The organism is Rossellomorea sp. LJF3 (assembly GCF_037046045.1).
GTDB lineage: Bacteria > Bacillota > Bacilli > Bacillales > Bacillaceae_B > Rossellomorea.
Genome location: NZ_JBANLY010000004.1, coordinates 223851 through 267121, shown reverse-complemented (window position 1 = coordinate 267121; position 43271 = coordinate 223851). Strand labels below are relative to the sequence as shown.

The 43271-nt window shown below is 45.7% G+C and carries 41 protein-coding genes and 2 riboswitches (1 of these 43 only partly in view); of the genes, 13 read left to right on the top strand and 28 right to left on the bottom strand.

What is annotated here, in order from left to right; all coding sequences use genetic code 11:
* Positions 1-134: 134 nt before the first annotated feature.
* Positions 135-269 (bottom strand): hypothetical protein, encoded by a 135-nt coding sequence (locus tag V8G47_RS06780; RefSeq protein ID WP_336199436.1) that lies wholly within the window; start codon positions 267-269, stop codon positions 135-137.
* A 249-nt stretch (positions 270-518) separates the two neighbouring features.
* On the opposite strand from V8G47_RS06780, the gene V8G47_RS06775 reads away from it, so the two are divergent.
* Positions 519-1088: a TetR/AcrR family transcriptional regulator gene (locus V8G47_RS06775; RefSeq protein ID WP_336199435.1), complete on the top strand. Its 570-nt coding sequence runs from the start codon at positions 519-521 to the stop codon at positions 1086-1088.
* A gap of 81 nt (positions 1089-1169) precedes the next feature.
* Entirely contained in the window at positions 1170-4337 is a 3168-nt protein-coding gene (locus V8G47_RS06770; RefSeq protein WP_336199434.1) for a bifunctional cytochrome P450/NADPH--P450 reductase, read from the top strand.
* Positions 4338-4464: 127 nt separating this feature from the next.
* On the opposite strand, the gene V8G47_RS06765 is transcribed toward V8G47_RS06770, so the two are convergent.
* From V8G47_RS06765 to V8G47_RS06730, 8 genes are all read right to left on the bottom strand, one after another.
* Complete coding sequence (locus V8G47_RS06765; RefSeq protein WP_336199433.1) at positions 4465-5295, bottom strand: carbohydrate ABC transporter permease; 831 nt, start codon at positions 5293-5295, stop codon at positions 4465-4467.
* A 15-nt stretch (positions 5296-5310) separates the two neighbouring features.
* Positions 5311-6210 (bottom strand): carbohydrate ABC transporter permease, encoded by a 900-nt coding sequence (locus tag V8G47_RS06760; protein WP_229593329.1) that lies wholly within the window; start codon positions 6208-6210, stop codon positions 5311-5313.
* A 154-nt stretch (positions 6211-6364) separates the two neighbouring features.
* Positions 6365-7615 carry an ABC transporter substrate-binding protein gene (locus tag V8G47_RS06755; protein WP_336199432.1) on the bottom strand — a complete coding sequence of 417 codons (1251 nt, stop codon included), beginning with the start codon at positions 7613-7615 and terminating at the stop codon, positions 6365-6367.
* Positions 7616-7671: 56 nt separating this feature from the next.
* The gene (locus V8G47_RS06750; RefSeq protein WP_336199431.1) at positions 7672-9780 is read right to left on the bottom strand and encodes an amylo-alpha-1,6-glucosidase; all 2109 of its coding nucleotides are present in this window, start codon (positions 9778-9780) and stop codon (positions 7672-7674) included.
* A 134-nt stretch (positions 9781-9914) separates the two neighbouring features.
* Positions 9915-10931, bottom strand: coding sequence for a LacI family DNA-binding transcriptional regulator (locus V8G47_RS06745; protein WP_336199430.1), 1017 nt, complete (start codon positions 10929-10931; stop codon positions 9915-9917).
* Between the two features lie 178 nt (positions 10932-11109).
* Entirely contained in the window at positions 11110-11976 is an 867-nt protein-coding gene (locus V8G47_RS06740) for an AraC family transcriptional regulator (RefSeq protein ID WP_336199429.1), read from the bottom strand.
* Between the two features lie 117 nt (positions 11977-12093).
* Positions 12094-13539: a DEAD/DEAH box helicase gene (locus V8G47_RS06735; RefSeq protein WP_336199428.1), complete on the bottom strand. Its 1446-nt coding sequence runs from the start codon at positions 13537-13539 to the stop codon at positions 12094-12096.
* 537 nt (positions 13540-14076) lie between these two features.
* Positions 14077-14277 carry a cold-shock protein gene (locus V8G47_RS06730; RefSeq protein ID WP_060671790.1) on the bottom strand — a complete coding sequence of 67 codons (201 nt, stop codon included), beginning with the start codon at positions 14275-14277 and terminating at the stop codon, positions 14077-14079.
* A gap of 243 nt (positions 14278-14520) precedes the next feature.
* Here V8G47_RS06730 and V8G47_RS06725 point away from each other — a divergent pair, with 243 nt between their 5' ends.
* Positions 14521-14733: a hypothetical protein gene (locus V8G47_RS06725; protein ID WP_336199427.1), complete on the top strand. Its 213-nt coding sequence runs from the start codon at positions 14521-14523 to the stop codon at positions 14731-14733.
* Between the two features lie 80 nt (positions 14734-14813).
* Here the strand turns inward: V8G47_RS06725 and V8G47_RS06720 are convergent, their stop codons facing one another.
* The 3 genes from V8G47_RS06720 to V8G47_RS06710 form a co-directional block, all read right to left on the bottom strand.
* Complete coding sequence (locus tag V8G47_RS06720) at positions 14814-15014, bottom strand: cold-shock protein (RefSeq protein ID WP_034762311.1); 201 nt, start codon at positions 15012-15014, stop codon at positions 14814-14816.
* A 292-nt stretch (positions 15015-15306) separates the two neighbouring features.
* Positions 15307-15453, bottom strand: a complete 147-nt coding sequence (locus V8G47_RS06715; RefSeq protein ID WP_082386265.1) for a DUF3934 family protein — start codon at positions 15451-15453, stop codon at positions 15307-15309.
* Positions 15454-15538: 85 nt separating this feature from the next.
* Positions 15539-16312: a MerR family transcriptional regulator gene (locus V8G47_RS06710; protein ID WP_336199426.1), complete on the bottom strand. Its 774-nt coding sequence runs from the start codon at positions 16310-16312 to the stop codon at positions 15539-15541.
* A 154-nt stretch (positions 16313-16466) separates the two neighbouring features.
* Here V8G47_RS06710 and rluF point away from each other — a divergent pair, with 154 nt between their 5' ends.
* The 3 genes from rluF (at position 16467) to V8G47_RS06695 (ending at position 18974) form a co-directional block, all read left to right on the top strand.
* Positions 16467-17174, top strand: coding sequence for a 23S rRNA pseudouridine(2604) synthase RluF (gene rluF, locus V8G47_RS06705; protein WP_336199425.1), 708 nt, complete (start codon positions 16467-16469; stop codon positions 17172-17174).
* 169 nt (positions 17175-17343) lie between these two features.
* The gene (locus V8G47_RS06700) at positions 17344-17961 is read left to right on the top strand and encodes a DUF47 domain-containing protein (RefSeq protein WP_336199424.1); all 618 of its coding nucleotides are present in this window, start codon (positions 17344-17346) and stop codon (positions 17959-17961) included.
* 14 nt (positions 17962-17975) lie between these two features.
* Positions 17976-18974, top strand: a complete 999-nt coding sequence (locus tag V8G47_RS06695) for an inorganic phosphate transporter (protein ID WP_336199423.1) — start codon at positions 17976-17978, stop codon at positions 18972-18974.
* Between the two features lie 152 nt (positions 18975-19126).
* On the opposite strand, the gene V8G47_RS06690 is transcribed toward V8G47_RS06695, so the two are convergent.
* From V8G47_RS06690 to V8G47_RS06675, 4 genes are all read right to left on the bottom strand, one after another.
* Positions 19127-19600, bottom strand: a complete 474-nt coding sequence (locus tag V8G47_RS06690) for a response regulator (RefSeq protein ID WP_336199422.1) — start codon at positions 19598-19600, stop codon at positions 19127-19129.
* 76 nt (positions 19601-19676) lie between these two features.
* Positions 19677-20708, bottom strand: coding sequence for a fatty acid desaturase (locus V8G47_RS06685; RefSeq protein WP_336199421.1), 1032 nt, complete (start codon positions 20706-20708; stop codon positions 19677-19679).
* A gap of 266 nt (positions 20709-20974) precedes the next feature.
* Complete coding sequence (locus tag V8G47_RS06680; protein ID WP_336199420.1) at positions 20975-21913, bottom strand: TRM11 family SAM-dependent methyltransferase; 939 nt, start codon at positions 21911-21913, stop codon at positions 20975-20977.
* A 103-nt stretch (positions 21914-22016) separates the two neighbouring features.
* Positions 22017-22880, bottom strand: a complete 864-nt coding sequence (locus tag V8G47_RS06675; protein WP_336199419.1) for a 5'-methylthioadenosine/S-adenosylhomocysteine nucleosidase — start codon at positions 22878-22880, stop codon at positions 22017-22019.
* A 135-nt stretch (positions 22881-23015) separates the two neighbouring features.
* Positions 23016-23119, bottom strand: a riboswitch (purine riboswitch).
* Between the two features lie 175 nt (positions 23120-23294).
* Between V8G47_RS06675 and V8G47_RS06670 the strand changes: the two genes are divergently transcribed.
* Together V8G47_RS06670 and nei are read left to right on the top strand one after the other, a co-directional pair.
* Positions 23295-24194 carry a Gfo/Idh/MocA family protein gene (locus V8G47_RS06670; RefSeq protein ID WP_336199418.1) on the top strand — a complete coding sequence of 300 codons (900 nt, stop codon included), beginning with the start codon at positions 23295-23297 and terminating at the stop codon, positions 24192-24194.
* A 121-nt stretch (positions 24195-24315) separates the two neighbouring features.
* Entirely contained in the window at positions 24316-25143 is an 828-nt protein-coding gene (gene nei, locus V8G47_RS06665) for an endonuclease VIII (RefSeq protein WP_336199417.1), read from the top strand.
* Between the two features lie 63 nt (positions 25144-25206).
* On the opposite strand, the gene V8G47_RS06660 is transcribed toward nei, so the two are convergent.
* The 3 genes from V8G47_RS06660 to V8G47_RS06650 form a co-directional block, all read right to left on the bottom strand.
* Positions 25207-25779: a cysteine hydrolase family protein gene (locus V8G47_RS06660; RefSeq protein ID WP_336199416.1), complete on the bottom strand. Its 573-nt coding sequence runs from the start codon at positions 25777-25779 to the stop codon at positions 25207-25209.
* Between the two features lie 183 nt (positions 25780-25962).
* Positions 25963-26997, bottom strand: coding sequence for a zinc-binding dehydrogenase (locus V8G47_RS06655; RefSeq protein WP_336199415.1), 1035 nt, complete (start codon positions 26995-26997; stop codon positions 25963-25965).
* Positions 26998-27064: 67 nt separating this feature from the next.
* Positions 27065-28510 carry a protein adenylyltransferase SelO gene (locus V8G47_RS06650; protein WP_336199414.1) on the bottom strand — a complete coding sequence of 482 codons (1446 nt, stop codon included), beginning with the start codon at positions 28508-28510 and terminating at the stop codon, positions 27065-27067.
* Positions 28511-28816: 306 nt separating this feature from the next.
* Here V8G47_RS06650 and V8G47_RS06645 point away from each other — a divergent pair, with 306 nt between their 5' ends.
* The 3 genes from V8G47_RS06645 to V8G47_RS06635 are packed head-to-tail and all read left to right on the top strand — an operon-like array spanning position 28817 to position 31340.
* Complete coding sequence (locus tag V8G47_RS06645; RefSeq protein WP_336199451.1) at positions 28817-29722, top strand: ABC transporter permease subunit; 906 nt, start codon at positions 28817-28819, stop codon at positions 29720-29722.
* Entirely contained in the window at positions 29719-30750 is a 1032-nt protein-coding gene (locus tag V8G47_RS06640; RefSeq protein WP_336199413.1) for an ABC transporter permease subunit, read from the top strand. The genes V8G47_RS06645 and V8G47_RS06640 overlap by 4 nt, the downstream gene beginning before the upstream one ends.
* Positions 30747-31340, top strand: coding sequence for a hypothetical protein (locus tag V8G47_RS06635; protein ID WP_336199412.1), 594 nt, complete (start codon positions 30747-30749; stop codon positions 31338-31340). The genes V8G47_RS06640 and V8G47_RS06635 overlap by 4 nt, the downstream gene beginning before the upstream one ends.
* Positions 31341-31488: 148 nt before the next feature.
* On the opposite strand, the gene rlmD is transcribed toward V8G47_RS06635, so the two are convergent.
* The 3 genes from rlmD to htpX all read right to left on the bottom strand — a co-directional run bounded on the left by rlmD (position 31489) and on the right by htpX (position 35226).
* A complete protein-coding gene (gene rlmD, locus V8G47_RS06630; RefSeq protein WP_442970803.1) occupies positions 31489-32853 on the bottom strand; it encodes a 23S rRNA (uracil(1939)-C(5))-methyltransferase RlmD in 1365 nt (454 codons plus the stop codon).
* A 160-nt stretch (positions 32854-33013) separates the two neighbouring features.
* Positions 33014-34180 (bottom strand): N-acetylmuramoyl-L-alanine amidase family protein, encoded by a 1167-nt coding sequence (locus tag V8G47_RS06625; protein ID WP_336199410.1) that lies wholly within the window; start codon positions 34178-34180, stop codon positions 33014-33016.
* A gap of 164 nt (positions 34181-34344) precedes the next feature.
* The gene (gene htpX, locus V8G47_RS06620; protein ID WP_336199409.1) at positions 34345-35226 is read right to left on the bottom strand and encodes a protease HtpX; all 882 of its coding nucleotides are present in this window, start codon (positions 35224-35226) and stop codon (positions 34345-34347) included.
* Positions 35227-35381: 155 nt separating this feature from the next.
* Between htpX and V8G47_RS06615 the strand changes: the two genes are divergently transcribed.
* Entirely contained in the window at positions 35382-36089 is a 708-nt protein-coding gene (locus tag V8G47_RS06615; protein WP_336199408.1) for a DUF1836 domain-containing protein, read from the top strand.
* 93 nt (positions 36090-36182) lie between these two features.
* Here the strand turns inward: V8G47_RS06615 and V8G47_RS06610 are convergent, their stop codons facing one another.
* From V8G47_RS06610 to lysA, 3 genes are all read right to left on the bottom strand, one after another.
* Positions 36183-37202 (bottom strand): ABC transporter permease subunit, encoded by a 1020-nt coding sequence (locus V8G47_RS06610; protein WP_336199406.1) that lies wholly within the window; start codon positions 37200-37202, stop codon positions 36183-36185.
* The gene (locus V8G47_RS06605) at positions 37202-38071 is read right to left on the bottom strand and encodes an ABC transporter permease subunit (protein WP_336199405.1); all 870 of its coding nucleotides are present in this window, start codon (positions 38069-38071) and stop codon (positions 37202-37204) included. The genes V8G47_RS06610 and V8G47_RS06605 overlap by 1 nt, the downstream gene beginning before the upstream one ends.
* A 110-nt stretch (positions 38072-38181) precedes the next feature.
* Entirely contained in the window at positions 38182-39468 is a 1287-nt protein-coding gene (lysA, locus tag V8G47_RS06600; protein ID WP_336199404.1) for a diaminopimelate decarboxylase, read from the bottom strand.
* Positions 39469-39583: 115 nt separating this feature from the next.
* Positions 39584-39761, bottom strand: a riboswitch (Lysine riboswitch).
* A gap of 366 nt (positions 39762-40127) precedes the next feature.
* On the opposite strand from lysA, the gene V8G47_RS06595 reads away from it, so the two are divergent.
* A complete protein-coding gene (locus V8G47_RS06595; protein WP_336199450.1) occupies positions 40128-41087 on the top strand; it encodes a DMT family transporter in 960 nt (319 codons plus the stop codon).
* 41 nt (positions 41088-41128) lie between these two features.
* Here the strand turns inward: V8G47_RS06595 and V8G47_RS06590 are convergent, their stop codons facing one another.
* The 3 genes from V8G47_RS06590 to V8G47_RS06580 form a co-directional block, all read right to left on the bottom strand.
* Positions 41129-41776: a 2OG-Fe(II) oxygenase gene (locus V8G47_RS06590; RefSeq protein WP_336199449.1), complete on the bottom strand. Its 648-nt coding sequence runs from the start codon at positions 41774-41776 to the stop codon at positions 41129-41131.
* Positions 41777-42121: 345 nt separating this feature from the next.
* Positions 42122-43261, bottom strand: coding sequence for a mannitol-1-phosphate 5-dehydrogenase (locus V8G47_RS06585; RefSeq protein ID WP_336199403.1), 1140 nt, complete (start codon positions 43259-43261; stop codon positions 42122-42124).
* 5 nt (positions 43262-43266) lie between these two features.
* Positions 43267-43271: the end of a BglG family transcription antiterminator gene (locus V8G47_RS06580; protein WP_336199402.1), read on the bottom strand. It continues 2065 nt past the right edge of the window; the window shows 5 of its 2070 coding nt (coding positions 2066-2070); its start codon lies off the right edge, out of view — the gene reads right to left on this strand; it ends in the stop codon at positions 43267-43269.

Sequence of the window (43271 nt, the reverse complement as noted above, 5' to 3'; positions counted from 1 at the left end):
GAGAGAGCCCCCTTTTTCTTCTAAAAAAATGGCCCGTTTGGAAAAATTCACTCCAAACGGGCCATTTTTTATTTAACTATCTCTGAGAGGCAATAGTTCTTCAGTGGCCTCAAAAAATTAGGGTCTTTTGTACATTAGAATCCTAAAGTACTTCCAACGGCATTTCTCAAAACAGCTACCAGGTTGCTGTTTGGAGCCAGAATCGAAACCAATAACCATGCGACAAGTAATAAAGCGGCGATTAGAAAGGCAATTAGCCCTAACGGCATATAGAATCCCTCCTTTCTATTCATAACTCTAGTAAGTGAGCTCTCTTACATGGTTATTCTATGAAAAAATGCTAGAGTGGGACCGGCAAATATAATAGAAAAGAAAAAAGGGCCATACCCCGTCTTAACAAAACCTTCACAAATAATGGGTATTTCGTGTGATTGAGAACACTTTCACATGGGTATACACTATACTGGAATGAACATTCATTCCGCATTACCGTTATGAAAGGCTGAGGTAGTATGTCAATGGCATTAAATAAGCGGGACAGCATTGTAGCGAGTTCACTGGCTCTATTTGCAGAGCGGGGTTATGACGCCACCACGATTCCCATGATTGCCTCGTCCGCAGGCGTGGGAGCAGGAACCATCTATCGCTATTTTGAAAATAAAGAAGTCCTTGGGAATACGATATTTCAAGAATATGTGAAGATTTTTACGAACACGGTGGAAAATGCTTTCCCTTATGAGCAGTCGATACGGAAGCAATTTCATCATATTTTCCAATCGATGATTCAATTTACAAAAGAACAAAGCCAGGCTCTCTACTTCATCAGGACACACAGCAGCGCCCATTTCCTGAATAAAGAAAGTCACACATGCTTTGAGGAACTGTTGAATTTATTTAAATGCTTCTTCGATTCCGGAAAAGAGAAGAAGATCATCAAGAACCTGCCTTCCACGGCTTTGATTGCCATCCTTTATGGTGCCTTTCTCGAGCTTCAGCGACTTGTCCGGATCGGAGAATTAGAGCCTGATGCCTCCATGCTTGCAGATGTAGAGGAAAGTATGTGGGACGCTGTTCGATTACATATGTGAGAAGCGATTCGTTTCTCATATCCCAAACGGAATGAACGTTCATTCCGCCACTACCAAACTTTAATATGAGGTGAAGAAACCATGACACAACAATCTCAATATCCACAACCGAAAACGTATGGACCACTCGGGAATTTGCCCGTAATCGATAAAGAAAAACCCCTTCAATCATTTATGAAGCTTTCCAGGGAACTGGGACCCATCTATCAGTTCCAGTTTCCTGGCAGAATGAGCACCTTTGTTTCCAGTGCTTCCCTTGCAAAAGAAATATGCGATGAAACCCGTTTTGATAAAAAAGTCGGACCGGCCCTGCAAAAAGTGAGAGCCTTTGGTGGAGACGGACTTTTCACCAGTGAAACGACAGAGATGAACTGGAAGAAGGCGCATAATATCCTGCTGCCAAGTTTCAGCCAGCAGGCCATGAAAGGCTACCACTCAAAGATGGTGGACCTCGCCACCCAGCTCATCCAAAAATGGGCACGCCTAAACCCAGCAGATGAGATTGACGTCCCTGAGGATATGACCCGTCTGACCCTGGATACCATCGGACTCTGTGGTTTCAATTTCCGTTTTAACAGCTTCTACCGGGAAACCTCCCACCCCTTTGTCGACAGTATGGTGCGGGCTCTGGATGAAGCGATGAACCAATCACAACGCCTCGGTCTTCAAGATAAACTGATGATCAAATCGAAGAAACAATTCAGGGAAGACATCGAGTACATGTTCTCCCTTGTCGATGACTTGATTGCCGACCGCAAGTCAACCGGGGATCAAGGGGAAGAAGATCTCCTCTCCTATATGTTGAAAGGAACGGATCCCGAAACAGGCGAGGCGCTCAGTGACGAAAACATCCGCTTTCAAATCATTACCTTCTTGATTGCAGGTCATGAAACCACGAGTGGACTCCTCTCCTTCGCCCTTTACTACCTGATGAACAACCGGGAAAAATTAAAAAAAGCTCAAGAGGAAGTCGATCGCGTGGTGGGAGATTCCATTCCTGACTATAAGCAAGTGAAACAGTTGAAGTATGTTCGCATGGTCTTGAATGAAACGCTGAGACTTTGGCCGACCGCCCCTGCATTTTCTGTATATGCCAAAGACGACACAACACTTGGCGGCCAATATGATGTCAAAAAAGATGATGTGTTCACACTCGTCATCCCTGAATTACATCGGGATCCATCCGTATGGGGAGATGACGTGGAATCATTCATTCCTGAACGATTCGAAGACCCGTCTTCCATTCCCTATCACGCGTACAAACCGTTCGGTAATGGGCAGCGCGCCTGCATCGGGCAGCAGTTCGCCCTTCATGAAGCGACACTGGTGCTCGGAATGGTCCTGCAGCATTTTGACCTGATCGATCATCAAGACTATCAACTGGACGTCAAAGAAACGCTGACTCTCAAGCCTGATGGATTGACGATGCGGGTTTCCCCCCGTAAGCCTGCCATGGCATTCTCAATCGCTTCCTCCGAAGAAGCAAAACCGGAAAAAACTGCTGCATCTGTCCCGGTAGAATCATCCCACGGCACACCTTTGCTCGTCCTATATGGTTCAAACATGGGAACAGCGGAAGGAATTGCCCGGGATCTGGGGGAAACAGGCCGTCAACAAGGATTCCGGACAGAGATCGCTACATTGGATGAATACAGTGATGGACTCCCAACAGCAGGAGCGGTCATCATGGTCTCTGCTTCCTATAACGGAAACCCGCCTGACAACGCAGGTCAATTCATTTCCATGCTGAAAGAAAGTGGGCCTAATGACTTTGAAGGGGTTCATTACGCAGTGTTCGGATGTGGTGACCATAACTGGGCGACTACGTATCAGAGGATCCCTAACTTCATAGATGAACAGCTGTTTGAAAAAGGCGGACACCGCATCGCTGAAATCGGGCACGGTGATGCAAGCGACGACTTTGAAGGGGATTATGAAAAATGGGCAGAGTCCCTTTGGCCAAACCTGGCTGATGACTTGAACATCGAACTCCATCAGAATGATGGAGCAAATAGCTCGATTACCATGAATTACGTCAGTGATGTGAGCGACACACCGCTGGCACGCACTCACCATGCCTTTACCGCGGTGGTAAATGAGAATACAGAGTTACACCACGCAGAAAGCGACAGGAGCACGAGACATATCACCCTCACGCTGCCAGAAGGTGTTACCTATCAGGAAGGCGACCATATCGGGGTTCTTCCGCAAAATCCGTCGTCTCTTGTCGAGCGAGTGCTCAGTCGATTCAACCTGAACGCACAGGACTTCGTTACATTGACGGGTGATTCCGGTAAAGCGGCGCACCTCCCTACAGAAAAGCCTGTAAAACTTTATGAATTACTGGCCAATTATGTAGAGTTCCAAGAACCCGCTACCCGTTCTCAAATCAGGACCCTGGCCGCTCATACTGTCTGCCCTCCTCACGTCGTGGAACTCGAGGAACTACTAAAAGATGAGACGTATAAAGAGTCGGTATTAAGTAAACGAGTAACGATGCTTGATCTTGTGGAGAAGTACATGGCATGTGAAATACCGTTTGAAAGATTCCTTGCACTTCTTCCATCATTAAAGGCACGGTATTATTCGATTTCAAGCTCACCTTTATACAAAAACGGAGAGGCAACCATCACCGTCAGCGTCGTCCGGGGAGATGCCTGGAGCGGACATGGTGAATACAAAGGAATCGCATCCAACTACCTGGCAGAGCGATCCCAAGGAGACAAAATCGCCTGCTTTATCTCTACACCACAATCGAACTTTCAGCTTCCTGAGGATAGTGAAACCCCGATTGTCATGATCGGACCGGGAACGGGAATCGCTCCATTCAGAGGATTCATCCAGGCACGTGGTGTTCTTAAGGAGCAAGGAAAAGCACTCGGTGCGGCCCATCTCTACTTCGGTTGCCGCAATCCGGAGCACGATTACCTGTATCAGAGCGAATTGGAACAAGCGGAAAAAGACGGGATCGTCACACTCCATACGGCATTCTCAAGATGCCCGGGTCAAGAAAAAGCATACGTCCAGCACCGACTCGCAGAAAATGCAGAAGAAATCCTGCCATTATTGAAAGAAGGCGGACGACTATACATCTGTGGTGACGGAAGCAAAATGGCTCCGGATGTAGAAAAGACGTTAGTAGAAAGCTATATGCGTTTCTATCAAACATCGAAAGAAGAAGCCGATAAATGGCTCAGATCATTGGAAGAGGATGGTCGATACGCGAAGGATGTTTGGGCAGGGGCATGATGTGAAAAAGCGAATCCTTATAGGGTTCGCTTTTTTAGTGATCGTAATGGATTCGGACATGTCCAACTTACATGTACCACAATTAACCTAAAAAAAAGAGCTTCCGCTTCGGAAGCTCCCCCAACTGCTATTTCCCACCTGTAAACGAAATCCCCTTAATAAAGTACCGATTAAAGAATGCATACAACAACAGAACGGGAAGTGTAAATACCATCGATGCTGCCATGATGTAATTCCAATAGCTGACATACTGTCCTTTGAAGGTGTTCAGCCCTAACGGCAAGGTATACATTTCCGTATCCGTCATGACGATCAATGGAGTCATGAAGTTGTTCCAAAAGCCCATAAAGACAAAGATCGCCTGGGCAGCCAGGGCCGGTTTGGCCAGTGGCAACACGACTTTGAAGAAGATACCGAAACGGTTGAGACCATCGATCTGGGCAGCCTCTTCCAGTTCCTTCGGGAAGTTGATGAAGAATTGTCTCATCATAAATATGAAAGTCGCATTGATCATCGCCGGTACGATCATCCCCTGATAAGAGTTAAGCCATCCGATTTCCTTTAAAATTAAGTAGTTCGGAATCATGGTGACCTGTGCCGGGATCATCAGGACAGCCAGGATCATGATGAACAATGCCTTTTTTCCTGGAAAGCTCAACCTTGCCAAGGCATATCCGGACATGGAATTAAAAATGATATTTAAAGCGGTACCGACTACAGCGATGAACAAACTATTGAACAACCATCTCGGAAACAGCTCCTGTTTGATGAAGATTTGTTTATAATTATCTAAAGTGAAATTCTTTGGTATGAAGTTCATTGCCCCGCTTATGATTTCTTCCAGCGTTTTAAATGAAGAAGACAGTGCCCATAGAAATGGGATCAGGGTCGTGATGGCATAGCCGATCAAAACGATGTACAGGAGACGTTTACTGAACGTCTTTTTCTTTGAATTCATGCTTTAGTCCCCCCATTAATAGAGTGATTCTTCTTTAGAGAATTTACGTTGTATCAAGGTGGCCACCAGGATGATGAGAGCCAGTGCAAAGGCGAGGGCCGCTGCATATCCCATGGATCCCAATGATTTAAACGCATATTGATAGATTAAGAGCACGACCGTTAACGTCGAGTTATTGGGTCCCCCGGATCCCCCTGAGAAGATATACGATTGATCAAACAACTGGAACGTGCCGATGACTCCCATGATCACCACGAAGGATGTAACCGGTCTGAGGAACGGAACAGTCACATAGAAGAACTTCTGAATGGCACTCGCTCCGTCCAGTTCAGCAGCTTCGTATAAAGAGTCGGGAATATCCTGTAGGGCAGCAAGATAAATGACCATGAAAAACGGAGCCGTCGCCCAAATATTCATCAGCATGATGGCATTCAAGGCGATATCGGGATCTCCCAGAAAATTGTAGGTGGGCAAACCGACTTTATCTAATATGTTATTGATCAACCCTTCTTTGTTGTACATCCACATAAAAATCAGGGTCAATACGGCTGAAGACGTTAACGTCGGTAAGAAGTAGACGATCCGGAACAGCTTCTCACCCTTTAATCCTGCATTTAACGTAGCAGCTAATACCAAGGCGAGGAAGGTTTGTGTCGGTACCACGATCAGCACATATTTCGCTGTGTTTTTCAACGCAATGATGGCCCGGTTGTCTTCCATGATCCTGGTAAAATTGTCGAAAGCCACAAAATCGAAACTCATATCACCAAGGAGTTGAACTTTATGAAAGGATAAAAAAATGGCATATAGAATCGGTCCAATGATAAACACGGCTAATACCAGCAGTGTCGGTGACATAAATAAGTATCCTTGTCCTGCATCTTTTAATCTTTTTTTGGAAGATGGTTTGTTCATTCTTATCCCTACTTTCTATCTGTCTCGTTAACCTGCACCTATTACCTGTATTCTTTCCGCCAAGGTCTAAAAGCCAAGACCTAAAAAGAAAGAATACAGTCAATGGTAAAGTTGTACCTGACACGTTCATGAGTGCCAGGTACCTTTAGAAAGATTATTGAATTTCGCTATTTGCCTGTTCCTGTGCTTCTTTCAGAGCTTCATCCAATGGGCGGTCTCCCAGGAAGGCTGCGATGAACTGGTTGTTAAAGTTATTCATGATGATCGGCAGATTCTTTCCTTCTGCCCAAACTGTTGCATATGGTGCTCCTGCTACCAGTGCACCCCTTAATTCATCTTTGTCATATCCTAATTTTTCAGCAACTGACTTACGTGTCGGAAGGGCAAATCCTTTGGATGTCCAAGTTTCCATTCCTTCTTTACCTGTCAGATACGAAATCAGCTCCCATGAAGCTTCCTTCTTTTCAGATGCGGCATTCATCACATATCCCACCGTGTAAGCCATTGTTCCTTTTTTTCCATCAATGGTCGGTAATTCAGCCGTTCCGTATTCTACATCAGGAAATGTATCCTCTAAAAATGGAATCGTCCAGTTCCCTTCAATGACCATGGCCGCTTTTTCTTGTCCGAACATTTCTCCACCCCAGTTCGCTCCGACTTCTGAAGCCTGTGCAGAGGTTTTGTCTTTGTTATGCTGGTCGATGATCGGCTGAAGGGCATTCACCACTTTATCAGAAGCAAAGTTCGCTTTGTCATCCTTCACGACTTCCCCACCCGTTGCCTGTGCGATGTGGTAAAGACGGGCGAGCTCAGGAGCCACACCAAATCCATAGACGCCATCTTTCGTCAGGGCTTTTGAAACTTCACGGAGTTCTTCCCATGTTTTCGGAACTTCGACACCCGCCTCTTCAAACATCTTCTTATTATAGAAGAGTGCTAAAGTCGAGTAATCTTTCGGAAATCCGTACGTTTTTCCATCGACTTGAAATGCTTCAAGCATCGGCTTCTCGAAATCTTTCACATCAAAGTCTTCCGTCACATAATCATCCAGTGGTTCAACGACCCCGGTGTCAATCAGGGCAGGTGCTTCCAGGGCATCAAGATAGAAGACATCCGGTCCTTCCCCACCGATAAGACGCGTTTTCAAGACATCCATGTACTGCTCAGAAATGACTTCGTGCTTTACATCGATATTTGGATGCTTCGCTTCAAAGTCTTCAAGGGTTTGCTTCAGGAGCTTTTGCTCTGAAGGATTCCCACCCCAGCCTGCAAGGGTGATTTCCACTTTTTCACCATCCCCGCCGTTTGAACTTGCTTTCTCATCCGAACCACTGCATCCCGCAAGCACTGATCCCACTAACATCGTCGTCATTCCTAAACTCGCCATCCACTTCATTTTCACCATTTCTTCCAACCCCTTTATTGATTTATGAAAAATAGGAAGCTTATTCCCAGGTGTACCTAAACTGTTTGTTTTTCTTTTACAATGTCATAGCCGGTTGAGTTTTCCATAATCGTGGTATCTACTTTGTCACCATTTCGTACAACGGAGAGAGAAAGCACTCCATCACCAATCGCAATATTTTGAACCGTTAAGGTATTCATCCCATTGAGTAAAATCGGATGTAAATGAATCTCTTTTTGAAGGCTATTCGGGAAAAGCCCCAATAAAGATTGAACAAACACAAGAGGTGTCCCCGCTGCCCATGCTTGCGGAGAACATGCGACAGGATACTTTACTGCCTTTCCGATCGTTGACTCGTACCCGCAGAATAATTCGGGAAGGCGGTCGTATTCGAAATGACGGGACGCATCAATCAGCCCACTCATGACCTTCTTCGCTTCAGCCGTTAATCCCAGCTTGCTTAATCCGAGCAAAGTCATACTGTTATCATGAGGCCAGACACTTCCATCATGGTAGCTCATCGGGTTATAGCCTGCTTCCCCTTTCCCCATCGTACGGATTCCGTAACCGGAGAACATGCTGTCACCTGTTAATGTTTGACTGACTTTATCAGCACGGTTCCCTGTCATGATTTCCGAATACAACACATGCCCAGGATTCGATGTAATCGTACCTACCTTCTCTTTCTTTCGATCAAGAGCGATGGCGTAGAATTCAAGGTCATCCATCCAAAACTCCTGTTCAAATCGTTCTTGTAGGTTTTTCGCTTCTGCATTTAATCTGGAAGCTGTATCATGATCCTCAAGTGCTTCATAAATGGCAGCCAGTCCCCGTTTTGCCTGGTACACATAGCCTTGGACCTCTACCAACGCGATCGGCGTATCCGCATAGTCCCCGTTTCGGTGAACGATGGAATCCCCGGAATCCTTCCAGCCCTGATTGGCAATTCCTTTGGAAGATTCCTGGTGATACTCAAGGAAAAGATCTCCATCTCGATCTCCATATTGGTCAATCCAGTTCAAAGCGTTCTTTACGTTGTTTGAAAGCTTTCGGAATGTGCCGAAATCCCCTGTCCATTTCACATACTCCGTTAGCAGGACAAGGAATAACGGTGTGGCGTCAATCGTCCCGTAATAAGGCGTGAACGGAATCTGATTCGTATTCGCAAGCTCTCCATAGCGAATTTCATGCATGATCTTCCCTGGTTGTTCGTCTCTCCAGGGATCCACCTTCGTTCCTTGCTCGCTCGCCATCGTGAACAGGGTGCCTTTTGCAACCTGTGGCTGGAAGGCAATCATTTGCAGTGCCGCAATAAGACTATCGCGACCAAATGGTACCCCGAACCAAGGCAGACCAGCTACAGGAAACTTTCCATATCCAGTGTCATTCAATAACACTCTAAGATCGGATAACCCTCTGTTCACCAGACGCTGAAGTGGTTCGTAATCGGTTTCTACCTTTGTTAACCCAGCGGACCATTTTTTATAAGAAACTCTTAATCTTTGCAGGGCCTCTTCGACAGGTAACACGTCATCTCTCGTTTCTGCATTTTCCATGGGCACGATCATAAATGTAATGGATCGCTCTTCCTCATGCTGAAGCTCCACCTGGAATGTGACCTCTCCAGTTTCATTCACATTTTTCGCCTTTGCATCCCAGTGAATGTTGGTCGCGCGATTGATACCGTCTGCTCCTTCGTATTGGAAGATGAGGGATTGGTCTTCCACTTTCTGTCCCGTTCTTTTTCCTACCTTTCCCGTTTGGAAGCCGCGTACGATAAACATATCGTTAAAGTCCACATCGACTTCTATACTCAACTCAAACGAGACCGGCTTTGGGTAATAGTTTTTTGTTTTTATCGTTTCATATAACACATCATCATAAATAAAGCGCTTACGTTCGATCTCGACGGATTCTCGCCACAGAATAAGATTGCCCTCCTCTTCCTGGTGGGGATTTGTCGATAGAATCGTAGACATATAGTTTTCAGATCCATCCGAATGTAATAGAATCGGTTTTTGATGATTGATTTTCACATTTAACTTGCTTAAATACCTCGTATCATTCTTGTATAAACCCAGCCCGTAGCTGTGCTCTGAAGTGATATCTCCCTGTTCATCTGTAAGAAGAAATAAGTTGTTTTCTTTAATCACTCTGTAATTCATATAGGTTCCTCCTACTTTTACACATTGTTTCCGAAACGTTTTGGTAAAAGAGTAAAAAAATATATCCATTGGATCCAAAACGTTTCGGATTTACTCCTGAATAATGGCTGGTCCGTGAAATGACACGCCAACTCTTATTCGATTATGCGGTTCGTACTCTCCCTCTCGATCAATTTCGTTTCCAACACCATTCGATGGGTTTCAGACTGATTCGTTAACAAATCCCATAATAATTTAGCCGCTTCATAACCCAATTGAAATTTATTTTGTCGGATGGTCGTAAGCTTAGGGCTCACATACGAAGCAAGGAGGATATCATCATATCCAACAATCGAAAGATCTTCCGGAATTTTAATATCCAACTCTTTCGCAGCACTCATTGCCCCTATCGCCATTAAATCACTGGAGCAAAAGATGGCGGTGATTTCCGGGTTTGAGGAAAGCAATCCATGGGCTGCTGCCCTTCCGCTTTCTTCAGTAAAAGCGCCGTTTACGATGTAGTCGGGTTTACTTTCTATTTGTGCTTGACGCAAGGCGGCATGATAACCTTCCAGTCGCTGCTGACTGACAAACGCAAACTCGTGCCCATTGATCATCCCGATATTCCTGTGGCCCTGATCGATTAAATGCCGGACCGCTTTTTCAGCCCCCGACACATTATCTGTGGTCACATGACTTACATTCGTAGACTCAAGGGGAATATCGATCAATACACAGGGAATATCACTTTCCACCACTTCGTGTAAATATGGATCATCGGTTCTGATCCCCTGGATGATCACTCCATCCACTCTTCGTTCCCTGCAAAGCTGAGTATAGGTCTTTTCTCGCTGCTTCGATGAATTCGTATTAAATAACACAAGATCGTAATCAGAACCTGACACAAAATCATTAATGCCCGCAAGAACTTCCACGATAAAATTATCCTTCACACTTTCCTTCGTGAATCCGGAAACGAGTAATCCAATCGTCTTCGATTTCTTCATCACCAGACTCCGAGCAATGGAATTCGGACTGTAATTCAACTCTTTTGCCACTTGGGCAATCTTCTTTCTCGTATCTTCATTGACATCCGAGTACCCATTCAACGCCCTTGAAACCGTCGTAACGGACACCCCAGCTACTCTTGCAATATCTTTAATCGTAGTCACTTGCACATCTCCCAAAACGTTTCGGATTTCCTTTATCTGAATAATACAACAGGTTGAAAACGATTACAATATTATTTTTCTATAACGTTGGTTTGGAACACATGAAATCCGCAGCAAGTCTTTCGGAATCCCGACCATTAAAAAAGCAGCGAATCCAAACGAATTCGCTGCCTCTTCCTCACCTTTTCCTAACGGGTATCCATATTTCACTTCTAAATGCATCAGACGTAACATCTTTACTTTCATTCCACAATATCTCCGGTCCCTTTGCTTGTTCGTAGCTTGAAGTTGGAAACCATTCAGAATAGATTCGCCCCCATACCTGCTGCAGAGTATCCGGAAATGGGCCGACCGCTTCAAATACTGCCCAGGTCAGGCGAGGGACATCAAGTTTCGATAAGCCGTGGGGACACTCATCTGTTGTAGCTGCGCCAATATAATGATCAAGCTCCCCCTTCTCTTCCATCCTGCCATCGGAAAAGTTGACGGATGCACTAATCAATCCTTGTGGTTCAACATTTGATAGGCTCTTTAACCCATTGATCATTTTCTCATCCAGGCTCTGCCACATGTCTGCAATGTCAGGGTTCACCCCATTAAACACGATGGGCACCCGCTTCATGATTCCTACAATGGAAAACGGTTCTTTCTCTACGATTCGATAATTCATTTCATTGCCTCCTCTTATGGATAACTGGAAGGTCATCGGTGGAAATGATTTGATTGAATGACCCTTTGCTTGTGACGGAGTGATCCCATGCATTTTTTGAAAGACTCTCGTAAAGGAATCGGGTGATGAGTAGCCATATTTCAAGGCTATATCAATCACCTTTACATCCCCGTTTTGCAGTTCAAGTGCTGCCATGGTCAAACGACGGCGCCGGATATATTCTGACAGTGAAATCCCGGCAAGGAATGAAAACATCCGTTTAAAGTGATATTCCGAGCAATAGGCTCGCCTGGCCACTTTTTCATAATCGATTTCTTCCGTCAGGTTTTCTTCAATATACCGTAAAGCGTCATTCATCGTCTTCAATGTATCCATTTCCATGACCTCCTTCTTCTTAAGAATAGCAAGTATGAAAGCAACCAACCCGACATATCGTGCCCCATGTTGCAGGGTGTAAAAAAAAGACCTCCTCACAGGAGAAGGCCACTACATTTATTTCCTTGCTTCATGTACCTTAAGCATCTTCCCTTTTACCGTCGTTTTCTTCATGGCTTGCAAAACCAACGGCCCTTTTCCATTGAGGATCTCCACATACGAAAGATTTTCCTGGATGGTGATGATGCCGATATCTTCAGCCGTCACGCCATCGATTTTCGCAATCGTCCCGACAAAATCGACTGCCCTGATTTTCTTTTTCTTCCCGCCATTGAAATAGAGCTTCATGATGTCTCTATTCAGCTGCTGACTTTTGTCCATTTTAAAATCGGGTTCCTCATCCAGCTTCCGTTCAAAATCCTGCTTGGCCAAATCCACAGCTTCCCGCGCAGGCGCCGTATGCTTAGGGATCTTAAATCCGATATACCCCTCAATTTCATCAAGGAATTTCTCTTCATATGGCGTGCAGAACGTAATCGCTTTACCTGTCTGACCTGCCCTCCCCGTTCTCCCGGTACGGTGTACATAGCTTTCTTTCTCCATAGGCATATCATAATTAATCACGTGGGTGATGTTCTCGATATCGATTCCCCGCGCAGCCACATCCGTTGCCACCAGGTACCAGAAATCTCCCCGTTTAAAATCGTCCATCACTTCAAACCTGGCTTCCTGAATCATGCCGCCATGGATTTTATCCACAGGATAACCTGACCGGTCCAACTCTTCACATAATGTGTCCACATTTTCCTTCGTCCTGCAAAAAATGATGCAGCTATCCGGATTTTCTACGGTAGTCACGTTTTTCAGAAGGGACATTTTCTCCTCTTCTCTCACTTCTAGAACTGAATGCTCGATTTTATCCGTTGTGATTCCCGTTGCATTGATTTCAATATGAACAGGTTGCTTCATATATTTATGACAGAGTGCTTCGACATCCTCTGGTAAGGTCGCAGAGAATGTCAGCGTCACACGATCAGCCGGCAGTTCCTGAATGATTGCTTCTACTTGATCAATAAAGCACATGTTAAGCATTTCATCGGCTTCATCAATGACAAGATACGCCAGTCTATCCAGTGGGAAGGTCCCTTTCTCAATATGATCGAGGACGCGGCCGGGTGTACCGACAACGATATGATTTTTCTGCTTCAGCTCAAGCTTCTGGCGATGAAAAGGGGATTTTCCGTATACGGCTGCCGCTTTGATCCGCTTATATCTCCCAATATTCGTGATGTCTTCTTTGACTTGAACCGCAAGCTCCCGTGTCGGGGTCAAAATCAGGGCCTGGGGTTTATTTTCTTCCCACTCCACCATCTCGCATAGGGGAATCCCGAAAGAAGCCGTCTTTCCGCTCCCCGTTTGAGAACGGACAACAAGATCTTTTTTCTCTAAAGCAAGTGGGAGTACCTTGGATTGTACTTCTGTAGGAGCTTCATATCCTAAACCGGACAGCGCCCTGACAATCTCTCCACTGAGCTTATAATCCTTAAACTGTTTGATTGACATATCATAACCTCATTTAGTTTTTCTTATTTTCATAGGAAAGTACACATTCTATTCACAAAATCACACCCTTATAAATTCTTTTCAAATTTATTTAGGTAATCCCCCAATAGTGTGTTATGCTTTACCTAACCATTTTTAACTTGTAACATGTTGTCTCCGGGACCGACGAACGCTGTCGGTCCCTTTTTATACCCTAAAGCGCAGGCGGCTTGCTCAGAGGCGACAAGCATAAGGCGAACAGGCTGGAAAGGCGCTCTTTGCCTTTTTGGCCTGTTTGACTTATGACCTCGAGCCTCTAGCCGCCGGAGCAAGCAGTCACCTAAAGCGCAGGCGGCTTGCCCAGAGGCGACAAGCATAAGATGAATGGGCCGGGAAGGCGCTCTTTGCCTTCCTGGCCTATTTAGCTTATGACCTCGAGCCTCTAGCCGCCGGAGCTGGAAGAACCCTAAAGCGCAGTCGGCTCGTTCAGCCCCGACAAATCTCCTCATTACCAATAAAAAAAGGACCCTCCTGAGAGAGTCCCTTCATCAAAAGCTATTACGCTTTGTTTACGTTAGTCGCTTGAAGTCCACGTTGACCTTGCTCAGTGTCAAATGTAACTTTTTGACCTTCGTCTAAAGATTTGAATCCTTCGCCTTGGATAGCTGAGAAATGTACGAATACATCTTCTCCACCTTCGATTTCGATGAAACCGAAACCTTTTTCTGCGTTAAACCATTTTACTGTACCTTCTTGCATGTGTGTATCCTCCTGTGTGGATGTTGCATCCACGATTTATTACTATCGTTGCTCAAGTTAGATATCAAAGGCGAAAAGTTCAAAACTTATTCTTTCCTTACAGACCGAACAAAAATAATTCTTACTAAGAGTAACAGATAATCTGATAAAAAGCAAATCCATCCCGAAATTTACTTCCACTCTCTCTACATAAAGGAATATATCGCTCCTCTGTCGAAAGTAAGATATAAAGGGGATGGCCGAATGAATAAGAGCATATTACTCAAAAAGCTGAGTCAAGCAAGTCGCGGAAACTTTTTTACGATCAAACTTCCTGTGAAATCCAGAGAAGAAGCAGAAACCATCGAAAATGTGGCAGCTGAATTAGAAAGAGAAGGAAAGATCAAGATCAGGGAATGTGAGTTGAAGGAAACGTCCATCTACATTCAAGGAATTATGAAATACGCTTTGACGTAACTAAGATGGTGCCTGATTGCAGGCACTTTTTTTTTCGCAAAAAAAAGGACCCTCAAAGAGAGTCCTTCTTTTTAAAGCAATTAGATTTTGTTAACGTTAGTCGCTTGAAGTCCGCGTTGACCTTGCTCAGTTTCGAATGAAACTTTTTGACCTTCGTCTAAAGATTTAAATCCTTCGCCTTGGATAGCTGAGAAATGTACGAATACATCTTCTCCACCTTCGATTTCGATGAAACCGAAACCTTTTTCTGCGTTAAACCATTTTACTGTACCTTCTTGCATGTGTGTATCCTCCTGTGTGGACATTGTATCCACGATTTATTACTATTATTGCTCAATTAGATATCAAAGGCGAAAAGTTTAAATACTTTCATTCCTTACAGACCGAACAAAAATAATTCTTTCTTAGAATAACAGGAAATCGTAAAAAAAGCAAATTCTTTTTTCATTTTAATAAACGCTTGTGAGAAAGTCGTGCTTTACCAGTCTCTCTTTATATAGAAAGAAGATGATATTGCCCTTCTCCTATCTGCAGAAAAAAAGCCCACTCCCAAAAGGAAATGGACGTGCATTCTTAATCTTCCTGCTTGTTGCCGTGTTTTACACCTTTACTTGTGTAAGGCTTGTTGCTCTTTTTCTTATTGGCGCCTGCCTGCCACCGGTTCCAGCCTTTCTTGCCTGTGCCCTGGCCTGTTCCGCTCTTTTTCTTAGGTTTACTCATTTTTTCACTCCGTTATGATCAGGTTCGTTCTTTCAAGTTCGTCTCCATATCATAACACGGATTAGTGGGTCGGGGTACTTCTTGTTTATTCCACTTCTTTTTTCTGCCCGGTATAAATGTGGATCGCATCCCGCAGGAATTCGGCCACTCCCTCTTGTTCTCCATCATAATAGGCCTTGAATCGTTCATCGTCCACGTACATCTGGGAGAGTCCTGCATGTGCTTCCTTGCTGTAATGACCCCAATAGTGGGAAATCCACTGCCTGTGGAGATCAGCGGCTTTCTGAGCCATCTCACTTCCAGGATCACCGTCTTGGAATGCTTCTCCCAGCATTTTTTTGATTTCCTTCTCGAGACCCGTGACCTTTTCATACTCTTCCTGTGACATGTTCATGACTTTCGCGTTTGATTCGTCCACTCTCTTGTCACCATATTTCTCCCGCACTTCTTTCCCATACTTTTTCTCATTCTCTTCCACCATTTTTTCTTTGAATCCTTCAAATTTTTCTTTATCCGACATGATGTTTCTCCCTTCCTTTACACGTAATGTTTTATCAACATTCGCAATCAGTTGATCAAGCTGAGCACGTCTGTTCAGTAATATTTCCCGGTGTTCCCGTAATGCAAGTGTTGCGTCGAAGGCGGGATCATCCAGAATATCCTTTATTTCATCCAGTCCAACACCTAATTCTTTGTAAAAGAGGATCTGCTGCAGGCGGTCGACTTCCTCCTGCCCGTAAATCCGGTATCCTGATGAATTGATCCTGGCCGGCTTCAGAAGCTCAATTTCATCATAATAGCGGATAGTCCTCGTGCTCACCCCAGCGATCTCCCCTAATTTTTTAACGGTATATTCCATGATGTCACCTCCTGACAATTCTTACTTTACAGGTTGACGCAGCGTGAATGTAAAGGGATTTCTTCCAAAAACCGCGAATGTGGATTTCCTTGAAAATAAAGTGCCAGTCCGATATTCTTAGTATAATCACTTTGAGTATAAGGTTGTGTTGAATATGCGAATTAATAAATATATCAGTGAAGCTGGAAAGGCGTCGAGACGCGGGGCCGATAAGTTGATCACAGAAGGCAGGGTCACGATCAACGGACGGGTCGCGAAGATCGGTGACCAAGTGAATCCAGGTGACGATGTATTGGTGAGCGGAGCACCTGTAAGGGTCGCCCGGAACAATGTATACATCGCTCTGAATAAGCCTGTCGGTATAACGAGTACGACAGAAAAAGGGGTCAAGGGGAATATCGTGGATCTCGTTAACCATCCCCTGCGAATATTCAATATTGGACGCCTGGACAAGGATTCCGATGGACTGATTCTTCTGACGAACGACGGGGATATCGTCAATGAAATCCTCCGCGCGGAAAATCAGCATGAGAAAGAATACATCGTCACGGTTGACCGTCCGATTTCAGAAGACTTCCTCAAGCAGATGTCAGAGGGCGTCAAGATTCTTGGAACGAAAACACTTCCATGTAAAGTGGAGCAGATTTCGAAATATGTTTTTCAAATTACCCTCACCCAGGGGTTGAACCGACAAATCCGCCGCATGTGTGAAGCACTCGGATATGAGGTATACAGATTGCAGCGTACACGGATCATGAATATTCATTTAGGGAATCTCCCTGTCGGACAGTGGCGCGATCTTTCCAAAAAAGAAAAGGCGAGATTGTTTCAGGATTTGGATTACGAACCAAAAGAATGGTAATAACAGACAGGACCGGTGCCTAGACTGCATAACAGTCGGGAACCGGTCCTTTTTTATCTTTGCAGGCTCCAAGAAATGAATGGATTTTCCCCTTCTTATTTTCGACAATATACGCTATTATTAAATGGTTTAGAAATTCTAACTAGATTTCGTGGAGGTTTGAGAACATATGGTTTTCAAGAAAAAGGATAAATTCGCTATACTTCTTAGTCAAATAGCTGGCAATCTGAAAGTGAGTGCACATTATTTTGCTGATTATAAGCTGAATAATGTGAGTGATTTAAAAGAATTTTCCGGTCAGATGAAGGAATATGAAACAAAAGGGGATTCTTTTGTGCATGAAGTCATTTTGGACTTGAACAAAGTGTTCATCACACCGATTGAACGGGAAGATATCCTGGCGCTGGCTATGAGTATGGATGATGTACTGGATGGGCTCGAGCATACATCCGCTATGTTTGAAATGTATTCCATCACCCAGGCAGACGAATATATGCTGAAGTTTGTCGAAGCGATCCGTCAATGTTCCGATGAAATTGAATCGGCTGTCGAACTGTTATCCACAAAAAAATGGATCCAGATCAGAGAGCATGCCATCAAGATCAAAGATTTAGAATCAAAATGTGATGGGATTCTCCGTCAATCCATCAAGCATCTCTTCCATACGGAAAAGGATCCCATTCGTATCATTCAATATAAGGAGATCTATGAAGAGCTTGAGGAAATCGCAGACTATTGTCAAAATGTGGCCAATACGTTTGAAACCATTATTATGAAGAATGCTTAAGGAGTCTTGCAGGAATGGATACAATCTTAATTTTAACCATACTTATTGTTGTGGGGGCCCTTGCATTTGATTTTATCAACGGGTTCCATGATACGGCCAATGCCATCGCGACAGCTGTGTCGACAAAGGCACTGAAACCAAGGCATGCCATCATCCTGGCAGCCGTCATGAATTTTGTGGGAGCTCTAGCATTCACAGGAGTCGCCAAAACGATCACCAAGGACATCGTCGACCCCTTTTCCCTGGAGAACGGGTCGATCGTCATCCTGGCAGCGCTTCTTGCCGCCATCACTTGGAATTTAGTGACGTGGTATTACGGGATACCGAGCAGTTCCTCCCATGCATTGATCGGGTCGATCGCAGGGGCGGCCATTGCTGCAGCCGGTGTCTCAGCACTGAATTATAAAGGGTTCATTAAAATCATCCAGGCATTGATTTTTTCACCCCTTTTGGCTTTTGTAATTGGTTTCATCATCTATAGCATATTCAAGGTCGTTTTCAAGAATCGAAATTTGGCGAAAACGAACCGTAATTTCCGTTCGATCCAGATTGCGACAGCGGCACTTCAATCGTTCACCCATGGAACGAACGATGCGCAAAAAGCGATGGGGATCATCACCATGGCCCTGATCGTAAACAATTATCAAACCTCCGATGATATCCAGACATGGGTTCAGGTTTCCTGTGCAACAGCCATGGGACTAGGGACCTCAATCGGCGGATGGAAGATCATCAAAACCGTTGGCGGAAAGATCATGAAGATCCGACCAGTGAATGGTGTGGCAGCAGACTTGACGGGAGCAGCCGTCATTTTTGGGGCGACAGCGATTCACTTACCGGTCAGTACGACACACGTCATCTCTTCTTCAATCCTTGGTGTTGGTTCCGCTCACAGACTGAAAGGTGTAAAGTGGGGAACGGCTCAAAGAATGTTGATCACATGGGTCATCACATTGCCCATTTCGGCAAGTCTTGCCGCCATCTTCTTTTATATCTTGAATATATTTTTCTAATAAAAAGGAAGTCAGAAGGGATAATCTTCCCTTTTGACTTCCTTTTATCGTTGATCTTTTAGATAACCACGCCCGAAACCCAGGTAACGCGTGCCCTGGAAGGTCAATTCCCCCTCGTCCCCTGGTGATGTTGTGAGGTGCTGACGAATCATTCACCCTGTCGGATGCTTCATCTTATCCATGATCATCGTGAAATAATTCTTCTTCACCGGTCCCGGTGCATGGGGGATTTCGTATAATGCAGGTTCTTTTTTCTCCATGAGTTTTGAAGAATACACCTTCGTTCCTTCCATCATGCTGCGAATCGATGAGGTCAATTCTTCACTCGGACTATCCTTCAATAAGTAACCGTCTGCACCGGTGTCCTGTATCCTTTCCAGATATCCCTCTTTAGGGAATGTTGCGAGTACCAGCAGTCTACATTCCAGCACTTCCAGAGGTCCGTCCCTCAAGAGATGTTCGATGTCGAGGATAAGGAGGTCTGGTTGCATGCAGTGGATGAGTTCCAGGGTATGCTCCCTGTCCCTCGCCTTTCCCACTATTTCCATATCTTCTTCAAGGTTGAGCAGCGAGCCGATTGTTCCTAACACCCATTCTTCATCCTCTGCTATCACTATGCGAATCATATGCGTCCTCTCCTTTTTGCACCGTATCAAGTAAAGACTCCCCTTATATGAATATCATAAGGAGAGTCGGCTGCGTTTATAATTCAGGTTTGGCTTGTGTGGAAATACGCGCGCTTGATTTTGCTGAGGATTTGATGCCCCTGAAGCTTACAAACGTCTTATTTTCTTCATCCCATAGCTTGAAGCGAAGGGATTTCAAGCTCGTTAAGAGTGAAATCGTCGGTACATTTTGTAGTGGCTCCGTATTTTCATGAGCTTGCTCCAGCTTGTAATTCGGTACCCTTGGACTCAGGTGGTGGACATGGTGATAGCCGATATTACCAGTCAGGAACTGCATAACTTTCGGAAGCTTATAGAATGAGCTTCCCTCCACGGCTGCCAGCACATACTGCCACTCTTTGTCTTCTTCAAAATAGGAATCTTCAAACGTATGCTGTACATAGAACAACCAGATTCCGATCGAACCTGAAACCATAAAGATCGACCCCTGCACAAGAAGGAATTCCTGCCATCCAAGCGTGACAGAAAGCAGTGCAATAAGTGCCACGATGATGACATTCACTAAATACGTATTATTGCGCTCTTTCTTACGAGCGTTCTTACGATTAAATCGATTTTTCAAAAGGAATACATAAATCGGTCCCAGAACGAACATCACGAGCGGATTGCGGTAAAAACGATACGCTAAACGTGTTTTCAAAGGTGCCGCTAAATATTCGTCGATGGTAAGGGTCCAGATGTCACCGGTTCCCCGTTTATCCAGATTTCCGCTTGTCGCATGATGGACGGCATGATCATGTCCCCACTGATCGAACGGGAACAGTGTCAGTACACCCATGGCCGTTCCGACTGCCCGGTTGGCTTTACGGCTTTTAAAGAAAGAAAAGTGGGTGCAATCATGAAAGATAATGAAGATCCTCGTCAAGAATCCTGCGGCGATCACGATTGGAACGAGTGCGAGCCAGTATGATACCGACAGACTTTGATACGCAAGGAACCATAATAGAAAGAATGGCCCCAGCGTATTGATCATCTGCCATACACTTTCTTTCGTTGTAGACTTTTCATAAGGAGCAACTTCTTTTTTCAATGTTTTTATATTTGTCATGTCATAATTCCCTTCGTTTAAGGCGTTGGATTCATTATAGGATAAGGGGGATCATCGTGTTAGTAGTAGGTGTCATATGCTGGGCATGACAAATGTCATAAGGGAAAAAATGTAATGCGTTTACATTGCCCGGAACCCTTGATAATCCTGACTTCTTCTCACTCAGCCAAACGTTCAATTAACTTTATTATTATTGGGAAAAAGAAATATATTCTTGTTTTGGTGAAAAAGTGTCATAAAAAAAAGAGCGTGGTCTCCCACGCTCATTACGCACATACCAGTATCTGTCTCACAAATCTTCCTTTACTTACTTCACAACGGTCGACAATATCGAAGCCCGCTTTTTCAACATTGTGATCCACATCTTCCAACGTTACGATCACGACCTTTTCAGCGAATCGTCTCGCACTTTTGAGCATTTCCAGTTGTTCATCATCCGTTATGACGGAGCAAAGATTGTAAGGCAGGTCAATGACCGCGGCGTCGTAGCTCCCGGTTACATCATTGATGTCCCTTAATGACACGTCCCCATCAAGTCCAAAGTGAGCGATATTCTCTCTTACCCCCTCGAGGATCAGCGGATTACGGTCACTCCCGACAATATCAATTCCCATGGATAATGCCTCTACCAGTACCGTCCCGATTCCACAGCAGGGATCGATCATCTTAATCCCGTCCGTTTCGGGAGCCGCAATATTCACGACGGCTCTCGCCACACGGGTACTCAAAGCTGTGGAGTAACTATGTGGCTTTTTCACGTGGTGCAGCCAAACCGCTTCATTCTTCTTATAGAACCCAAACACCCAGCGGTCCCGCGTCTTGATGACTCCATACCAAATGTCTGGATTGACTAGTTCTGCTTCGCCTTTCAGGTGAAGCCCGATTTCCTTTTCAATCCTTCTCAGCTTCTTGAAGCCGACCCGGTCGGCATCGGGATTCTGTACGAACACGACTTTGAATCCATCCACTGCATCCAATCCCCGTATTTCATCCAGTAATTCTTCGAACTCGGCACCTTCACAGATGACCTCAAGCCTCTCCCGAATAAAAGGACTCCTGCTCGGATCTATTTTCACCGGACTTTCAAGAATACCCGATTCAGAACTCTCACCGAACAATGTGCGTTTTTCCAATGCACATAGTGATTCTTCGTTCGGTTCCCATGAATACGTATATAAATAGTTTTTCGTTTCGATTATGACCAACTCCGTATGATGTACAAAATGAGATATTGCATTTCACCATTGTAACACATAAATAGGGACGGACCTCCGTTGCGACTCGGAGGTCCGTCCCTAAAGAAATGAATTACTCCATCTCTGCAATATATTCTTTTACCACTTCATATACATACCCCTGGTTCGCAGCTGCTGTGTCGGGATTGTATGCTCCGCCGTTCGTTTTGTTATTTGACAGAACACGGATTCCAAGGAAAGGTACGTCGTATGCCCCGGCGATCTGAGCCGCCGCTGCCCCTTCCATTTCCTCTACGGAAGTACCGTATTTCTCATGGAACCATTGGATGCGGTCCACTTCATTATTCCATACGTCCGCAGAACCGATCGTCCCTTCGACGACTTTGCCTTTTTTATAGGTATCCTTTACGGCGTTGGCAGCCGCAAGCAGTGTCTCGTCACCATCGTAATAGCGGATTTTTTCTGCATTCGGGTCTTCCCCGGCACTTCCTTCAGAAGCCATCAGGTCCATCGGCTTCCAGGCAGTAGGGTCGATTCCTTCTTCATCGGCCAGGTTGCCTGTTTTTAATGACCCAAGATTGACCGTTCTTTCACCAATTACAATATCAAACACGTTCAATGCCGGGTCATGACCGCCTGAAGTCCCTTGATTGATGATGGCGATGGGATCATATTTTTCAATGGCCACAGCCGTGGCTGCTGCCGTATTTTCCATTCCTTTACCCGTCTTGGCAACGATGACCGGGTAGTCGTCCACCGTTCCTTTATAAAAGACAAATGATCCAGACTTTTCTTCTTTCACATTTTTCAGTTTCCCTGCAAATTTTTCTGCTTCAATGGGCATCGGCCCCTGAATCAGGATCGGCTGCTCTTCCTTTTTATCTTTCGCTTCCGTTTTGTTCGTTGAGCTGCACCCCGTAAATAAGGATAAACCCAGTACAGACACAGCTGCGAGTGATGCGATTTTCTTTTTCATGTGAATCTCTCCCTTTTCTTGGTGATTGGATCCCGCTGATTTTGGTCAAAAGAAAAAGACCTGTCATGGTAGAGTGAATCTACGTTCCAGATCTCAGAAGTCAAAGTAAAAGCAAAAACGGCAAAAAAACCGTAAAAACCGAATACTTCAACCCGTAGTCCGGTTCTTATAATGGGAACCGGGTAGAAACGCTCAGACCATATTACTGAGGATATACGAGTGACGATATGTAATGGTGGTACGGTGTAACTATAACAAACCCTCTTCTTTTAATCAACCAAAATACGAATTTTATTTTAATTAATTTAGTTATTGTTCGTGTTTGAAAGAATGTCTCTCTGTCAGCTGAAAGCGTTACATTTGAAATCCTATTGTAGAATACTATAATAAAAGAAAAATGAAGAGGTGAAGACGATGAAAATCGGTCTTATCGGATTAGGGGATATCGCAAAGAAAGCTTATCTTCCTGTCCTATCTGAAAAAGAAGGCATAGAATTGGTCCTTTGCACAAGAAATGCCAAGACGTTACATGCACTTGGAGATAAATATCGAGTCGAGGAGAGGGTTCAGACAGTGGAAGAACTGATAGCCGCAAACATCGATGCTGCCTTCGTCAGTACAGCCACCGAAGCCCACTATGAAATATCGGAGAAGCTCCTTGAGAACGGCATTCATGTATACATAGACAAACCGATTTCCCTGACCTTCGGGGAAACGGAGCGAATCGTACAGCTTGCGAAAGACAGCGGAAAAATCGCCATGGTCGGATTCAACCGGCGCTTCATCCCTAAGGTAAAGGAACTGAAAGAGCACGGGAAACCGAGCTTCCTCCTGATGCAAAAAAACCGATTCGCTGCTCCGGACGAGCCGAGGAGATTCGTGGTCGAAGATTTCATCCATGTCGTCGATACCCTTCGTTTCCTCCTGGATTCAGAGGTGTTGGATGTGAAGGTTCAATCCCTTAAAAAAGGAGATCTCCTTCACCATCTCGTCATACAGCTCATTGGTGAGAACTGTACGGCAGTCGGCATTATGAATCGTGACGGAGGCGTGACGGAAGAAATCATCGAATACTCTGCCGGACATCATAAATACGTCGTCAACAGCCTAGTGGAAACGACTCACTATCATAACAAAGAAATGAGCGTTTCCTCCTTTGGGGACTGGGAACCGACACTGTATAAACGGGGTTTCTACGATCTGGTCGATCACTTCCTCGAATGTGTGGAAAAAGGGCATGAACCCAACCCTTCCATCAGTGACTCATTGATCACCCATGAAATTTGTGAACGGATTGTTGGAATGATCGAGTAGCTATATAAAGAAGAGGGACGGACCTTGCAAGGTCCGTCCCTCTTCTTTTCCCTTCTAACCCACCCAAATGTTACAACTTGCTGAAAAGGGGGAACAATTATAGTAAAAAAGGAGAAACCAAATGCCAGAAGGTCCCGAAATCAGAAGAGCAGCCGATAACGTTGAGCGTGCTCTTAAAAATAAAACAGTGGAAGATGTTTATTTTGCCTTCCCTCATTTAGAAGATTATGAAGAACTGTTGCAGGGTTCTAACGTGACAAGAGTGGACACGAAAGGAAAAGCCATGCTCATCCGTTTTGACAATGGATACACCATCTACTCCCACAATCAACTTTACGGAAAATGGTATATCCGGAACCTGTACAACTATCCGAAAACCAATCGACAGCTCCGCCTCGCTATCCATAACGAGAAGAAGTCGGCCCTCCTCTACAGTGCTTCGGATATTGAAGTACTCCGTGATGAAAAAGTCCCCGGACATCCCTTCATCGCAAAGGTAGGACCGGACCTTTTAAGTGAAGAGGTAACCGCGGATGAGTTGGTCGAGAGGATGAAGGATAAACGATTCCGAAACCGTAAATGGTCGATTCTACTATTGGATCAGGGCTTTGTAGCAGGAATCGGAAACTATTTACGATCAGAGATCATGTTTGTGGCAGGCATCCATCCTTCTCTTCGCCCGGCTGATTGTACGGAAGACCAATTAAAAAAAGCTGCCCATGCCACCATTGATTTGGTGAATCAATCGTACGAGACAGGCGGTATCACGAATGATCCCAAACTTGCCAAAAAGCTGAAATCAAAAGGAGTGAAGCGTCCCCGCTATCGACACTGGGTGTTTAATCGTGAAGGGGCGTCTTGCTTCATTTGTGGGAGCGAGATTGAGAAAATCGTGGCGGCTTCGAGAAGATTGTATTACTGTCCGAACTGTCAGGATATAACGAATTAGATACTAATAGAGCAAAAAAGCCCATCTACCAGCTCACTCACTGATAAAATGGGCTTAATTCTCCTACATTCCATATTCCTTCCGATACTCATCATGCTTCGGCTGGAACAGTTCCTCACTGGATGGTCTCACATCCGAGAAATGATCCACATTGTAATGACCCCTCAAAGCAACATTATGGTGGGCGATGATTTGCTCCGCCTTCAAGGCTTGGGAGTCCTTGGTGGAATGGCCGTCAGCCACCAGGGTGACATCGAATCCGCTGACCGTCGCATAACGGACAGCCGTGTCGATGCAGTACTCGGTCTGACAGCCTGCAATCACGAGATGCTCTACCTCTTTTTCTTTTAAAAAGGCTAGTAACGGTGTCCCGTAAAACGAGTTGGTGGCAAGCTTATCAAATACTTCTGCATAATCCGGAATCTCTAGGTCCCGATGTACCCCGAACCCTTCGCCGGTACCACCTGCGACGTCTTTATCCCTGATGAAGACGATGTGGGCATCTGCTTTCTTTGCCTTGGCGACCACTCTGTTGATGGTTTCGATCAGTTTTTCTTTTTGAAAGACCGACTGTTCCTTTTCGTTGCCTTCCACTAATTCCTGTTGCACATCAATGACAAGTAATGCCTGCTTCACATATAAAACCCCTTTACGATTTTAGTCCTCTTTTAAATAGTTGTCGTTCGGTCATCTTTTTCATCATGTACCGCCCCCTTTAAAGTTTATATGTGTATAGTTCGGCTTATCTCCCTTACAATCCTTTCAAACAGCAAAAAAAGCCCGGAATCACGTATGACTCCGAGCTTCATCGCATGTATGTCAGGGAAGGAGGACGATCTTCCCAAGCTTCCCTGAATGTTTAAAATAGTTTTGTGCTTCACGGGCTTGCTCGAGCGGGAACGTCCGGTCAATGACCGGCTTGATTTTCCCTTCCGAAATCGCATCAAGCATATGTTTGAACTCTTCTCTTGTCCCCAGGACCGAACCATAGAACGTGATATGTTTTAAATAAAGGGTTCTGAAGTCGAGTTGCGTTTTCTGACCACCGGCTGACCCTGAAATACAGAATTTGCCGCCTTTTTTCAAGACTTCAAGGGATGTTTCGAACAGTGCATCCCCTACTACATCCAACACGGAATCGACCGGGCCTCCGTTTACATCAAGTATTTCACCGGCAAGGTTTGGCGACTTATAGGACAATACGTATGTGGCACCGAGCTCTTTCATCTTGTCTTCTAAAGCCAGGTCCCCTACTATGGCAATGACCTTTGCTCCGAAAACCTTGGAAGCAATTTGAACATTCAATGATCCCACACCGCCGTTGGCACCGGTGACAACGATCGTTTCCGAAGGCTGAGCCTTGATTTGTTCCACCATATGCCATGCCGTCAAACCACTGACGGAAAACACGGCACTTTCTTCATATGTGGAGAGAGGCATGTCATAACAGAGTTCCGATGGCCAGACGACGTATTCAGCATAGCCGCCGTCGTATTCGGATCCGATGAATGACATATCGTCTGATATATGTTCGCTTCCTTCCGTGCCGCTTGAAGTGAATGGGAACAGGACCACATCTTTACCCAACAGAGTTTCGGAAACATCCGCACCCACTTTTACCACTTCACCTGTGATATCCGAACCGGGAACCCTTGGAAACTGGACCCCTTCAGGCCGCCATCCAGACTTCTCTTCGGTTCCATATGCGCCTTCTCTCATCCAGATTTCAGTATTGTTAATGGCACACGCCTTTACTTTGACAAGGACTTCCCCCTTTTTAGGGGTGGGGACGGGAATCTCCGCGACTTGGAGCTTGTCGACATCTCCATACCCTGTAACTTGAACGGCCTTCATGAGCGTTCCACCTTTCCATTACGTTGGTTATAGTGTTGCCGAAAAATCTGCCCTCAACCCATGACCTTTACGTTCCACAATAGGTGCGGTACGGACGGTCCGACGGACTTGGAAGCGTGCAATATTCTTTCTGGCCTGGAAAGTAAGCGTACGGATCTTCCAGAACCGAAAGCAAGTCGTTCATCACACTGTAATCATTTTCTTCCACTGCCGCCTGAAGCGCTTCTTCCACCCTATGGTTACGCGGGATGACCGACGGATTACTCGTGCGCATCCGCTGCTTGGACGCTTCCAGTTTCTCGTCCTGTCTGCTCAGCCTTTCTTTCCATCGTTCCTTCCAAGACGTAAATTCAGGTGTGTTGAATACATCTGACTCTTCACGACCCAACGTCAGGCTCCGGAACGTATTCGTAAAGTCTGAATGATGTTTATTCATGAGTTCCAGCAGTTCTTCTGCCAACGGGCGATCCCCTTCTTCTTCATTGAAGATCCCAAGCTTGGCCCTCATGCCGTCAAGCCAGTGCCCTTCATACAACTTGGAAAATTCCAGAACCGCCTCCTGGGCAAGCTTGAGGGACTCTTCCTGTTCCGGATGAAGGACCGGAAGCAGGCTTTCGGCAAAGCGGGCGAGGTTCCATCCTGCGATCGGCGGCTGATTCCCGTATGCATACCTCCCTTGTGCATCGATGGAACTGAAGACCGTTTTCGGGTCATACGTATCCATGAAAGCACAGGGGCCGTAGTCAATCGTTTCCCCGCTGATCGCCATATTGTCCGTATTCATGACACCATGGATGAATCCGACCATCTGCCACTTTGCGATTAGGGCTGCCTGGCGCTTGATGACTTCCTTCAGTAGGAAAAGGTAGCGGTTTGGAGCATCCATGCCCTCTGGATAGTGGCGCTCCAGGGCATAATCTGCAAGGGCGCGGAGATCACCCACTTCTCCGAATCTTGAAGCAAACTGGAACGTCCCGACGCGGAGATGACTGGCGGCCACCCTGGTCAGGATCGCACCTTCTTGCTCCGTTTCCCGGTATATGGGTTCACCCGTTGTCACTACCGCCAAACTCCTGGTAGTCGGTATCCCAAGTCCGTGCATGGCTTCACTGATGATGTGCTCCCGTAGCATCGGACCGAGTCCTGCCCGACCGTCCCCTCCACGGGAATATGGGGTTCTTCCTCCCCCTTTAAGATGAATATCGAATCGTTTTCCCTCCGGCGTGATCTGCTCGCCAATCAGGACAGCCCGTCCATCACCCAGCATATTGAAATGTCCGAACTGGTGGCCCGCATAGGCTTGGGCAAGGGGCTCTGCTCCTTCAGGGACTTCATTGCCCGATAGCACATCCGCTCCCAGCTTTTCGGCATCGAGCCCCAGGGACTCAGCAACCTGCTCATTTAGAACCATCAGCTTTGGGGCACGCACAGGCTCTGGAATCTGGCTGGTGAAAAATATTCCAGGAAGGCTTCTATAACTGTTTTCGAGATTCCAACCTGCTTTCATTTCCATCGTCCTCTCCTCCTTTTCAATAAATAAAACAAAAAACCATAGACTCCTTCTATGATTTTTTGGTGAAGTTCCCTTTTATCTCCCCTTCATTATACCTTTCTTTCCCCCTAATGTCCTTTATGGCCTCTGCGGAAAACACCCCCAAAGATTATCAATCCTACTGTGATGAATATACTGATAGGATTTTCATTGGGCTGGATTACTATTCAAATCCTATTACCCATCGAATTAACATAATTGTAAAAATTAAAATTATTTTGAAATTTTTGTAATACGAAGTTATACTATTTCTAAAAGACATTGGAGGTGCTTCAACTGAGAAGATTACCTATCGTCGGTCTCCCCATTCAATTCATACTCACATGTTTCGGTCTATTCCTTTTCAGCGCTGCAGGTTCTCTGCTTGCATACGACACTGAATTGGTCATCATGCTGGGGAAGTATCTACAAACCCTTCAGGAAATGGCTTATGAACTACTCCAACCCGGATCCATCATCATCAAAGTCGGCGATCCGATGGACTTTAAGAGCTATCCGATTTACCCATTGTTCTTCCAACTGTTCGGTTATTCCTTCTCGCTCCTGCTGCTTGCCTTTTTCCTTGCTGCCGGCACGTCTTCTCTAATAAGCTACTTGTTTATGTTTTTGCCCAGAAAGGTCTACCGAGTCTGCTTTCGCTTACTCGATTCACTGGATTCCCTTCCGGACGTCATGATCATTGTATTTATCCAGCTGTTCATCGTCTGGTTCTTTAAGAAAACGGATATCCTGCTGTTTGAAATCTATACCCTTGGCGAAGAAAAAATCTACCTTTTACCGATTATTTGTCTAGCCATCATGCCGATTGCATTTTTGACAAAGCAATTCTTATTTCAGCTTCGGGAAGAAGAAGAAAAACCGTATGTAGAGTATTCCTATTCGAAAGGATTTTCAAAGGCATATACGATCTGGGTTCACTTATTCCGGAACGTGTGGATCCACTTTTATTATCATATCAAACCGATTTTTCTTCTCATGCTTTCCAATTTGTTGATCATCGAGATTCTCTTTAACATTAATGGATTTATGAATGTGCTTCTGGATGTGTCAAGAAATACGCCTAGTGCTTTTTTTATCGGTATGCTGATGATTTACATACCCTTTTTCATTGTGTTTACTTTGGGAGCCGTATTACTTAAGAAATGGCTGTCAGGCGGGGAGGTCAGTTCATGATCATTCTTAGATCATTCCGTTTTTGGCTCCCACTAGGTTTTCTTCTGATTCTGCTCTCAGCCAGCTTCATCGTGCCTGTGGTCTATCCGGAACTCCTCGAACCCGGGCCGCCGTATTTAAAAGATGACGCCGGAAGATTGATTGCGGATCCCCCATATTCTATGGAAGAAATGGCCCCTCTGGGCAGCGATAAACTTGGACGGAATCTATTCTATCTACTACTGTCCGGTGCAAAATATACTTTACTTTCTGCAATTGTCATCGCTCTTCTTCGCATGATCGGCGGTTTTCTTTTCGGGATTATGTATGCTTTTTTGCCAAATTGGGCGAGACAGATGATTAAAGGGGTCGGGGATACGTTTAATTTCATCCCACTGGCCATCATTGCCTTTGTCCTTCTCTCTCCTCTGCAACTTGCTTTCGAGGCTGGTTCCATTTTTTCCTTCCGCTTCTTAATAATCGAGGTCTTTGTAATAGCGATTATCGTGATTCCATCTCTTGGGATGTATATCGGGGAAGAAATGAGAGAGTATTTGAAAAATGATTTCGTTTCTGTATCCAAACAAATAGGAGCATCACAGTTCTATATTATCAAGCGGCATTTACGCCCGCAGTTCAGCCGCCATGCCCTCGTCATGTTTTCGGAACAAATCTCCCAAACCCTTTATCTACTCATTCAAATCGGGGTTCTTCATATTTGTTTGGGTGGTTTGAAAATAGCGAACTTCGGGATCACCGAGCCCGTACCTGAATATTTCTCTTACACAAATGAATGGGCTGCGACGATGAGCATGAATATTCAGATGGTCTTCCTCCATACGTGGCTGGTGATGACCCCTCTCGCTTTTTTTGCGGTTTCAGTTTTATGTATCAATGAGGTGAGCCGATTTCTGAAGGAGGTCTTACTGGAAGAAAAATTTCCAATTACAAAGGAGAAAACCGGACCAAATAAATATAAGCCGTCAATCAACCTGGAAGATCCATTCACATTTATTAGCCGTGGCCATTCTAAGGAGGAGTCCCGATGAGAAATAAAATCACGTCTATCCTCACAGCCTGTCTTCTGTTGTTAACAGGCTGTCGTGTTCAAATGGCGACGGAGCTTCCGGTTAGACAGCAAGCGCCTACCGGGATCAGAATCGAAATAACCGGGACGGTCTTCCTTAAGGACAAGGAACTGATTGTGGATGGACAAAGCAACCTCCCCAAAGATGCCATCATGTTTGCCGGTCTCAAGGAATACGGGGACCATGAATCGTATGCAAGGGTGATCAATTGGCAGGGGGAAGAAGACATGGAGTACGTCACCGAAAGTACCGGTGTTGTGGACGAAAAAGGCCACTTCCAGATCAAAGTGGATCGGGTCAACCCTGATAAACGTTATAAAATGGAGGTCCTATTCAATCCCGGCATCCAAAAATCAAAGATCCAGGAAAAATACGGATTATGGGGAGAAAACATCGCTGCCACCATCGGCCAGACAGAATTCAAACACAATGGAAGAACAGTAACCGGTATGATTAAGGTCGCTCCCATCGTCAACATTACCGATCCAAGCGGGAATGGCGCAAAATGGAACCTGACAGACGTATTCAAAAAATCAAGGCCGATTAAATGAAAAGTTCAGGGACGGACCTCCATTCGAATGAAGCATGGAGGTCCGTCCCTCTAATTTTTGTCTGATAATAGTGGACCATCAAAAAACACCCGGCCCACATTTGGGTCGGGTGTTTTTTTTCATAGGGGGAGTGGATGGCCATTCCCGCTTATGGATTCAAAGTCAGTGTCGCGACACATTCCACATGCACCGTATGAGGGAATAGGTCAACCGGTTGAACCGCATCAAGAGTGTATCCGAAGGGTTCAAGTTCCTTGATATCCGTCGCGAAGGTATCCGGATTACATGAAACGTACACGATGCGCTCCGGTTTCGCGCGACCGATTCGTCTCATCACTTTCCCGCCGGCACCGGAACGCGGCGGATCAAGCATCAACAGCTGTGGATGACCGAAAGTTTCGAGCATCTGGTCGATTCCTTTCCGTGCATCCTTTGCGAGGAATGTCGTATTTGAGATCCCGTTATCATCTGCATTCCGTTTCGCCGATTCAATGGAGCTTTCCACGATCTCGATACCAGCAAGCTCCCCTACTTTACTTGCAAAAGGAAGGGAGAACGTTCCTACTCCACAGAAAAGATCGATCATCTTCTTCGTTTTCTTCGGCTGACTCATCTCGATTGCCAGGTCCACAAGCTTCTGTGCCTGAATCGGATTCGTTTGGAAGAACGTATCGAACCATAAGCGGAAACGGTAACCGTCCATTTCGTCATAAATGAAATCACGTCCCGATAGCAGGTGGATCTCCTCTGCCTGGGTACGATCTGCCCATGCCGTGTTCTCCAGCCACAATAAGCTTTTTACATGAGGGAATTTATCACCGACGCGCTTCACTAAGTCTTCAACGGCTGTTTGATGGTCGTGGGGTGCTTCCGTTGCGAACAGGGCAAGCATCAATTCACCTGTCGCAAATGATTGGCGGACCATCAAGTGGCGCAATAACCCTTCATGCTTGTCCTTGTCATATCCTTCTAAGGCATGATCCTTCACCCAATCAGCGATTTCCATTGTCGCTTCCACCATTTCTTCACTTGCAATCAGGCAGGTTTCAAGGGAAATGATCTTTCGGAAATTCCCTTGCTCATGCAAACCGAGAGCTCCCTCCGGTGAGAAGGTAAACTCCATCTTATTGCGGTAACGCCAAGGGTTGTCCATTCCCATCGTGTCACGGACAAGTGCGGGATCAAACCCCTGTCCATTCAGGGCTTCTTTCACGTGATCGGTCTTGTGCTTCAACTGACCTTCGTAGTCCCAATGCTGCCACACACAACCTCCGCACCGTTCAAAATGCGGGCAGGGGGGCTCGGTGCGCTCTGGGTTCGCCTCCAGGATTTCATCCGCCATCGCCTTCCGTCTCCGGCGGTCCGGCTGATCGACCGTCACCTTCACCTTTTCCCCGATCAGGGTCTGAGGGATTGTGAGTCGCAGTTTCTTCGGATTCCCCAGCTCATTCTCACGCCAGATCACAGCCTGTCCCGACCCTTTTTGATCTAACTCTTCTATAGTGGCAACCATCGTTTCTGGTTTGATATTCGACAATTTTTACGTCCTCCTTCAAATTGCTCTCTAACTCTATACTTTATTAAAAATGGAGGCGGAATGCAACAGGGATATAGGGGGCAAACAGCACAAAGAAGGAGCCTTGCATGCAAGGCTCCTCTTTGTTAGGAACAGACTAATAGGCTCTGTAACGTCCGAATTCTCCGGTGACATAGGCCCTTCTTCCGTTGTAGACGACTTCCCAATAGCCTGAGCTGCTGTTTTTCCCTCTGACGGATCCCGTGACGGGAATGGTCCGTCCTTTCCTGATGGTACCGAGGTCTTTGGATGTCAAACGATCTGGGCGATCTTGAATGATGGCAGCATTGGCGACTCCTATTATGGTGATTTCTCCAATGGCAATCGGCCCTCCTGATGCAGGCGGAGGTGAGGCTGAGCCCCCCTGCTGTCCACTTCCTTCAACCTTTACATATTTCGGTGATGCGGTCACATAATAAACATGCCCCCTTGAATTCATGACTTCATACATATCGGCACCTTCCACCTTCAGCTTCCGGACAATCGTCGGAAATCCATACCCGTACTTCAATATTCCTGCACGGTAGGTATCATCGAAGGTCGGACGGCTGTAGAAGTCAAGACCTTCTGCACCTTTGTAAATACTCTCAACGCGTTTGCCGACAAAATTTCCGCTGCTTGTCCCACCGGAAACGGGAGGTGACCCGACGTTCCCGCCGTTACCTGCAGCCACATAAGACACCCCGAAGAAATCACACACTCCCAGTGCCTGCTCCCTTGCCGTCTCACGCTGAAAATCCTCGTTGATCATGAGCAACGCTTCCCTCTCATTATCCATGAAGCCATTCTCGACAAGTACCGCGGGGCCATTGAACTCCCTCGTCATATGAAGATTCTGCTCAATGATCCCCCGGTATACCTGCTTCGTCCCCTGCTTCAAGTACTTCGCAATATTCTCAGCAAGTTTTCTATCCTTTGCATCATTGAAATATACATGAAGCGAATGCCCTTCAGCATCCTTCCCCGGGCCATCAAACTTCCCATCAAAGGCATTATAGTGGTTGGAAACCAATGCATCCGCCCCCATGGAATTCGCGGCATCGGTTCTCGCCTGAAGCGGGGTATCTGCATCGGTCGGAGCCGTTAACAGCGTCCGGAATCCACATCTCTCCAATTCCAATTTCAAAAACAAGGTCACTTTCTCATTGAACTCGTTTTCCCGGATCTGCCTTCCGATTGACGGAATATATGGCGTCCGTTTACCTGCTGTCCCAAGACCGTGACCATCATCCAATGCTATTAAATAATCACTAGCTTTTACCATATTTTGTATCCTCCTTTACTAGTAAAATATTCATAGCTTGTACAAATGGTCACGGCGAGGGGAAAAGAATAGAATCATTTCATAGAGGCATGTTTATCATTTTCATGGTAAAACATAAAAAAGGTGCCTGCCCCCACTAACGGGGACAGGCACCTTTACATTTATCATTTCGCCTGCAAACGGCTGATCCGCTCATCCAGATCCGGGTGAGTCGAGAACATTGCAGATTTACGTCGTCCATTGATTTTCAATGTAGAAATCGCAGTGTCGTCTTCCCCCTTCATCCGGCTTGAGTAAGCCTTCAGCATCTGCAGAGCATGGACCATTTTATCCTTACCGGCAAGATCCGCTCCGCCTCTATCTGCGTGATACTCACGATGGCGTGAATACGCGAAGACAACGAGACTTCCCAAGATCGAGAAGACGATCTGGAATACGATCACAGCAATGAAATGCACAATTGGTGCCATTTCTTCCCTTGCAAATCGGGACGCAATCCATGCGGCGATCCGTGCGAGGAAGACAACGAATGTATTGACCACACCTTGCAGCAGGGTCATCGTCACCATATCCCCGTTCGCAACGTGGGCCACTTCATGGGCAATGACGCCTTCAACCGCATCATCATCCATTTCACGAAGCAATCCAGTCGAAACGGCAACAAGTGAGCGTTTCTTAGAAGGTCCTGTTGCGAATGCATTCACTTCGGGAGAATGGTAGATTCCCACTTCCGGCATATGCATGAGTCCTGCCGCTTTTGATAGACGGTGGACTTTCTCGACAACGGCACGTTCCTCAGTTGATAAAGCCCCATCCGGATTCAATACCTGTACACCCATCATCCTCTTTGCCATCCAGCGTGACATCGCTAAAGAGATGAACGATCCGGAAAAACCGATGATCGCACTGAATACGAGCAGTGCCCCTAAATCTAATCCGCCTGAAGCCGTGATGTAATTCCCCGCTCCTGTGACGGAAAAAATGATGCTAATCGTCAGTAGTACTAAAACGTTCGTTAACAGGAAATAAAATATTCGTTTCCCCATCTTTTCTCACTCCTATTTCAAGTTCAAATGAACCTGTATCTGCTTATATTATAAATCCTTCATGGTCAAAATACAAGCAAAAGGTGAAATTGACGAGACTTCACCTAACCAGTAGTATAGAAGAAGATATTTGCAAAAGAGACGGGGTAATCACGATGGAAACGTTTAAACTGACACGCAATAATATGGCCGACCTGCTGCTCTCTCTGAACGGCACTGCTAGCAGGAATCCACATGAGGTCATCGGGGAAATCTGGTCGGATCCCGTTCAAGGAAACGAGCGTCCACCCATCATCAAAAAAATCCTTAAATCACCCAAAGGCGAAATCGGCTTTTCCCTCAATGAGATCGTCTCCCTGGGAAACCTGATCGAATTCACCAATTTCCCTCAAAGCACTGTCCAGAACTGGGTGAAACGGGATGTAAGAGGGTTGATCGGATCCCCCCAACTCGGTAAAAAATACACCACCGAACAGGCCGCCATGTTATTCATCGTCGAAGACCTGAAAGCGACACTTGATTTTGAATCGATTCGTAAGATCCTGACTCTTGTGTTCAATAATATCGAAGACCGAACCGATGACATCGTCAATCCCACGGATCTTTATCTTGCCTATGCATCAATCTTCGATAGGATCCACCACCAGTCCCTCCCGTCCATCAAAACGGCGGATGGTTCAGTGAACGAGCATATCGATGGATTCATCAAGGAAGAGTGCCGCGCTATGCTGGCAACCTTTGACGGAATTGCAGAGGAAAACCTCACCAAAGTCCTTAATGTCATGATTGTATCCGTATTGACGGTCCAGGCCGGATTTTATCAGGATGTAACGAAGAGATATGTCATGGATGCCTTATCTTAATCCAATAGGGACGGACCTTCATTTTTGCAAATGAAGGTCCGTCCCTATTGGGTTTCGCTTTAAAATCAGAGGTCCGTCCCTCTTTACTCCCTCTCACTTCGCTTCTTTCACAAGTTGGAACATTTCTTTTAGGCATGGGGTTTCAGTTTCTTCAGCCGACCCTTCTTCTATTGAGGATTCCATAAGGGTTTCCACCACTTGTGTCGCCCCGATCAGCATCAGCTTTGCCGACAGGATCGTCAAAGTAAAGAAAATGACAGGGATGAAAGAAATCCACGGATAGGTCGTCCACAGGAATTGCCACCAGCCTCCGAGAAGACCCGACCATTCATGAGAAAGGGAGGCAAGAAACTGATTGTCAAAAAGGTCTATCTCAAGTGACGATCCCCCTATATAAATGTTCAAAACCCCAAGATGCGCAATCAGCAGCATGATGATCATAAATTCCCTGATCGACACGAGAAGAATCTGCGGAAGAATAAAAGGACGAATATGATTCCTGATATAATGGCGCTTCGTTGCCCCCAGCACTTTCGCACTATCAATAAACTCGTGACTCATGATCCGGTCATATTCATTCGTAAATAGCAGGGTCAGGCTCGGAAGCGAAATCACGATAAGAATGATCAGGTAAAAAATCGTTTTATCCGTAAAATCATACGGGAAACCATCAGGATTATATAACGGACCATCAAGCAGCATCCAATTCAATAATAAAAACGATAATAAGGTCGGCGGAAAATAGTTGGCAGCATCCACCATGTGATCGATGATTCTCCTGAACGGTTTCAAATAAAAATGAAGCACCAACCCCATTAACATAGAAGGCAGTACCCTGCATAGCGTGATCAAGAGCGCTGCCCCTATTGTATATTTCGCCCCAACGATGATAAGAAGGAAGATATTCCGGTTGAAATTGTCGGTTCCAAGAGGTGGTGCCTCCACCGGTGAATAGGGAGGGCTGAGAAGGGACCCTTCATCATTTTTCAAAAGGTCAAGCTTTGGCACCTCATCCCCCCACCCCACATAGTAAACAAGACTTGCGGCAAACATACCGAACAGAAAAATAAACCCCATTATAAATGGTGGATTCTTCATCAATTTTTTCAGCATCATATCGCCACCTTCTGTCCGGTTTTCCGATCAACGATGGTTCTGATGAGGATGAGCAGGAGGAAAACAGGCAAATAGAACATAATCAGACTGAAACTGATCACATCCATTTGAGAGAATGACAGAATGAAGTGTGTGATGCCATAAATATTAAATAATTTTTCAAACACGATTAAAGAAGATAAGAGAAACAGAATGATCGATTTGGAATGATTCAATAAACTGAACGCAATATTCCGCAGGACATGGATGAAGAAAATCGAGTGCTTGGACATCCCCCTGCTTCTGATCAGATCAACATACGTCTTCCCGTATTCATCATTCACCAATAGATAGATGATCCTGAACAACATGATCGTCGGCAAGATGGACAGGGTCACAATTGGGACGAGATACACCTTTTCCTGGGAGCCGACGATCGGAAACAGCAGCACCCCCGTCTCTTTCAAGATGAAAATCACACCGTATTGAATGACGATCAAGATGAAGATATCGGGTGTGGACTCGAGCAGGTTGGTCGCCCTAAGGATGAACTTTGACCAGCTGGAAGGCAGCAAATGTGTAAGGTACGCAAGGAATATGCCCATGAGGACGGATAAAAGAAAGGCAGACAAAAAGATCGAAACAGAATAGAAATACGGCTCCCAGAAGGCCGGGAACATAGGATACGAGTTGTTCGATTCATTCGTGATGGTCATCGACTCAGAATGGACGAGGGAGGTTGAAATCTCCACAATATTGAGTATATATTGTTTCAGACTGAGATCCACGCCTTCGTTGAACAAGCCGATGAGACCTGTAAGAAGAATGATCCCGAACAGAACCAAGACAAATTTCAACACCATAGAACCGATCGAATTAAGATTCATAGATTGATCCTCCGAATTCATTGGATAAAGTTACCTTTACGTTATCATAACAACCCAGAAATTACCATAAAAAAAAGGATGGAACCCTTTGGACTCCACCCTTCTTTTCCCTATCGATCCTTCCGCACAAGATCCGCATACGTCTCCCGCTCGATCACGACCCGGGATTCCCCGTTATCCACAAACACAACTGCCGGTCTCGGTATCCGGTTATAGTTACTCGCCATTGAATACCCGTAGGCCCCCGTACTGAACACAGCCAGGATATCCCCGTAATTCGTCGGCGGCAGCATCAGGTCCCAGATGAGCATGTCGCCAGACTCGCAGCACTTCCCCGCGATGCTCACAAGCTCCGTACATTCCTCATTCGGACGGTTGGCCAGTACCGCGTGATACTTCGCCTGATACAGCGCCGGGCGTATATTATCCGTCATCCCTCCGTCAATCGCCACATAAGTGCGCACATCCGGGATGATTTTCTTTGAGCCCACTTTATACAACGTCTTACCTGCTTCCGCCACCATGCTTCGACCCGGCTCCACCCAGACTTCCGGGAGTGGGTATTCATTTTTGGCAAAATAGGTTTTCACACTATCCGTTATCCCCTTGACATAGGTCGGAATCGGCAGAGGCTGGTCTTCTTCCGTATACCGGACACCAAATCCGCCACCGATATTCAGAACCGGCATCGTGACGTCCAAATCGATCCGGATCCGCTGCATGAAATCAGACAATATCCGGATCGCCTGATCAAAGCCTTCCTGTTCAAAAATCTGAGATCCGATATGGGAATGGAGGCCGAGCAATGAGAAGTACGGCTTCCTGATCGCAAGCCCAATCGCCGTTGCCGCCTGACCGTTTGAAATGCTGAATCCGAACTTCGAATCTTCCTGGCCCGTCGTGATGTATTCATGAGTATGGGCTTCCACGCCCGGTGTGACCCTGATAAGGATCTGCACCTCCTGCTCCCGCTCTTTTGCCAGGTCATGAAGCAGTTCAAGTTCAAGGAAACTATCGACGACAAAGCAGCCGATTTCAGCTTCAAGAGCCATTCTAAGCTCCTCTTCGGATTTGTTGTTCCCGTGAAAATGGATGCGTGCTGCCGGGAAACCAGCTTCAAGTGCCGTATACAATTCCCCGCCTGAGACCACATCCAGGGAGAGGTTTTCTTGCTCCGCCAGACGCACCATTTCTTTACAAAGAAATGCCTTACTCGCATAGGCAACCTGATATTTCAGACCACTTTCATGGAATGCATCCCGGAACGATTTCGCATTCCCGCGGATCATCCCTTCATCATAAACCATCAGGGGCGTGCCGTATCTTTCGACAAGCTCTCCCGTACCGATCCCCCCGATCATTAAATCCCCTTGAACATTCACATCAACTGTACTCATTTTCCCTAACTCCTTTAGACTCTCTAAAAAAACACAAAAAAACCGTATGAAGCAGATGCTCATACGGTTTTTCATCAAAGTTTACGGAAACATGATGAAGACTATGTATTAACATCTCTTCAATAGTGCTCCACAACCTTTTGCATTGTGACAGTCCAGCATTTCTTCAATGCTGGCCCAACAAAAAATAGAATTGGCTATTTTCTGCTTCGGCGATCTGCCTTTCCCAACTTATCCCGGAATCCATTATTCTCAAAGAAGGTACTCATCATTCTCGCGCCTCTATTATCAGAGAGTGACTGTATATTTTTTATTGGCATAACTATATCATTCTCTTGAAATGGTTGTCAATTGGTTTCTGGATATAGCGTGATTTCGGAGCTCGTATTACCATTTATTTCAAAAATACGCATAAACTATGGGGAATGACGCAATTAATTTAATAACGACGCAATTACTTCCATTATGACGCAATCACCCTCGAAAACGACGCAATCAAGGACGATTTTCCCACAATGATGTGAATGTGATAGTCTGAAGCCCTTAAAAACCACCAATCAAGGATTAAAAAACTATTATTAACTTCCTTAGTGAGGATTTTTCCTCTAAAATGAATTTAAAATAAACGATAGTGTATGTATCAGAAAGGAGTGCTTCCCATCAAAGAACTGACTCTCGGTATCATTTCATCCATGTTCTTTGCCGTCACCTTCATCCTGAACCGGTCCATGGAGCTTGCCGGCGGAAGCTGGATGTGGAGTTCGTCCCTGCGTTTTTTGTTCATGCTCCCTTTCCTTTTCCTTATTGTAGGTTTACGGAAGAATATAAATCAAGTGTGGATTGAAATGAAGAAGAAGCCATACGAGTGGCTGACGTGGAGCTTTGTCGGGTTTGTCCTCTTTTATGGTCCATTGACGTATGCGGCAGCATATGGACCTGGCTGGCTTGTTGCGGGCACGTGGCAATTCACGATTGTGGCAGGGATCCTGCTCGCTCCCTTGTTTTTCACATCAGGGCCTGTAAGGCGGAGGCACGCCATTCAAAAAAGGGCTCTCGGCATTTCCTCGATCATTTTAATCGGAGTGCTGTTCATCCAACAGGAAAATGCCAGTGGGCTGTCTCTTTCAGAAATGATCGCAGGAGTCTTACCGGTGATCATCGCAGCATTCGCTTACCCCCTTGGGAACCGTAAAATGATGGAGGTATGCGGTGGGAAGCTTGATACGTTCCAACGGGTACTCGGCATGACGATCGCAAGCACCCCCTTCTGGTTGATCCTTGGAAGCTATGCATTTTTAAAAGTAGGCGTTCCCTCCACTGGTCAAGTGACACAATCCTTTATCGTGGCCGTTTGCTCAGGTGTGATTGCGACTTCCCTCTTTTTCCTTGCGACGAATATGGCAAGGCATCATCCCGGGAAGCTCGCGGCAGTGGAAGCGACCCAGTCGACCCAGATCCTGTTCGTCATCATGGGTGAAGCGGCCATCCTTTCCGTTCCCATTCCATCAGGGTTTGCTCTCCTCGGCATCCTCCTGATCATCGCCGGCATGATCATCCATACCGTCAACGTGAAAAGAATGAATGCCGGATTGGTGAAACCGGTAAAATCCGCAAGCTAAAAAGGAGGAGCACCCCACTCTTGGGCTGCTCCTCCTTTTTCTTATTTAAATACCTGCCTTCTCATCCACTGGGTCGCAGCCCATTTGTCCCCGATGACAACCGGTGCACCGCCATGGAGCGTCAAGTCATTCAACTCTTGATTATCATAGAAATATTCGAAGTAAACCGCCATTCCCTTTTGAGGGGAAACTGAGAGATTCAGCTTCGGGAAGTAGGTTTCCCCGCCTTCCTCTACGTCATTCAAATACATGACAAGGGTACTGATCCTCGGATTCTTCACAGGCCTTGCCGATGCCGAGAAGAAATCGAAATGAGCCTTGTATTCCTGTCCCGGTTTATAGTTCAGGATTTGAAGACCTTCCCCGTGCTCAACGGGTATATTCATAATTTGAGAGACTCGCTTTTCAACACGTGTCACGACGTCATGACTTTCTTCCAAAAAGACAGAACTGCTCGTTCTCAGTCCATCGACTGTCCTTGTGTTCCCGATTTTTGAACGCTCGACACGGTCCTTAGACAATTGGATGAGTTCATCACATTCTTCATGACTCAGCACATTGCCAAGCACGACGATCAATGGCTCCTCCATTTTCGCGATGATCTGGATATCCCGGTCTTCCGTCTTGATTTTATTCCCCGTGTGGTGGAAAATCGTTTGTTCCTTTACAGCTGTTTCAGTCGTATTCATTGCCAACTTTCATCAACCTCTTATCGTATTTTTAACATTCTGAATTTTTACATTGGTGGAAGCATTCTTTGAATCTTCCAGACTGGAAAAACGATAGCAACTTTAGGCATAACTGTATATTTTATTCGGTTGTTTCCTCCTGCATGTCAAAATATGAGAGTGTATTTTCATCTATTTTACACCCGGGATGAGGGGAATTCTATCTTTATTTTTTCTGTTTCCGCTGAAAAATAGTGTAGTTGACTTGGGTCTAGGATTGGCGCGGGTTCAGGGATGTCACAGAAAGGACACGTAGTCAAAACTCATAAAAAAAGACTGCCGGATCCCTTCCGACAGTCCACTAATTTATTTTTTCAACCCTTCATACTGTACCAATACTTCTTTTAAGATCTCACTATCCGTAGCAAGTCCGCTCACTTCCTTCAAAACATGAGCTGGTCCATGTTCCTTGATCATGCTCTGGATTTCCATGGCCTGTTCGTCTTCAGGATTGTCGAACAGGAGCGCTGCTGCAATCGCTTTGGCGAGATACGAATAAGACAGTCCCGCTTTTAGAGCCTCGGTGGTCGGACGGATCAAGCGGTCATCAGAACCAAGCTTTCTGATCGGCGCGCGTCCCACACGGGTGACATCATCATTCAAGTAGGCGTTTTTGAAGCGTTCGATGTTTTTATCAATATAAGCAAGATGGTCGTTTTCATCCAGACCATATTGCTTCACAAGATAGGCACCTGTTTCTTTCAACGTCTCCTTCACTTGTGCAGCGATTGCGTCATCGGCCAATGTCTGATCAATGGTAGATTTCCCTTGCAGATATCCAAGATAAGCTATGACAGCATGCCCTGTGTTCACCGTGAACAGCTTCCGCTCGATGAAGGGTGCAAGATCTTCTACGATCGTCATTCCTTCAACAGGCGGGATTTCTTCCGTCGTCTCAACCACCCACTCGTAGTATGGCTCAACGAGGACGTCCAATGAACCTTGATCCTGCATCGGTACAATGCGATCCACCGCTGAATTGAAGAAATAGACTTTGCCTTCAAGCTTTGCAGCCGTATCTTCATCAAGATTTTCCAAGATATGCTTTTTCAAAATATCCGTTGCACCGATCTGGTTTTCACATGCGATAACGTATAACGGTTCATCTGAAGAGGCAACTCGCTTAGCGATCCCTTTAGCGATCAGGGGTGCGATCCGTGGCAGGATGTTCGGTCCGATTGCCGTCGTCAGGTATGTAGACGAGACGATCGTATCGATCACTTCCCCTTCCTGATGAAGGTTGTTCAGGCCGGACACATTCTCGATCGTTTCTGTTTCCATCGTTTCCGTTGCAAGCTTCACCTCATAGCGTCCTTCTTCATTCAGTTTATTGATCACTTGTTCCGCAATATCCACAAAGGTCACATGGTAACCTGATTGGGAAAACAATGCTCCGATAAACCCTCTGCCTATGTTTCCTGCTCCAAAATGTACGGCTTGTTTCAACTTCATCATT

Excerpts from the sequence above, each read along its gene's own strand:
- V8G47_RS06780 (WP_336199436.1), bottom strand. The coding sequence starts at position 269 with ATGCCGTTAGGGCTAATTGCCTTTCTAATCGCCGCTTTATTACTTGTC.
- V8G47_RS06775 (WP_336199435.1), top strand. The coding sequence starts at position 519 with ATGGCATTAAATAAGCGGGACAGCATTGTAGCGAGTTCACTGGCTCTA.
- V8G47_RS06770 (WP_336199434.1), top strand. The coding sequence starts at position 1,170 with ATGACACAACAATCTCAATATCCACAACCGAAAACGTATGGACCACTC.
- V8G47_RS06765 (WP_336199433.1), bottom strand. The coding sequence starts at position 5,295 with ATGAATTCAAAGAAAAAGACGTTCAGTAAACGTCTCCTGTACATCGTT.
- V8G47_RS06760 (WP_229593329.1), bottom strand. The coding sequence starts at position 6,210 with ATGAACAAACCATCTTCCAAAAAAAGATTAAAAGATGCAGGACAAGGA.
- V8G47_RS06755 (WP_336199432.1), bottom strand. The coding sequence starts at position 7,615 with ATGGTGAAAATGAAGTGGATGGCGAGTTTAGGAATGACGACGATGTTA.
- V8G47_RS06750 (WP_336199431.1), bottom strand. The coding sequence starts at position 9,780 with ATGAATTACAGAGTGATTAAAGAAAACAACTTATTTCTTCTTACAGAT.
- V8G47_RS06740 (WP_336199429.1), bottom strand. The coding sequence starts at position 11,976 with ATGGATACATTGAAGACGATGAATGACGCTTTACGGTATATTGAAGAA.
- V8G47_RS06735 (WP_336199428.1), bottom strand. The coding sequence starts at position 13,539 with ATGTCAATCAAACAGTTTAAGGATTATAAGCTCAGTGGAGAGATTGTC.
- V8G47_RS06730 (WP_060671790.1), bottom strand. The coding sequence starts at position 14,277 with ATGCAAGAAGGTACAGTAAAATGGTTTAACGCAGAAAAAGGTTTCGGT.
- V8G47_RS06725 (WP_336199427.1), top strand. The coding sequence starts at position 14,521 with ATGAATAAGAGCATATTACTCAAAAAGCTGAGTCAAGCAAGTCGCGGA.
- V8G47_RS06720 (WP_034762311.1), bottom strand. The coding sequence starts at position 15,014 with ATGCAAGAAGGTACAGTAAAATGGTTTAACGCAGAAAAAGGTTTCGGT.
- V8G47_RS06715 (WP_082386265.1), bottom strand. The coding sequence starts at position 15,453 with ATGAGTAAACCTAAGAAAAAGAGCGGAACAGGCCAGGGCACAGGCAAG.
- V8G47_RS06710 (WP_336199426.1), bottom strand. The coding sequence starts at position 16,312 with ATGGAATATACCGTTAAAAAATTAGGGGAGATCGCTGGGGTGAGCACG.
- rluF (WP_336199425.1), top strand. The coding sequence starts at position 16,467 with ATGCGAATTAATAAATATATCAGTGAAGCTGGAAAGGCGTCGAGACGC.
- V8G47_RS06700 (WP_336199424.1), top strand. The coding sequence starts at position 17,344 with ATGGTTTTCAAGAAAAAGGATAAATTCGCTATACTTCTTAGTCAAATA.
- V8G47_RS06695 (WP_336199423.1), top strand. The coding sequence starts at position 17,976 with ATGGATACAATCTTAATTTTAACCATACTTATTGTTGTGGGGGCCCTT.
- V8G47_RS06690 (WP_336199422.1), bottom strand. The coding sequence starts at position 19,600 with ATGATTCGCATAGTGATAGCAGAGGATGAAGAATGGGTGTTAGGAACA.
- V8G47_RS06685 (WP_336199421.1), bottom strand. The coding sequence starts at position 20,708 with ATGACAAATATAAAAACATTGAAAAAAGAAGTTGCTCCTTATGAAAAG.
- V8G47_RS06675 (WP_336199419.1), bottom strand. The coding sequence starts at position 22,880 with ATGAAAAAGAAAATCGCATCACTCGCAGCTGTGTCTGTACTGGGTTTA.
- V8G47_RS06670 (WP_336199418.1), top strand. The coding sequence starts at position 23,295 with ATGAAAATCGGTCTTATCGGATTAGGGGATATCGCAAAGAAAGCTTAT.
- nei (WP_336199417.1), top strand. The coding sequence starts at position 24,316 with ATGCCAGAAGGTCCCGAAATCAGAAGAGCAGCCGATAACGTTGAGCGT.
- V8G47_RS06655 (WP_336199415.1), bottom strand. The coding sequence starts at position 26,997 with ATGAAGGCCGTTCAAGTTACAGGGTATGGAGATGTCGACAAGCTCCAA.
- V8G47_RS06650 (WP_336199414.1), bottom strand. The coding sequence starts at position 28,510 with ATGGAAATGAAAGCAGGTTGGAATCTCGAAAACAGTTATAGAAGCCTT.
- V8G47_RS06640 (WP_336199413.1), top strand. The coding sequence starts at position 29,719 with ATGATCATTCTTAGATCATTCCGTTTTTGGCTCCCACTAGGTTTTCTT.
- V8G47_RS06635 (WP_336199412.1), top strand. The coding sequence starts at position 30,747 with ATGAGAAATAAAATCACGTCTATCCTCACAGCCTGTCTTCTGTTGTTA.
- rlmD (WP_442970803.1), bottom strand. The coding sequence starts at position 32,853 with ATGGTTGCCACTATAGAAGAGTTAGATCAAAAAGGGTCGGGACAGGCT.
- V8G47_RS06625 (WP_336199410.1), bottom strand. The coding sequence starts at position 34,180 with ATGGTAAAAGCTAGTGATTATTTAATAGCATTGGATGATGGTCACGGT.
- htpX (WP_336199409.1), bottom strand. The coding sequence starts at position 35,226 with ATGGGGAAACGAATATTTTATTTCCTGTTAACGAACGTTTTAGTACTA.
- V8G47_RS06615 (WP_336199408.1), top strand. The coding sequence starts at position 35,382 with ATGGAAACGTTTAAACTGACACGCAATAATATGGCCGACCTGCTGCTC.
- V8G47_RS06610 (WP_336199406.1), bottom strand. The coding sequence starts at position 37,202 with ATGCTGAAAAAATTGATGAAGAATCCACCATTTATAATGGGGTTTATT.
- V8G47_RS06605 (WP_336199405.1), bottom strand. The coding sequence starts at position 38,071 with ATGAATCTTAATTCGATCGGTTCTATGGTGTTGAAATTTGTCTTGGTT.
- lysA (WP_336199404.1), bottom strand. The coding sequence starts at position 39,468 with ATGAGTACAGTTGATGTGAATGTTCAAGGGGATTTAATGATCGGGGGG.
- V8G47_RS06590 (WP_336199449.1), bottom strand. The coding sequence starts at position 41,776 with ATGAATACGACTGAAACAGCTGTAAAGGAACAAACGATTTTCCACCAC.